The organism is uncultured Campylobacter sp., from assembly GCF_937980635.1.
GTDB lineage: Bacteria > Campylobacterota > Campylobacteria > Campylobacterales > Campylobacteraceae > Campylobacter_B.
Genome location: NZ_CALJPG010000024.1, coordinates 1 through 57,671 on the forward strand (window position 1 = coordinate 1; position 57,671 = coordinate 57,671).

A 57,671-nucleotide genomic window follows, 5' to 3' on the forward strand; every position below is an offset into this window, starting at 1 on the left:
TGGGGCGGGAAGGGGGCTTGAATTGCGAGGTCGCTCCCCTTCCCGCCCCAAAACCCCACCCATCCCCCGACGACGCTAGCGGTGCAGGCTGCGCCTGAGTTAAATTTTAACATCCAGATCCACGGGCTCGATCTGTAGCCCGCGCAGATCCGCGAGATGCTGCACCGCGGCGTCCGTTTCGGCGTTTTTTGGAAGCACGATATGAAAGCCGCGATCAAACGCCAAGAAAAAATTCTCACCGCCCGCAGCGATTCGATTTAGCGAGCGCGCGGCAAATTTCTCGCTTGCGCGCGGCTCGCCCTTCGAAAATGAAATTTCATCTTCGCCCGCGATAAATTCCATCTCTATGTTTGAGTCTTGCGCGAGCTTGGCGGAAGCCAGATGCTTTCTTAGCATGCGGCGGTAAAATTTCGGATAAAAAATAAGCCACGCCGCGCCCAAAATGACCGACGCTATGCTTGCAATCGGAGCCATCTTTAAAAGCCCGTCGATGATGATGCCAACGAGCAAAAACTCAAATGGTATGGCGTAGGTGCTGATGAGGCGCTGCTTGCGCGCCTTTTTGCTGTAAAGCAGCATAAATTTATTGAGGTTATCCACGTCGCGATTGGTGATACGTACTTTCATATTTTTCCTTTAATTTTTGCGTAATTGTAGCGAAGCCGCCTTAAATTTGCGTCTATTAACTTCCGTGAGATAAAATCCCGTTTTTAAAGGAGCGCCCGTGAAATCTCTATTAAAAATCAACGGATTTTTGCCGTTTTTGGCGATTATGTTTATCAACGCAAGCGTCGATCTGGGCCATAAGATCACGATCCAAAACGTCCTTGTTAAAAGCGCCGATTCGGGCGCTCTCATCGCTCTAACATCGCTTGTAAATTTGCTGATTTTGCTGCCTTATGTATTTCTTTTTAGCGCCAGCGGCTATCTCAACGATAAATTCTCGCGTACCCGCATTACGCGGATCTGCGCGAAACTCGGCGTCGCGCTTACCGCGCTCATTACGCTCGGCTATGCGTGCGGGTGGTTTTATTTCGCATTTTTTATGACGATCCTACTTGCGGCGCAAAGCGCGATCTACTCGCCCGCCAAATACGGCCTGATTAAAAAGATCGTCGGCGCGAAAAATTTAGGCGCGGCAAACGGCCTCGTGCAGGCTCTTACCATCATCGCGATTCTGCTTTCATCGCTTGTTTTTTCGGTGATTTTCGAGCTGTTTGCAGCTCGCAGCAGCGACGCGGGCGAGCTGATGAGCTCGGTTTGGTTCATCGGCGTGCTTTTGGTCGCGGGCTCCGTGCTTGAAACATACTACTCGTATAAAATTCCATTCTTCGACGCCGCGCAGCCGCAGGCGGAATTTAATAAAGATGACTATCTTAAGCTTCGCTATCTAAGGCAAAATTTAAATTTTGTGCTAAAAGACAAAAACGTCCTGCTCTGTACGCTAGGACTTTCGATGTTTTGGGCGGTCTCGCAGCTCGTGATCGCGACCTTCCCGGCTCACTACAAAGCTCTTAGCGGCAGCGACAACGTAATGGTGATCCAGGTGATCTTGGCGCTTAGTGCGATCGGAATCGCGCTAGGCTCGATCTTTGCGGGCAGCTACTGCAAAAAACATATCGAGCTCGGTATCGTGCCGTTCGGCGCATTCGGGCTCGCGCTCGCGCTAATGGTGTTAGCCAACGCGCACTCGGTATTTTGGCTCGGCACGGCATCGTTTTTCTTCGGATTTAGCGGCGGAATTTTCATCGTGCCGCTCAACGCCGTAATTCAGTTTTTTACCGCCGACGAGCGCATGGGGCGGGTGCTCGCGGGTTCAAATTTTATTCAAAACATCTTTATGGTGCTGTTTTTGCTCATCGCCATCATCTTGGTGCATTTTGCGGTCGCCAGCGGCGAAATCTTCGTTATGGCGGCACTGTGCGTGCTCATCTGCGGGATCTTCGGCGCGAAATATTTGCCGCAGCTTTTCGTTAGAATTTTACTCATTCCGTTTATGAAATTCGGCTATCAAGTCCACGTAGACGGCATCGAAAACATCCCGCAAAAAGGCGGCGTACTGCTTTTGGGCAATCACATCAGCTGGATCGATTGGGCGGTGGTACAGCTTGCATGCCCGCGCGGAGTGCGCTTTGTGATGCATCGCAGCTACTATGATCTGTGGTATTTGAAGTGGTTTTTTAAAATTTTCCGCGTCATTCCGATCGGAGCGGGCGTGAGCAAAAGCGCGATCGAAAGCATCCGCGAGGCGCTAAATGCTGGCGAAGTAGTCGGGCTCTTCCCAGAAGGCCACATCAGCTACAACGGTCGCATCGACGAGTTTCAAGCGGGCTTTGAGCTCGCCGCGCACGATACGAACTCCGTAATCGTGCCTTTTTATATCAGGGGGCTTTGGGGATCGACATTTTCGCGCGCCAGCGAACATTATAAAAGAACGATCTCGCAAAGCGGCAAAAACGCACTTCGCGTAAGCTTCGGCGCGCCGATTGAGGCAAATTCCAAGGCGCACGAGGTAAAGCGCGCGGTAACGGAGCTGTCGTTTTTCAGCTGGGGCAAATATCTCGCAAGCCTAAAGCCGCTTGCCTACAACTGGCTAAATCAAGCCAAAAGATCGCCTTTTAAGCGCGTAGCGGTCGATAGCACGGGAGCGAGCTTCACAAATTTAACGATGATGAGTGCCGTTTTGATACTTCGCAAAAGGTTAAAGAGTCGCATAAGCAGCGAGGAGAACGTCGGTATCATTTTGCCTAGCTCGGTCATCGCAAGCGCCGTAAATTTAACTCTTTTTGCGATGGGCAAAACGAGCGTAAATTTAAACTACACGCTAAGCGAAGAAAATTTAATCTACTGCGCGGATAAAGCGAATATCCGCACGATCATCAGCTCTCGAAAATTCGTAGAAAAGCTCAAATCAAAGGGCTTTGAGCTGGAAAGTTCGATCGGCGATCGGCTCGCGTATCTTGAAGATCTAAGCGAGGGCACCTCTAAAAACGAGCGCATAGCCTGCGCGCTAAAATCGCTGCTGATGCCTAAAATTTTATTTCGCGCGCTGTATTTTAAGCCGCACGCGATAGATGACGTAGCGACCATTTTATTTAGCAGCGGCAGCGAAGGAAAGCCTAAAGGCGTGGTTTTGACGCATAAAAATATAATGGCGAACGTCCGACAAATTTCGGAGCTCATAAATGCCACCGAGCACGACGCAATTTTAGCGTCGCTGCCGATCTTTCACTGCTTCGGGCTTACCGTAACGACGCTCTTTCCGCTAAACGACGGAATTTTAAGCATCCATGTGCCCGATCCTACGGATGCCTTCAGCGTCGGCAAGATGAGCGCGAAATACGGCGCTACGATAATGTTCGGCACGTCGACGTTTTTTAGGCTCTACACCAAAAATAAAAGGCTCAATCCGCTTATGCTAGCAAGCATCCGCCTAGCGATTGCGGGCGCGGAGAAGCTAAACGAAAACGTCCGCAAGGAATTTAAGATAAAATTCGGCATCGAAATTTACGAGGGCTACGGCACGACCGAGACTGCGCCGGTGGTGAGCGTAAATACGCCGAACGTCCTCGAGCCCGATTTTTTCAAAGAGCTTCACTTCAACCGCGAAAAGAGCGTCGGCTTACCGCTTGCGGGCACGGTCATAAAGATCACTGATCCCGCCTCGCTTCAGCCGCTGCCAAACGGGCAGGAGGGACTTATCTTGATCGGCGGGCATCAGGTTATGAAGGAATACTACGATGAGCCAGCCAAAACCACCGAGGCGATCGCGCAAATGGACGGCGTGCGCTACTACAAGAGCGGCGACATCGGCTATATCGACGACGACGGGTTTTTATTTATCACCGACCGCCTTTCGCGCTTTGCCAAAATCGGCGGCGAGATGATCAGCCTGGGCGCAGTAGAGAGCGCCGTGGGCGAAATTTTAGGCGAAAGCGCGATCTATTCGTGCGTAAACTTAAAAGACGAGAAAAAGGGCGAAAAGATCGCTCTGCTTTACGTGGGCGAGGCGAGCGAGGATGAAATTTCGCGCCGCCTGAAGGACTCCACGCTGGCGCCGATAATGCAACCAAGCGTCGTGAAAAAAGTAGAGCAAATCCCGGTGCTAGGCAGCGGCAAGGTAAATCTCAAAGCAGTAAAGGATCTGGCGATAGAGCTCGGGCTGTAAATTTAAGCCTTAAATTTGCGTTCTAAATTTTAAATTTACGCCTTGCTGCATTATTTGCGCGAAGCAGCGCAAAGAGCAAAATTTCTCTTTTAAATTTATGCTTTGTCGCGCCACAGGGTTTTACGGTTTTTCGTTCCTAGCGGCGGGGTTATGCTACGGTTTATTTAAAGAACGACAGCTGCACGCGATTGTGGCGTTAAATTTATGCTAAATTTTGCAGAGGTGAGCTGCTGCTGTCCCACGATTTTTCGCGGTCGCAGTGCCAAATATGCTAAATTTTGCTAGCAGACGGCAGCCGCTTGCTGCGTAGATAGATAAAATTCCTGCATAAGGTACCCGGCGAAATTTCATAACAGAGCTGCGACGAGAATTTTAACGGTGTGCGCGTGGAAATAAATTTAAATGGCGTATGTGCGGCGAGAAATTTTAGCGACGATGCCGCTCGCTTCGCTTTTTATAAAATTTGTAAATTTTATCTCCCGAACGTTCGCCGATTACGCCGATGAAGTTTATAAATCCGCTTGCGCTATGCAAACTCTCGGCTTTGTCCTTCCTCCGCCGTCGCGGCGGCTAAATTTTATCTACTCGCGCGCTACTACGTGCGCCTCGAAGTCGGTCTGTATTTACACTAGCGCAAAATATCGCACAGCCAAATTTAAAAGATAAATTTCATTCTCGCAGATTAAAATTTTAAAATTTCAAAGCCTTTTAAATTTAACCGAAGTCGGCAGAGCTTAAATTTTAAAAAGATCTAAGCTTTAATGATTTTAAAAAAGATGAAAGCGCCGCGAAGCGCACGCTCCGCGGCAAATTTAAAGGAGGACTATTTAAAAGATGGAGCGATCTGCGCTACCCACGCTTCGATACGGCTCTCGGTGAGATCGCTTTGATTGTCATTGTCTAGCGCGAGGCCAACGAATTTGCCGTCCACTACGGCCTTGCTCTCGTCAAATTCATATCCGTCGGTAGGCACTGCGCCTACGATATTTGCACCCGCTTTTTTGAAGTTGTCGTATAGCTCGCGCATTGCGTTGCAGTAGGCGTCGCTGTAGCTTGAGCTATCGCCCATACCAAAAATCGCGACGGTCTTGCCTGAGACATCAAGGGCTGAGAAATCAAAGCCCGCCCAGTCGTCCTGCAGCTCGCCGTCGTTCCATGTGGAGCTGCCGATGATGAGCGCAGTGTATTTATTTAGATCTGTAGGCGCGATGTCCGCGACGTTTTTTAGCTCGTTTTCTATGCCTAGCTTTTCGGAGATCAGCTTCGCGGCGTCCTCGGTATTGCCCATCGAGCTTCCAAAAATAATTCCAACCATTTGGTATCCTTTTAATAAATTTTGTCGGTAAGCTTGTATGGTACTAATTTCATAATGAAATTTCCCTTAAAGCATTCGCTTTTTATCTCGACGTGGCGGTTAAAATTTTCATTTTTTGGATATACAAGATACACGGCGTCGATGTTTGCTCCGCGACAAAGCTCTAGCGCTTTTTTTATATCATTATCATAAATGGCTGGATTTTGAGGTAGAATTTTTTTAAAGCTCGTAACCACGCCTAGGCTAAAACCGCTCTTGCGAACTACGATGAGCTCGCCCGATTTGCCCACAAGTTGCAGCTGTGCGCCTGCATTGCGAAGCGCGATTTTGCAAAACACGAAATTGCGAAATGCATCGTCTCCGTTTGGCAGCACGCCGCTACGCAAGCTCACGATTGCGCGAGTTAGCTTATAAGCAGGCTTAGCGGCAAATATGGGCAGCGGCATGCCGCGCAGATAAGCAAAGATTATCGCGTTATCCGCTGCGCAAAATTTCACGGCGGGCTTGAAACGGTAAATTTTACGAGCTCCGCGCCCAAGTTCGGAGGTGATAAAATTTAAAAATGCCGCTCGAAATTGCATCTCGCCCTGCAAATACTTGGACGGAATTCTATAATCCGCATTAACATTAAAATTATATAGAGCCAGCATCGCCCGCGCTCGCGAAGCCGCATCATAATCCCGCAGCGCCTCTGGCGCAATCTCGCGCCCGTTCGCATCAAAACCAAAAATTGCGCCGCAAAAGAATTTTTTATTAAAAGCTTCGGCATTTAAAATTTCATCATCAATAAGCTCGTTATCGCGCCGCAGATCCGCTTTTTGGCGTTTTTCGCGCGCCGCGATATCTCGTTTTGGCGCGGCAATATCTCGTAACAAAGCTGATTTCTCGTCCGAACGCTTAGCGCAGAAAAAATTCTTTTGCACTAAGTCAGTGTCGTAAAAAGCCTTCGCTGTCAAATTCCTATTTGCGCCGCCCTTTTGCGCACTCTTTACAGCATGCGGCTTAGAGGCATTACAATTAAGCGCGCCCAATTTACCACTTGAAAACTTTTTAAATTTGCCGCTAAATTTCTTATTTTCGGCGTACGCAAAGCAAGTAGCGTTAAATTTGTTAGAATTTAAAAAATCCTTGGAATTTAGCTCGCCAGCTTCATAGTCGTAAGCATTTGATTGCGACGCAGTGCGCGATTTTTTAACCGCTTGCCTGGACTTGTCGTCACTACTTAAATTCCTTGGAATTTTAATCATCTTCGCAAGGTCTGCAACCGAATTCTTGATTTAAATTAAAAACCTTACAGTATTCGCAAAATACGCAGCTAACGCTTCTTTTAGCGCATACGAGCGGTATTTTGCGCTTTTTTACTTCGCCTTTGATCTTTTTCATCGTATTGTGGTTTAAAAAGCTCGTAAGCATAACGACGCACTCCGTATCCTGTGGGATCGGCTTGCGATTTACGCGATTTTCGTTTCGTGCATCCCAGTGCTCGATGTTACTCGCGCCAAGATCCTTTAAAACCGCCTTAATGGGCGTAATTTCATCTGCTCCTATAACTAAAACGTTCATTTCATCCCCTTTTATGATTGATAGTCGTTATTATAACAGAGAAAGATTAAATTTAACTGATAATGTATATAAAAATTTGAAATTATAAGCCGGAATTTTACCGGCTCATATTTGATATTTACTCGCTTAAAGCTAGACTTACTGCCGCATCGATGTGGATCTGCGTAGTATCAAATAGCCACGCGGCGGTATCTGCTTGCGATACGAGCAGCCCGATCTCCGTGCAGCCCAGTATCACGCCCTGCGCGCCGCGAACTCTAAGCCCTTCAATGATCTGCAAAAATTTCTCTTTGGAGTGCGGTAAAATTTTACCAAAGCAAAGCTCATCAAAAATTACTTCGTTTACCGCCTCCATTTCGTCTGCATTCGGTACGAGCACCTCTACGCCGCCATCTATCAAGCGCTGTTTGTAAAAATCCTGCGTCATCGTGTAGATCGTGCCGAGCAGCCCTACTTTTTGCACGCCATGCTTTCGCAGCTCATTTAGCGTAGCGTCCGCGATATGTACGAAGGGCACGGAGATGGCGGCATTTATCGCCTCGTAGCACTTATGCATCGTGTTGGTGCAAAGAAAAATATAATCCGCGCCGCCGCCTTGCAAAATCCGCGCGTGACGAGCTAAAATTTCGCCCGCCCTGCCCCACTCATTATCTCTTTGACACCGCTCGATCTCGTCAAAATTTAGACTGCTTAGCAGGATTTCGCCGCTACTTAGCCCGCCTAGACACTCGTTAATTTTGCGATTGATCCCATCATAATAGGTAATCGTAGATTCGTAACTCATGCCGCCGATTAGTCCGATTTTTTTCATGGATTTCTCTTTTAAAATTTTATACGGAATTTTATGCAGTCCCGGGAAATTTAATAAAATTCCGGATTGCAAAATTTGCAGAGCCGGAATTTCAACAAATAGCCGCAAAGCTTAAGCATTCTCGCTCGCGGCGTCCGTAGAGGCAACCTCATCGCCGAAATCGGCATTCGCAAGGCGTTTTAGCTGGCGATAACGTCTCATCGCGTCGGCTTTGTTTGCCTCATAAAGCTTGCCCGCGTGCTCAGGATCGATCTTTTTAAGCGCGTTGTAGCGCACCTCGTTTAGCAAAAATTCCTCATAAAGGCTCCAATCGGGCTCTTTGGATGAAATTTTAAGCGGATTTTTGCCCTCCGTCGCAAGTCGCGGATCAAAGGTGTAGGTCGGCCAATAGCCGCATTTGCTCGCAAGCTCGGCTTGATCGCCGGAGCTGCCCATGCCGCCTTTGATACCGTGCGCGATACACGGCGAATACGCGATAATGAGACTAGGTCCCGGGTAAGCCTCCGCCGCCATGATCGCCTTTATCGTCGCGGCTTGGTTTGCGTTGGAATTTACCTGCGCGACGAAGATGTTGCCGTAGGTCATCGCGATCTGACCGAGGTCTTTTTTCTGAACGCGCTTGCCGCCTGCCGTAAACTGCGCGATCGAGCCGCGACGGCTAGCTTTAGAGCTCTGCCCGCCCGTATTTGAGTAAACCTCGGTATCCAGCACCAGCACGTTTACGTCCTCGCCGGTAGCTAGCACGTGATCGAGCCCGCCGTAGCCGATGTCGTAAGCCCAGCCGTCGCCGCCAATGATCCACTGCGATTTTTTGTTTAGATACTGCTTTAGTTCTAAAATTTCACAAACCCCGGGCGCGTCCAAATTTTGTTCTAGTAGCGGCACCAGCCTATCTCTAATCTGAGCGGATTTTAGCGTATCGTCTCTATTTTCGATCCAGTCGTGATAGAGCGCCTTTAGCGCGTTTGGCACGCTTGAGAGCGAGCCTAGCATTAGATCTTCGATCTTATGGCGCAGCGTCTCGCTTGCGATCTTCATTCCCAGCCCAAACTCGGCGTTATCCTCAAAAAGCGAGTTCGCCCACGCGACGCCGCGGCCGTTCTCGTCCTTGCGGTACGGCATCGAAGGCGCCGATCCGCCGTAGATCGAGCTGCAGCCCGTGGCGTTGGCTACAATCATATGATCGCCGAAAAGTCGCGTGATCAGCGTGATGTACGGCGTCTCGCCGCAGCCCGGGCACGCGCCGTGAAATTCAAAATACGGGCGCGCAAAACCCACGCCCTTGACGCTTGATCTGTCCATCAAATCATCTTTGTATCTTACGTGCTCGAATAAAAAGTCTGCGCTTTCTTGCTCGCCCTTCGCGAGTTCTTCTTCAAGCGGCACCATGACGAGCGATTTTTCCTTGCTCGGGCAGTTTTCGGCGCAAAGCGCGCAGCCCGTACAATCTAGCGGGCTTACTTGGATCTTATATTTTAACCCCTTCAGCTCCTTGCCCTTGGCTTCTAGTAGGTGATCTTTTAAATTTAAAGGAGCGGCGACCTCGTCCTTTTCGTCTAGCAAAAACGCCCTGATTACGGCGTGCGGGCAGACAAAGGCGCACTGGTTGCACTGTATGCAGTTTTGCTCGATCCATTTAGGCACCATGACGCCCACGCCGCGTTTTTCAAATCGCGTCGTGCCCGCGTCAAACCCGCCGTCCTCGTGCCCTAAAAACGCCGACACCGGCAAGCTATCACCGCGCGCTGCGTTCATCGGTTTTACGATCTTTTCTATAAATTCGTCGCCCTTGTATTTGTCGTCCGCGCCCGCTGGGTCGTCCTTTAAATTTGCCCACGCGGGATCGATCGCTACCTGCACTAAAGAGTCCGCTCCCCTATCGATCGCGTCGCAGTTCATCGCCACGACCACTTCGCCCTTTTTGGAGTAGGTTTTCTTGGCGTATTCCTTCATATAGCTCTGCGCCTGCTCGAACGGAATGATGCCGCTGAGCTTGAAAAACGCCGATTGCATGATTGTGTTCGTACGGCCTCCGAGCCCTATATCGCGCGCTAGCTTGGTGGCATTTAGGATGTAAAATTTTACCCGTCTGGCAGCTAGAATTTTTTTAACCTTATTCGGAAGCTTTGCCGCCGTCTGTTCGGCATCCCATATGGAATTTAAAAGGAAGGTGCCTCCCTCTCGGATGCCCCCGATGACGTCGTAGATATCCAGATACGCAGCGACCGAGCAGGCGACGAAATGCGGATTTGAGACGAGATAGGTCGAGCGGATCGGTCTTTTGCCGAAGCGTAGGTGCGAGCGCGTGTAGCCGCCAGATTTTTTGCTATCGTAGGCGAAATACGCCTGCGCGTAAAGATCGGTTTTGTCGCCGATGATTTTGACGGAATTTTTATTCGCACCCACGGTGCCGTCCGCGCCGAGGCCATAAAACAGACACTCGGTCTCATCCTCGTAGCCGAGCGAAATTTTATCTCCCACGGGTAGAGATAGATGCGTCACGTCGTCGTCGATGCCGATCGTAAAGCCGTTTTTAGGCTCGTCCGCCTTTAAATTTTCATACACGGCGATTAGCTGCGCGGGATCGACATCCTTGGAACTTAGGCCGTAGCGACCGCCCACGATAAGCGGGGCGTCCTCGCGCCCGTAAAATGCGGCTTTTATGTCCAGATACAGAGGCTCGCCGAGGCTGCCCGGCTCCTTCGTGCGATCGAGCACGGCGATTTTACGCACGCTTTTAGGCATCGCGGCGAAGAGATATTTGAGGCTGAAAGGCCTGTAGAGATGCACTTTTAGCACGCCTACCTTCTCGCCCTTCGCGTTTAGATGATCGACCACCTCCTCAAGGGCTTGATTGACCGAGCCCATCGCGACGATCACGCGCTGCGGCTCGCTTGCGCCGTAATAGACGAAAGGCGCATACGACCGCCCCGTGATCTTTGAAATTTCGCTCATATACTCCGCAACGATGTCCGGAAGCGCGTCATAAAATTTATTGACTAGCTCGCGCGTTTGAAAATACACGTCGTCGTTTTGCGCCGTGCCGCGAGTTTTAGGATGCTCGGAGCTTAGCGCGTCCTCTCTAAATTTACGTACGGCCTCGCGATCCAGCAAGCGATCAAACTCGGCATAGTCCATCACCTCAATCTTTTGAATTTCATGGCTCGTGCGAAATCCGTCGAAAAAGTGCAAAAACGGCACTCGCCCCTTAATCGCCGCAAGATGCGCGATACCGCCCAGATCCATCACCTCTTGCACGCTGTCGCTTGCAAGCATCGCAAAACCGCTTTGGCGACAGGCGTAGACATCTTGATGATCGCCGAAAATGGAGAGCGCCTGCGCCGCAAGCGCGCGCGCCGCGACGTGAATAACGCCCGGAAGCATCTGGCCCGCGATCTTGTACATATTTGGAATTTTTAGCAAAAGCCCCTGCGATGCGGTGTAAGTCGTCGTAAGCGCGCCCGCTTGGAGTGAGCCGTGCACGGTGCCCGCCGCGCCGCCTTCGCTTTGCATCTCGACTACTTTAACGGGCATGCCGAAGAGGTTCTTTTTGCCCTGCGACGCCCAAATATCGGTGTAATCCGCCATAGGCGAGCTAGGCGTGATCGGATAGATGCCCGCGACCTCGGTGAAGGCGTATGAGACGTAAGCCGCAGCCTCGTTTCCGTCCATCGTTTTCATAACTTTTGCCATTTTTCGTCCTTTGGAATTATCAAATTTCGCTAATTTTACATATTTATTGCTTAAAAATTTAAATGCTTCGCAAACCGAATAAAATTCTAAAGCTTTATCACAGCAGGCGGGCTACAAGCGCAATCTGCGGGCGGTTTGAGACGAGCCTTGAGGACGATTTGAGACGGGCTCTTTCGCCGCTTTGAAAATAAAATTTTGCGTACTTTAAGCGCAGATCGCGAGCAGTGGGTAGAGATTAAATGCAAATTTAGCCGTCTGACTTAAAATTCTAACCTAAATATCAAATGACGGGAATGCGCGAAAATTAAGAAATTTAAAAATGCACATACCACAAAATGGGGGAAGTCTCATATCGTTAACAAGGCCTGGGTGATAAAATTTAGCCACTACAAAGCCTCAACCGCTATACACATCCAAACTCGACGTAGCGAAATTTTATTTATGGCTTATAACATCGCAGCATATAAAATTTCAGCGCATTCTGCTAAATATAAGGAATTTTACTGCCTCCTGCCGAGTGCAGCGCAAATTTCATTTTAAATTTTCATTAATTGATCGCTACGTGAATTCTACCACACGCGACTTTGCGTTTTGAGCGTAAATTCTATTTCCGCAAGCTACGCGGAGGTTAAATTTAGCTATAATCCCCCGCTTAGATTTAGCACGGAACGTGGCACGTATATACGGCGCGCAAAATTTTAAAATTTCAAAACGCAGCTCGCGCAAAAACCGCTAAATATGCTAAACTTAAAGCCAAATTTAAAAAGCTCAAAAAAGGAAAGCCGATGAACGTCCATAAAATCGCTTACACGAGAGTTATTGCGCTGGCGTTTGCCGCCTTTATTTTTAACACGACTGAATTTATCCCCGTGGCGCTGTTAAGCGACATCGCGGCGGATTTTAGCATGGACGTTACGAGCACGGGGCTAATCATCACAATCTACGCGTGGGCGGTGAGCATCCTTTCGCTGCCGCTGATGCTGCTAACCTCGAAGCTCGAGCGCAAGAGGCTGCTTTTGCGACTTTTCGTGCTATTTACGCTAAGCCACGTCCTGGCCGCCATTGCGTGGAATTTTGCCGTTTTGGTAATCGCGCGCCTTGGCATCGCGATTTCGCACGCGATCTTTTGGTCGATCACCTCATCGCTCGTCGTGCGCCTAGCGCCGATAAATAAAGGCTCGCAGGCTATCGGCATGCTGGCTTTGGGCACTTCGCTTGCGATGGTTTTGGGGCTTCCTTTGGGGCGCGTGGTCGGCGAGCTTTTCGGCTGGAGGATTACGTTTTTCGCAATCGGCGCGCTTGCGGCGGCGGAGGCGCTGTTTCTTTGGAAAATTTTACCGTTTTTGCCAAGCCGCCGCGCGGGCTCTCTTGCGAGCTTGCCGATGCTAGCAAGGCGCCCGATGTTGCTTGCTTTGTATCTGCTGACGTTTTTGATCGTAGGCGCGCATTTTACGACCTACAGCTACGTCGAGCCATTCGTGGCGAAATTTAACCCCGCAGGCGATCACTTCGTAACCTACGTCCTGCTTGCGTTCGGTGCTTCTGGCATTCTTGCTAGCGTGCTTTTTTCGAAGCTTTATCGCCATTTTCCAAACGCTTTTTTGATCTGCGCGATTCTCTTTATCCTAGCTTCGGTGCTGACGTTAAAAGCTTTTGTCAAAAATGACGCGGCGCTGCTGCTCGCAGCTTTCGTCTGGGGAGTGGGAATTTTTGGCTTTGGGCTTTGTTTGCAGATTAGGGTTTTGGCGCTAGCTCCCGACGCTACCGACGTCGCGATATCGATTTACTCGGCGATTTACAACGTAGGCATCGGCGGCGGAGCGCTTTTAGGACATCAGATCGCAACGAGATTCGGGCTTTGGCACATAGGCGAGGCGGGCGCGATACTGGGCGCGCTAGGGCTTGCAAGCTACCTCTACGCAAGCGTGAAATTCGCACAGAAAAATAGCACGCGCAAAAATTAAAGGTAGCCCAAAATAACACAAGAAATTCTACGAGCTATTTATTTCACTTGAAAACCTCGCTAATCACGGCAAAAGATTGAGGCGGGTTAGATAAAAACCTATAACACCTATCAAAGAAGTATTTATTAATGTGTGCTTCATGAATATCTTAAATAAAATGAGAGTGAAGGCATTATGTTATTGCTCGTACTATTATTTTTTATAAGAGATTTTTAAAGGTTTTGTTATTATCTTTCTGCTATCATAAATTATATTTATTTATGGAGGTATTGATATGAAGAGTTTTGATACGAAAGTCACATTTCAATCAATAAAAAACGATATCAAACCGTCTGATTCGGCCATCATAGAAGCGGTTGCAAATACCATTGATGCCGAAAGTAAAAATATTTATGTAAATTTGTATGAAAATATTGATAATAGCGGAGTGTTTGATCATACTTATTATAGTATAGATATAGCTGATGACGGATTAGGAATACCTACTGATGATAACGAATTTGAAGAAGTTTTTTGTCAATACAAAGTCTCTACTAAACATGAAAAAACTAATTACGGAAAAAGAGGCAGGGGAAGATATACGTATCTTACTCTAACAAATAATCCTAACGATATTAATATTTTTGTCGTTAGAAGTAATGTGACGCACAGGATTACATTTGATTGCAAAGATAAAAGAAGTATAGCAATTATAAAAGATGTTTTTAATGGTAAAATAGATACTAAAATTAGCAATAGTTTTACAACATTAATACAATTTAAGAATATTTTGACAAGTTATTTTGATGTAGAGAAACACACAAAAGAAGCTTATGTCGAATGCATAAAAAACGAGCTTATATCATATTTTGCCGATAGAATAGCCTCGCATAGTACAAAAATATACGTTAACGATGAATTATTGGAGATAAAAAATTTTATAGAAAAACAAATAGAAAGCAAAATCGCTGTTCCGAACAAAGATCTTGAGTGCCATTTTAATGTCGATTTTTATATATGGAATGATAGAGTTAAACTAAAATCAGATAGACAAAAGCATATATTATTTTTAGACGATAAAGGTGCGCTAAAAGGCATAGCGCCGTCAGGTAAAAACAAATTATCTTTCCCTGGTTTTAAACAAAATCATTCCATAATAGTGAAATCAAAGTATTTTACAGATAAAGACTATATTGACGGTCAGGATGATTATGATAATGTTTTTACTGATTGTATTATAAAAAATTTAAGAGTACAAATAGCCCAAAAATTAGAAAATATATTATTTAGTATTTATAAAGACAATATTGGCGAATTTTCAAATGACTACCTTAAATTTTTAAATTTAAGCAAGGATGAAATTACCGAAAATACATATCAAGCCATTATGCTTCCGTTTATAGACAAAATTGGCAACAAAAATTTATCCGATGAAGTTAAGCAAATTATCGTAAAATTAGTTGATATTTTACTTAAAGAAGCCCCCGATAATTATATAGATAATGTAGTGACGATATTAAACCTAAACCAGCAAGATAGTGAAAAGCTCAGATATATAGAGGCCAATTATGGGATAATAAAGGCGATATCTGAAAAAGAAAAATATATTAGTAGAATAGATTTTTTAAATAGATTATCGGAATTAGTAAATGGTAAGAAAAATAGAGCAGTAAAAGAACGAACTATGCTTCATCATATTATAGATAAGCATCTTTGGATATTTGACGAAAAATTTGAAAATATTGATAGAAACAATTTTGCTAGTGATGAATCATTGAAAAAGATATTAGAAAATGAGAAATTTTTTCGTTTCGATTCTGGCGAGCTTGAACAAATTATAAGCAGTCATGATGTAAAGAAAATTCCGGACATATTCATCCCTATCTTTGCTAATGACACCATTTATATAATAGAACTTAAAAAGCCGGGCATTGCAATAAATCCAAAAATATTAGAAGAAGTTAGAACGAAATATGTTAGAACGCTTAAAGAAATTAACAAAAAATATGACAATAGCACAAAAAAGAAAATATATGCAATTGCAGTATCGGATACAAAAAACAAAAACATTTATACTATAGGAAATATAAATAGCGATGGTTTTACAATAATACCTAAAAGTTGGGATGAAATCATTACTAATGCGAGATTAAGATGTAATGAAAAAATAGACATTTTAAACCATAAAATCAAAACCAGTAAATGGAAGGATTTGGAAAGTTTTGTTTTGGATCATAACTAATGTTTTAGCTCCTCAAATTCAATCTCCATCTAATAATTTATCAATATTTAACCTATAACTCACGCCTTAATACTAAATTTGCTTGACTCCAACCCCACTATTCTGTTAAATTTTAGCTCCACTTACTTTATTTATACCCCCACCGCGTGATCGAATCGCCCAAAGCCACCACGACGCTGCCGGCCGGTAGCAGGCGTTTTTTGCCCTTGTCGCCGCAAGCCGCGATAAATAGCGCAACGAGCGCGACAAGTAATATTATGTAAAATTTTCTCATAAAAGCTCCATTAAATGTTTATTTCGCCGCTTTTGCGGTAAATTTATGAAACGCAAACTGTGTCGCGACAAATTTAACCGCCGCGCGGGGAAACTCGCTCAAATTTATAAATTCGCTAAATTTAAGATGCAAGCCGTCACGCATGAGAGCTCGCTAAAACTTAAAATTTAGCGCAAATTTTAGCAGGTTTCGTGTCGCTGTCCGCAGCGGCGTTTGTCGCTTCGCCGCCCGATATTAACCGCCCGTCAACGTATCCATCTATCCAAAGCTCTTAAATTTGCCCCTCGTTATAGCGCTAAATTTTAAAATTTAGTGGCAAGGCGTAAAAATTTAAGGCGTAGAATTTAAAGCGCGGGCCGCCTAAATTTAACTACTTTATAAACCCGACCTGCGGTAAAATTTCAGCTAGCGCCGCGTCCTTTTTCTCGTTAAATTTGACCTTGTTTTGCTCAAAAAGATTATTTCCGTGCGCGTCAATCGAGACGATGAGCGGGCCAAACTCCTTCACGCGACACTTCCACAGCGTCTCGGGCATCCCAAGCTCTGTCCAGTCCGCGCTCTCGATCTGCTTGACCTGCGTCGCGGCGACCACCGCGCAGCCCGCCGGAAATACGCAGTGTATCGCGCCAAACTCCTTACATCCGCTCATCGTGCCTTCGCCCATGCCGCCTTTGCCCACTATCAGGCGCACGCCCGTTTTAGCGATAAATTCTCGCTCGAATTTCTCCATCCGCATGCTAGTCGTAGGCCCCACGGAGACCATCTCGAAGCACTCTTTGCCACCATCGTCCGTTTTTCTAATGATCGGTCCCGCGTGCAGGATCGCGCCGCCCCTGATATCTAGCGGCAGCTCGCGGCCCTCCTGCACGACGCGTCTGTGCGGCACGTCGCGGCAGGTGACGATGTGTCCGCTGAGGTATATCACGTCGCCGATCTTGATATCCGCTAGGTCCTCTGCGCTGATCGGCGTGGTTAAAATTTTCTTACTCATAGCGCGAACTCCTTGTGCGATTTTACGTCGAAATTTAGCTCAGTGTCCCAGACGATATGGCCTTTGCGGTGCGACCAGCAGCCCACGTTTACGGCGACGGCGATGACGCTTGGGTGGCGGGCGCAGTTTTCGATATGCACGCCCATGACCGAGCTTGCGCCGCTCATGCCTTGCGGGCCTAGGCCGATTTTATTGATGCCATCTTCGAGTAGCTTTTCGGTTAGCGCGGCTCGGTCGTTTGGATTGTGCGAGCCTAGCGGTCTCATAAGCGCTTTTTTAGATAGTAGCGACGCCACGTCGATCGAGGTGCCCACGCCCACGCCGACTAGCAGCGGCGGACAGGCATTTATGCCGTAGCTGGTCATTATGTCCATGACGAATTTCACGACCCCCTCGTAGCCCATGCCAGGCATCAGCACGGTCGCCTTGCCGGGCAGACTACAGCCGCCGCCCGCCATATAGGTGTGTATCTCGCACTCGCTGCTACCCGGCACGATCTCCCAAAATACGCTCGGCGTGCCCTTGCCGACGTTTTTGCCGGTGTTATACTCGTCAAATGTCTCGACGCTGTTGTGACGCAGCGGAGCCTCGCGCGTCGCTCGCAGTACGGTCTCTCGCAGCAGCTCCTCAAGCTCGCCGATGAGCGGGAAGTTCGCGCCGCAGCGCACGAAAAACTGGATCACGCCCGTATCCTGACAGGACGGACGGTCTAGCTGCTTAGCTAGGCGCTGGTTTTCAAACATCGTTTTGTAGATCTCCTTCGCTAGCGGCTGCGTCTCGCGTTCGCTAAGCTCCCGCAGCTTCGCCGTCACGTCGTCAGGCAGCACCTTGCCCGTGTAGCCGACGAATTTCGCCATGACCTCGGTCATCTTTTGCACGGCTTTTTGTTTATCCATCGCTTCTCCTTTTTTCAAATTTTTCATACACGCCCGCTAGGACGCAGCCCGCAGCGTAGCACAGCAGGTCGGCAAGATCAAACGTCCCGCCGATCATTACTTTTAAAATTTTATTTTCTATGCCTAAAATTTGCACTGCGCCAAAATACTGCGCGAGCTCCAAAGCCGCCGCAAATGCGAAAATTTTAAGCGGCAAATTTAAAGGCGGCTCGCTAAAAACAGCCCGCGCCAAAGCATAAAGCAAGATGACAGCCAAAACGTCACCCGCGTAGTGGCGCACGAAGCCGCCCTTTACGCAGGTCGCGATGTAAATTTCAGCCGCTAAAATCAAAACCGCCGCGGCCAAAAACGCTAGCCTCGTCCGCGCGCTTTGCCTTGTTTGCGCCTTTTTCGCGCCCTTCGGCCTAGCCTTTCGCTCGTTTAAATTTTCCTCTCGCAACGCTTTCCTTTTAAATTTAGCCGTTAAATTTAACCCGCGCGGCGGCGTAAATTTAAAGATGATTTATCAGGCTCGCGTTATATGCGGCGCCAAAGCCGTTGTCGATATTTACGACGCTCACGCCGTTTGCGCAACTGTTTAGCATCGCTAGCAGCGCCGCCAGCCCGCCAAAGCTCGCGCCGTATCCCACGCTGGTGGGCACCGCGATCACCGGCACGCTAACAAGACCAGCCAGCACGCTAGCTAGCGCGCCCTCCATGCCCGCTACTGCGATCACGACCTTTGCGGCGCGTATCTCATCTAAATTTGCGATGAGCCTGTGCAGCCCTGCCACGCCCGCGTCGCTAAATTTACGCACGTCGTTGCCCAAAAATCTCGCCGTTTCGTACGCCTCCTCCACTACCGCGCCGTCGGCGGTGCCAGCAGATACTATCGCGATGTAGCTTTGCGTGAGCGCGGGCTCTTTAAATTTGACGCTGACGACGCGGCCTCGAGCGTTAAACTCCGCCTGCGGCAGCGCTTCGCGCATTCGCTTAAAAACTCGCTCGTTCGTGCGCGTGATCAGGATATTTTGCCCTCTCGCGCCGATCGCACCAGCGATACGTAAAATTTCATCGTCCGTCTTGCTCTCGCCGTAGATCACCTCGCCCGCGCCGTTTCGCAGGGCGCGCTGAGTGTCGATCTTAGCGCAGCCCACATCGCTAAAAGGAAAATCGCGCAAGAGTTCTATTGCTTCGCACTCGCTCTTTTCGCCCGATTTTACGGCGCGGATAAAATTTAAAGCTTCATCTTTCGTCATTTAAAATCTCCCTGCCAACCCCTTTAAATCTAGCAAAATTTCATACTCGCCCAGCGCGGCGATCTCGGACACGACGCCGCTAAAATTGCTCGCACAAAACCGCCTCGTCTTGCTCAAGCGGCCGCTTTTTATCCCAGCGAAAAGCTCTAAAATTTCATCCTCTTTCATGCAAAACATCCTCTCTAAGCCCCTTTAGATCGAGCGTCACATCCGCTGCGCCGAGCGTCACGAGTTGCCTAACGACGCTTTTAAATTTCGCGTCGTTTAGAAAGCTTTGCATGTCGGCAAAGGGTATTTGCAGCTTTATATTTTTGCGGTCGCACCGCGCGCGGACGTTTGTGTAGCCACTTGCGATGAGTAGATTTTCCGCCGCTTCGATCAAATTTAGCTCGTGCGGGTCGATCTCGCGTCCGTGTGGCAGGCGCGTTAGCAAGCACGCGTAGCCGGGCTTTTCGGCGGTGGGCAAGCTTAGCTCGCGCGATAACTCGCGGATCTCGGATTTGGTTAAATTTATCAGCGGCGAGAGCACGCCTAGCTCTTCTTTTGCTTTGAGTCCGGGGCGGTGTTCGCCTAGATCGTCCCGGTTCGTGCCGTCTGCGACGCGGCTAAAGCCAAGCTCGCGGGCGCGCTCGATTAGGCGCGAAAAAACGACCTTTTTACACAAATAGCAGCGGTTTTCGGGGTTGTCTTTGATCTCGTCCGCGACGCCGAGCTCTAAAATTTCGTGGCGGATGCCGTAGGCGTGGGCAAATTCTACGGCTTCGGCGATCTCGCGCGAGGACATGTAGGGCGATCTTATCGTTATGCCGATCGCTCGCGCGCCCAGCGCGTCGTGCGCCGCGCGCAGTAGCAGAGAGCTGTCCGCGCCGCCGCTAAATGCGACCGCAAGTTCGCCCAGTCCGCGCAGATCAGCTTTTAGTTTTTCTAGTTTCGTCATAGATTTTCAGTGCCTCTTTTCGCACCCGCTCGATCGTCGTGCCGTGCGCGAGCGCTGCGGCCTTGCACTCGTCAAATTCAGGCTTTGCCTTTTGCGTTTGGCAGGTTTCAGAAATCTTAAGCCCTATCTCGCCGAATTTCGTCTGCACCCGCGCAAACTCGCGCTTTAGCTCGGTTTTAGTAACCTCTACTTCGCGAACGCCGATCGCGGTCGTGTGCGTAAATATCAGATCCTTTAAATTTTTCGCATCCTGATTGCGGCACAGCGCGTTTAGCTCAAAACCCATGCGCCCCTTTTTCATAAAAATAGAGCGGCTAAAGACGTCTAGCGCGCCGTTTTCGCGCAGAATTTCGCAGGCAAAGGCAAAGCTCTCGGCGTCCATATCGTCGATGTTCGTGGAGATTAAAATCTGCTTGCAAACCTCGCCGTAGCCAGGGCGCGCGCCTAAATTTCGCTCGTCTAAATCCTCGTCCGCCTCGCAGATCATCGCGCGAAGCACGTTTGCAAAGCCCGCTGCGTCCTTGCCGCCTGCGCCGTAGCCGATCTTTTCTATCCTAAAGCTCGCGCTGTCTGCAAACTCGTCCGTGCAGGCCTTTAAAATTGCCGCTCCCGTGGGCGTTGTCATTTCAAAATTTGCGCGTCCTAGGCTTACGGGCACGCCTTTTAAAATTTCGCAAACGGCTGGCGCAGGTACGCTAAGCGCGCCGTGATCGCTTTTGACCACACCGCCGCCAAGCTCGATTTTGGAGCTTACGACGCGCGAGACGCCGAGTTTTTCAAAAAGATACTCGAGGCAGATCGCCGCGCCCGCGACGTCGGCGATGCTATCGATCGCGCCGACCTCGTGAAAATGCACCCGCTCTACGTCCGTGCCGTGTACTTTGGCCTCGGCCTGCGCAATCGTGCGAAATATCGCGTCCGCTCTTTGTTTGCAGCTCTGGCTTAAATTTGAACTCTCTAAAATTTGCCTGATACCCGCGTAGCTTCTGGCATGAGGCTGCGATTTTAGCGGCACTACGTCGATTTTTGTCGCGGCGATGCCGTTTTTTAGCACGTTTTTGCGCTCTAGCTTAAATTCGCCGGCTAAATTTAACTTCTCTAGCTCGGCGCAAAGATAGCTAAAATCCACGCCGAGCTCCACCAGCGCGCCTAAATTCATATCGCCGCTGATGCCGCAGCTTGCGTCGTAATATAAAATTTTAGCCAAACTTATGCCTTAGGCACCGTCATCGAGCCAAACGGCAGGATGATGATTTTAGCGTCCGCGCCCTTTTGCGCGAGCGCGTCGCGCGCGGCCTTTTGGATGTCGTGGTATGGCTTTAGATGTACCGCGCGCATCTCATCGTCGCTTAGATCCGACACCGCCCAGGTTTGCGCCCAGAGCGAGATTTCGGCCATCTTAGCGGCCTTGTGATAGCCGAGCTTAAAGCCAGCGCTGATCTTTTCTAGTACCTTTTTAGGCGTGTCTGCGGAGGCCATCAGATCAAAAAACGGCTTTGGTCCGATGCCTGTGCGGCACTTTGCGACCATGATTAAAATTCCGTCCTGCGCAAGCGCTAGTTTGCCGTTGTCTAGGGCTTTTTGCGCTTGATAGAGATCGACATCCATCGGATAGGGCGCGACCGAGATCACGATATCCGCCTTGCGCGGGATATTTACGCAAAATACCTCGTCGGCCTTTTTCACGCAGTCGTAAAAGCTATCGTTTAAATCGCCCGCGCTCGCGTAATACACGCTGTGCTCGCTATCAAGTACCGTCTGGATTGAAAAAACGTCGATATGAGCTAGCACTTTCATCGCGTCGATCATATCCTCGTGCACGGGGTTGCCCTCTAGTCGCAGAGCTTGCGCGTCGGCGCTTAGGGCGAGCTTGTGGTTTTGCGTGATGCTCTCGTACGACGCGGTGCCCGGCAAAAAGGCCTTTCTGCCGCCCGTGTAGCCAGCGAAATAGTGCGGCTCGACCGAGCCTATGACGATTACCTTTTTGGCTTCTGCTGCGATTTTGTTTAGATACATCTGCGTGCCGTTTTTCGATTCGCCTAAAAACACCATCTCATCGTGCTTGGAGTCGTGATCGTGAACTTCGTTTTTGGCTCTGATTTCCGCGTAAATTTCTTTGCCGAAGATCATCTCGTACTCATCGAGCGTGCCCTCTCTATGGCAGCCCGTGGCGATGATAAAAATTTTATTTTTCTCGCGGATTTTCGGGTAAATTTGCTTTAAAATTTTTGCCGTCGGCGTCGGGCGCGTGCCGTCGTTTACGATGATGACGATCTTTTCATCGCCCGCGATAAACTCGTCAAAGCTTTTTTGATTTATCGGATTTGCCAGAGCCTTTGCGATGAGCGCCGTTTCGTCAAATTTAGCCACGGGGTTTGGATCGAAAACGCCGAGCAAGTTTTTCTCGTTTATCTCTAAGCTTAGATGATCATCTTTGCCGTATGCGATAGGGATTTGCATATCTGCCTCCTGTATGGAATTTGGCGGGATTATAACGTAAATTTTATTTAAAACGATTTAGCCTCGCGCGGGTTATGAACGGAATTTAGAAAGCTTTAGAATTTAAAAATTTAGAGCATTTAAAATTTCAAAATTTTATAAAATTTTAAAAAGCCGCTGAGATTTAAAATTTAAAGCTCGCGAGCCGTCTGCCCGCGAGCGCAACTATTATAAATAGCCGTAAATATGAGCGAAGATAAAGCCCATCGCGCATGAAGTAAGAACGCCTATTAGCCCAGGGAAAATGAAGCTGTGGTTGATGACGAATTTACCAATGTGCGTAGTGCCGGAGCGGTCGAACTGGATCGCCGCAAGATCGCTCGGATAGGTAGGTAGGATATAGTATCCGTAGCAAGCCGGTGCAAACGCAATAATAAGGCCCGGATCAATACCGATGCTAACCGCTAGCGGTACGAAAGTAGCAACCGCTGCCGCTTGAGAGTTAAGGAATTTACTAATTAAAAGCGAAACGATGACATATGTCCATGGATAGGCCTTAACGACCTCGCCAAGGGATGCCTTAAGCATTTCGATATGAGCGGTAAACATAGTCTCCGCCATCCATGAAATTCCATAAATGGCTACGAGCGCGATCATACCACTATGAAAAATTTCATTTTTAGCGATATTGCCCGCTTTAATACCCGAAGCGATCATCATGATGGACGCCGCAAGAAGCATGAAAATTTGAATGGTTAAGACCATATTTAAATTTGTGGTCTTTTTCATAGTATCTTTTACGACAATGCTTGCATTTGCGATGCTCTCGCTCTTATCGCCGGTAGTGATGACGACATTTCCGTCCTGAGCGACGATGCTTTGAGCTAGCTTTTTATCTTTGTCGTAAATTTCGACGCTATTAAATTTCGTCGCGTCCTTAGCCTTAGACTCTTTGACGTTTGAGACGACTTTGCCTCCGTCCACCATAGAGATGACCTGACCGTCTTTGATCGTGATATTTTTGACCGTTTTTTTATCGACGATGATCTCTACGGATTTTCCAGGGACATTTTTAGTCCACGCAGGGCGCAAGCTTTTTTCGTAACCCAAAACCGCAACTAGCGCAATAGTGGCTAAGAAAATCCACATGCAGATCCACTTAATCCTAGGAAGCTTTTGACCTAGCAGGGTCGTAGTCTCGCCGTAGATATATTTTTTCTGCTCCGGATCTTTGATCTTTTCTTGAAATTCCGGATCTTTATCTAGATCTTTACCTCTAAAAATCGACCACGTTCCGATCGCAAGCATACCGATGAAAGTAGAAGGAATTGTTAATTTAAGTAGATCCAAATACGTACTAAAGCCCTCGATATGCACGCCTTGACCTAGCAAGATCGCGACCATCGAAACGCCGGCAACCGAAACGGGGCTAGCGATGATAGCAAGCTGCGAGGAGATTGTAGAAGCAGCCATCGGGCGCTCAGGGCGAATCCCATTTTTAATAGCTACGTCATAGATGATCGGAAGCAGCGTATAGACGGTGTGTCCCGTTCCGCATAAGATTGTAAGCGTCCACGCAACAGTTGGAGCGATGATACAAACCATCTTTGGATGCTTACGAAGCAATTTCTCCGCTATTTGAAGCATTACGTCAAGTCCTCCCGTAGCCTGTAGCGTTGCACTTGCTACGACAACTGCGAGGATAGTTAAAATAACGTCCACTGCCGGCTTACCCGGCTCTAATCTAAATCCAAACACTAAGATCACTAAGCCTATACCGCCTAGAATTCCCAGCGCCATACCGCCTTTTTTAGCACCATAAAACAAACAGCCCAAGACTATAATGAGCTGCAAAAAGAATTGAGTGCTTTCAGACAAACTTGTCAGAAACTCCATAGTTTCTCCTTCAGTAAAATTTAAAACAAACTTTGGCGATTATACTAACTTTTTATTTAAACAAAATTAAAGGAGCATTACGAATTGTAAAAATCTATCAAAATAAAAATTTACTGAAATTATAATTTTAAAGCAGAATTTATAGCGAAATGTGAAAAATAAAATTTTACTTAGAGCTGTTTTTATATCATAGAATTTCGCAACTTTTAAGAAAACTTAGAATTCCATTATAGCTCAAGCTTTAAACCGATTTTTAAGCCTTGGGATAGTATCATTTCGCAAAGAGTAGATTAAGATGAATTTTAAAAAATTTTGTATTGCCTTTTTGATTTGTTTATCGCAGATGGCAGCAGCAGGTAGCTTTGATCTAAACTCTACGCTGCGTCTGGGCGCATTCGACGCAAGCTCGCACCGACTGCTTTTATGCGGCAGTGGCGGCGAGCTTAGGATGTTTGATACTGCTAAATGGGATGTGGAGTTCGCGCAAAAATACAGCGATAACGAAATTACGGCTCTAAATTTTAAAAACGGCAAAATTTATCTAGCTTGGGGCGGAGCCGAAATCGCGGTGCTAAACGATAGATTAAAGTTTTTACGCACGCTTAAGACGGGGCGTAGCGGCACAGCCCAAATAGATGCGATCTATGCCGCAAAAGACACGATTTACGCGGTAGTAGATAAGAATCAATTAATAAGATTAGACAAGGACTCTGATAACAGCGCGGATGGCGGCTACGCCCCAGGTGAGAATTCCACCGCAAACGGGCAATCTTTAAATAGAAATTCCGCCCCCAACGGGCTGCGCGGAATTTCGTTTCATTACGGCAGGATCAATGCCGTTAGCCTAGGCGCTAACGGACTTTGCGTCGCAAGCTGGAACGGCGTAGCCTGTCTTAGCGCAGATCTTGTCGCGACTAAATTTAGCGGCAGCGATACAGCGCCTAATCGCGTTGCGCAGGGAGAGCTTGGTAGCGTGAAATTTAAAGGTGCGGAATTTAATAGCACGAAAATCGTGCAAGGCTCCGAGCCAAACGAAACGAAAGCTGGCGGCGCAAAGAGCGCGGAATTTCAAAGCTCAGAATTCAAAGGCGCAAAATTTCAAGACGAGGAGCTTAAAACTCAAAGCGAAATTTCAGCCGAAGCTGGCGATAAAAATTTAAGCGGCTCTATCACTACTGCACTTGCAGACTGCGACGGGACGCTGTTTGCAGGCGATATAGAGGGGAATTTTATAAATTTAAAAAGTGGCGAGCGTAAAAGCGTGGGCTCTTGGATCAAATCCATCGTGTGCGCCCGCAGCACGCAGTTTATCGCTACTAAAGATAAAATTTACGAAAATCAAAAAGCAGGATTAAAGGAGGTTGTGGATTTAAAAAGCGAATTTTTAGCGATGTACGCAGACGGGGAAGCGATCCTCGTAGTCAGCAAATCAGGTAAAATTTTAAAATTCTAAGAAAGGATTAGTATGTTAAAAAGTTTCAAACCCGTGCTTTTGGGCTCGGTTTTGTTCGCCGCAAGCGCCCTGTGTGCCGCAGATAGCGACCTAGAGCGCGTGATGAAAGAACGAAATTTAAGCGAAAAAGACGTTTTGGCGGCGGCTAAGACCTATCAGCCGACCGGTAGGAAGGACGATTATATGGTCTTCTCCTCCGGCGGTCAAAGCGGACAGGTGCTCGTTTACGGCGTGCCGTCGATGAGGATCTACAAATATATCGGCGTATTTACCCCGGAGCCTTGGCAGGGATACGGCTTTGACGAGGAGAGCAAGGCGGTCTTAAGATCGGGCTCTATTAACGGCAAAGAGATCAATTGGGGCGATACTCACCATCCAAATTTCAGCGAGAAAAACGGCGAGTATGTGGGCGATTATCTCTTTATCAACGATAAGGCGAACCCAAGAATCGCGGTTATAAATTTATCCGATTTCGAAACCACTCAAATAGTCGTAAATCCCGTAATCAAAAGCGATCACGGCGGCTCTTTCGTAACGCCTAATACCGAATACGTCATCGAAACCAGCCAATACGCAGCCCCTTTTGATAACGACTGGCACCCGATCGAGGAGTATCAGGCGGTTTATCGCGGTGCGGTAACGCTATGGAAATTTGACTACGATAAAGGTAAAATCGACGTAAACAAATCCTTTTCTCTAGAGCTTCCTCCATATATGCAAGATCTAAGCGACGCAGGTAAGGGCGAGAGCTTCGGCTGGGCGTTTACCAACAGCTTCAACTCCGAAATGTACACAGGCGGCATCGAAAAGGGTCTGCCTCCTATGGAAGCCGGTATGAGCCGCAACGATACTGACTACTTGCACGTTTATAACTGGCAAATTCTAGAAAAGCTTGCTCAAGATAGCAAAAACTACAAGGTTGTAAACGGACACAGAATCGTTACAATAGACGCCGCTGTAAAAGCGGGAGCGCTATTTTTGATCCCTGAAGCCAAATCCCCTCACGGCGTTGACGTTAGCCCTGATGGCCGCTATATCATCATCGGCGGTAAACTAGATACTCACGCTAGCGTTTATGATTTCAAAAAGATTAAAGAGCTAATTGATAAGAAAGAATATGCAGGCAAGGATCCATACGGAATTCCGATCTTAGATATGCAAAAGACGCTTCACGGACAAGCTGAACTTGGTCTTGGACCTCTTCATAATACCTTCGATTCGCAAGACGGCATAATCTATACGTCGCTTTACGTCGATAGCCAGATCGTAAAATGGAACTACAAGACGCTAAAGGTTTTAGATAGGATCAACGTCCACTACAATATCGGTCACCTCGATTCTATGGAGGGTAAATCCTCAAAGCCTGTCGGCAAATACGTAATCGCGCTGGATAAGCTTTCGATCGATAGATTTAATCCTATCGGACCGCTTCATCCGCAAAATCACCAGCTGATCGACATTACAGGGCCTAAAATGGAGATGCTTTACGATCTTCCTATCGGTCTAGGCGAGCCGCACGACGTAGTTTCTATCGCAGCTAGCAAGCTTCATACGAAACCTACCTATACTATGGGAACAAACTCTCGCACCGGTAAGCAGCACCCTGCTATGACGCTAGCAGGTCAGGAGCGCATCGAGCGCGACGGCAAAAACGTAAAAGTCTATGCTACGGCGATCCGCAGCCATATTAATCCTGAGCACATCGAGGTTAATAAGGACGATAACGTAACGATCTATATGACAAATTTAGAGCGTGCCGAGGACGAAACTCACGGCTTTACGGTTGATGATTACGATTTGCATATGTCACTTGAGCCAGGTAAGACTGCGAGCGTAAATTTCATCGCAGATAAAGAGGGCGTATTTCCTTTCTACTGCACGGAATTCTGCTCTGCGCTACACCTTGAGATGTTTGGATATCTATATGTAAAAGATCCGAATAAAAAATACACTTCAGCTAAAGCATCTATGCTAAAAGCTCTTAGCCCAGAGGCTCTAAAAGCCGAATACGACAAGGTAGTAGCTACAAATAAAGCCACCGACGACGTTATTCAATCAGTCGTTAAATTCTTAAAAGAGAAAAACTACGAGAAATATCCTAAGGTCAAGGCTTTAGTCGATGACGCGCTAGATCAATACGGCAAAATTCCTGAAACCAAAGCCAAGGCAGACGCCGCGGTAAAAGCAGGCGATATGAACGGCGCGATACTTTGGGAAGGTCAAGTTTGGCAGTATCTAGTAAAAACCGCAGATGTCGGACTTCGCGCTAAAAACAACCTAATCCGTGAGCTCTCCACTCCTATGAGCGAGGCTGCATCTAACGGCGAGAAGGCCTACCTACGCGGAGGCTGCAACGGCTGCCACGTCATCGGTCAAGTAAGCTCCGGTCCTGATCTAACAGGCGTCCTACTCCGCCATGAAAACGGCGAAAAATGGGTAGCCGATTTCATCAAAGACCCTGCTAAATTCTACGAAGACGACTACGTCAAGGCTATGATAAATTACTTCAACCTTCGCATGCCAAATCAGCATATGAAAGATGAAGAGATCAAAGACATCATCGAATACCTAAAATGGGTCGATGAGAACGCGGGTCTTAACTAGCCCCACTCTCCCCCGTAAGGGGGAGAATTTAAAGGAGACGAAATGCCAAAATATAAAATTTACGCGATTTTAGCGCTGCTTATTATGACGGTCGCTTTTACCATCCCTACGCTCGGATTTTTCAAAGTCCAAGGCAAAATCGTATCGGGGCAGGTTAGCAGCGTCTCGCAGCTGCCCGCATACTCCGCACCGATATGGAATTTTTATACAAAAGCATCGTATAAAAATCACCTAATTCCTAGTGATGTTAAAAATGATCTAGGCGCGATGCTGGAGCATAAATTTGAAGTGGGCGTACCTAGCATACCGGTGTGGAAAATTTCACTTGAAGCGCCGAACTATCCAAAAGAGGCCTTCCCCGATGGAATTCCGCTTTACGTCCACGTTGACGGCTTTAGCGGCGATGTCGGCGAGATGAATACCCTAAATCACTACATTGGCATGTATCCCGTCTGGCGCGGCGGCACGCTCGAGCACTCGCTATCGCCGTATTATCTCATAATCGCTACGATCGGCATGCTTGCGTTTTTGTACTACGACGGCAAGGGGCAGACTCTGCTTATGATCCTACCGATCATTGCGCCGCTTATCTTCATCGGCTGCTACGTAGGCTGGCTGTATTGGTTCGGGCACAACCTGCAAGACTGGGGCGCATTTAAAATAAAGCCTTTTATGCCTACAGCATTTGGCGACGGCAGTGTGGCGCATTTTACTACCCATTCATATCCGGCTCTTGGCTTTTGGCTGATGCTGGCCCTATCGCTGCTATCGGCGTTAGCACTGCTATCTAAGAAAAAATTCCTACGAGAGCATAGATGAGGCTTTTGCTTCTAGCATTCTCGCTCGCGCTAGCTCTAGGCGCAGGCGAGCTTCAAGACGCGATCGATAGCGCAAAAGCGGGCGATATTATAGAACTAGCCGCGGGCGAGTACCACGGTAATATTTTAATCGATAAGCCCCTTACTATCGACGGACTAGACCGCTCCGCCGTGATCATAGGCGATCGCAACGGAACGGTCATCCGCGTCCGCTCTCCGCATGTTACAATCAAGAATTTAACAATCCAAAACGGGGGCTTCGAGCATCTTAGCGAGGATGCAGGGATCAACGTAAGCGACGTAAACAACGTAATCATAAAAAATAATCTCATTAAAGACGTGCTCTACGGCGTCGTGTTAAGCAAGGCAAACGACGTAACGATCGAGGGCAACGAAATTTTAAGCAATACCTACCGCACGAGTTTCAAAGGCGACGGCATCAAGCTTTGGTATTCCAATGCCAATAAAATTTTAAATAACGACGTCCACAACGTCCGCGACACCGTTTTTTACTTTTCAAACGGCAATCTCGTCGCAGGCAATAAAGGCCATAGCTGTCGCTATTCTCTGCACTTTATGAACTCCGGGCATAACGTCGTGGAGGATAACTACTACGACGGCAATAGCGTGGGATTATTTTTTATGTTTTCAAGCGATAATATAGCTAGGCGTAACGTCGTTCGCAATGCAGACGGCGCTTACGGCGTAGGCATCGGTATGAAGGATAGCTCAAATTTCATGGTTACGGATAATAAAGTCGTTTACAACGCCCGTGGATTTTATCTGGATCAATCCCCCTATCAGCCGGGCTCACTTAACGTTTTTGAAAATAACGATATCGAATACAACAGTATCGGCGTGCAATTCCACGCCACGCAGCTAAAAAGCGTATTTAAAAACAATAAATTTAAAGGCAATATGGAGATCGTGCTAAACGATACGCCCCAATCCAAGCTATTGCAAAACGAATGGAATGGCAACTATTTCGACGATTACGACGGATTTGATCGCGATGGCGACGGCTACGGCGACGTTAGCTACAGCTCATACGCTTATGCCGATAGGCTTTGGGCGCATAAACCGAGTGTGCGGTTTTTTTACGGCTCCAGCGGGATCGCGCTTTTAAATTTCATCTCCAAGCTCGCTCCGTTCTCCGAACCTGAGCTACTGCTAAAAGATCCAAAACCCAGGATGAAGCAATGATAAAGAATAGACGCGAAGCGATAAGACTACTTGGCGGAGCGCTTGGGACACTCGGGGCGGCGAGCTTGTTTGCGGATGAGAATTCCGCAAATTTTACAGGCGGCGAAGCGCGGAATTCCGTAAATTCTGCGGGGCAAAATTCCGCGCCGAATTCTATAAAACAAAATTCTAGCGGGGGTTCCGCCTCTTTGTATCTGCGCCCGCCCGGAGCACTAGCAGAGCGCAGCTTTCGCAGTAGCTGTATCAAGTGCGGTCAATGCGTGCAGGTCTGCCCCTATCACAGCATCTATCTGCTCGATATTACGCATCTTTTTGACATCGGCACCCCAATCATCGACGCCAAAGAGCGAGGCTGCTATCTTTGCGGCGCGCTTCCTTGCGTGCTCGCCTGTCCAAGCGGCGCGCTCAGCCACGAAACGAACGAGCCTAAAAAGGTCAAAATGGGAATCGCCGTGATTAAAAATTTAGACGCCTGTTTGGCATACCGCGAGCAGGTCTTAAAATCTAGCGATCTGCGCCCAAAGCCCGCCAAGACCGAGCAGGAGCGCGAGCTAAACTCAGCGCTGGCTGCGAAAGAGGGCAAGGTCTGTGATCTATGCGCGTCGCTGTGCCCTTACCCGCAGCCGCTTGATGCCATAGCGATGATAGAAGCGGGCGTGCATTTCGCTCCGCAGATCCGCAGCGCTTGCGTCGGCTGTGGCGCGTGCGCAGAGCTCTGCCCGGCGCGTATCATCGAGATAATCCCGCGGGCAGATTACAAATCAATCTATGAAGGAAAACAATGAAAAACTCTATTAAATTCTACCTCTGCTCGCTAGCTGCGGCGCTTTTGCTATGCGGCTGCGGAGATGACGGCGATTCAGGCTCTGCCGCGACAAGCTCCGCAGGGCAAAATTCCGTCTCGCAAAACTCCGCAAGGCAAGGCTCTGCGAGTTCAAATTCTACGCCGCAGAGCGCGGAACAGAATTCTACTGTAAAGCCTCGCATCAGCGTTAAAAGCGGCGAAGCGCCTAAGAAGGACGATAAGTTCGTAAGCTACGACTTTTACGGCGAGCGAAAGGTAAATTTTAATCTAAACGGCGATGTGAACGAAACGACCAAAAATATCGTGGCGTATTCGAGCATCAAAAACCAATATGAAAAGCTAAATTTCGACCTGATGAAAAAGCGCCTTGGGCACGATTTTATCCTGCGCTGCTCGGCGTGCCACGACGACTACGCCAACGGCATCATCGGTCCGTCGCTTCTGGATAAAACCGACGCGCAGATCGTGGATATGATTAAAAAGTATAAATTCAAAGAAAAGCCTAATCCTCTTATGGTGCAGCTCGTAAACGGCATGAGCGAGCAGCAGATAGAGACGATGGCGAAAGAAATTTATGAGTTCAACAAACAATTTAAGGAGCAGAAATGAAACTGGGCAAAATTTTAGCTTTGATTTTAGGCGTCGCGCTGATCGCGCTGATGATCTTTATGGCTAGTTCGGACGATTCTAGCGCGCCGCAGCAAGAAGTCAAGCCGCAAGCGCAAGCAAAGCCTGTGCCGCAGAGCAAAAGCGTCGATCTCATCGACGATAAGGACGTAAAAAATATTAAAATTTTGCAGCAGAGCGTCAAAGAGCGCGATTTCAAGGTTAGCAGCTCCTATCTGGTAAGCTGTGCGCCCTGCCACGGCGATGACGGACGCGGCAAGATCGCTCCGCCGATCGGTGGCAAAAGCAAGGATCAAATTTTAGCAAGCCTCAAAGATTATAAAGCGGGCAAGATCAAAAACAGCCTGATGAGCGGACTTTTAACCAACGTAAGCGACGAGAGCCTAGATAAGCTCGCAGATGAAATTTCAAAATTTAAAGAGTAGGTCTTGGATAAATATAATTCGCGATGCACGATCAAAAATACGAGCTTTTTCTCGACCTTCGCGCTTAGAAATAAAAACGGCAAATGGCGCCCCAGCATTCGGGCTCTGCGCTACGCCACGGTATTTTTGGTGCATCTACTTTTCGTGCTTTCCTTTCGCGCGGATATTCAAATTTTAGAGGGCGACATCAGCGGCTCGCGAATACTTGGCTTTCACCTAGCAGATCCTTTCGCGACTCTTGAGGTGATCGCCGCGCACAAGGATCTGCCGATAAATTTGCTCATCGGCTCGGGCACCATTTTGCTGTTTTACTTCATCGCGGGCGGCAAGGCATTTTGCTCGTGGATCTGTCCTTACGGAGCGCTTAGCGAGATCGGCGAAAAGCTGCATAATACGCTAATTGCCAAGCACGTCATCAAGGAGCGCACCCTGCCTCGCGGTATGCGATATGCGATCTGGGCGGTATTTTTGCTGCTAAGCGCGATTACCGATCTGCTCGTTTTTGAAATTTTTAACGTAGTTGGAATTTTATCGCGCTTCATCATCTACGGCTTCTCGCTGGCGGGGCTTTGGATCGTTTTTGTGTTTTTGCTCGAAGTATTTTTTAGCAGGCGGATGTGGTGCACACACCTCTGCCCGCTAGGAAGCACCTATTCGCTTGCGGCGAAAGCAAGCCTAAGCAAGATTACTTGGGATAAGAGTAGGTGCGATCACTGCGGCGTTTGCCAAGACGTCTGCTTCGTCTCGCACGTGTTAGATATCACCAAAAAAAAGGCATCCGAAAACCTAGGCGATAAAAGCAAATTTATGCTAAAGGGGATCGACTGCACGCTATGCGGACGCTGTATCGACGTGTGTCACCAAGACGCACTGAGTATCGGCAATAAGCTAAAAGATATGATCTAAGGAAGCCTATGATAGAGATTAAAAACGTAAGCAAGAAATTCGCAGATCAATTCGTTTTAAAAGATATCGATCTAAATATCGCGGGCGGCGAAAAGGTGCTTTTCGTCGGGCAAAACGGCGCTGGCAAAAGCTCGCTGATGCGGACGATTTTAGGCGAATACATACCCACAAGCGGCAGCGTAGCTATCGACGGATTTGATTCGTTTAAGCAGCGCAGCCGCGCTCTACGCAGTATCAGCTTCGTGCCGCAAACCCCGCCGCCGCTTAAGCTGAGTCTAAATGAGCTCATCTATTTCGCCGAGCGCACGGCGGATGCGAACAGAGCAGACATCGTAAAATTTTGCGACGAAATGGAGCTTGATCTGAGTTCAAATTTAAACAAGCCATTTCATAAGCTATCCGGCGGTATGAAGCAGAAATTCTTAATCGCGCTAGCTTTCGGCAGAGCCAGCAAGGCGATGATTTTTGACGAGCCGACAGCCAATCTCGATCCGAGCGCGCGCGAGCATTTTAAGACGCTTTTGCGTAAGCATGCAAAAGATAAGAGCTTGATCTTTATCTCGCATAGGCTCGACGAGGTTGAAGGGCTGGTAAAAAGAATGATTTGTATGGATCTAGGGAGGATCGTAGATGACAAAAATGTTTAAATTTTTACTTTGCGCACTTGCGGCGCTTACGTTTTTAGGCTGCGGCGACGAGAAAGACTACGGCAACGTACACTACGACAGGGATGTGTGCGAGCACTGCCAGATGGCGATCAGCGATAACCGCTTTAGCGTCGATGTGCGCGTGGACGGCAAAAATCACTACTTCGACGATATCGGCTGCTTGGTGGATTTTATGGTTACCAACGACAAACTAAACTGGCTGAAGGACGCCAAAATTTACATCAACGACGCTAGCGGCAACGGCGAGTTTATCGACGCACGCACGGCGCACTTTTATCGCGGTTTTAAAACCCCTATGTCGTTTGGCTGGGGCGCGTTTAAAAACAAGCAAGAGGGCAAGCAAGACTTCAGCTTCGATCAGGTGGTCGCGGCGCTTAAAGCAGGCGGCGGCTCGCACGGCATGGGAATGGGAGATATGGGTCGCGATGCGCATGGCGCAAGCGACGAGCATGATATGAGTGCGGGACACGGCGACATGGGCGGAATGAAAGACCCTCACTCCGCGGAGCACGATATGAGCAGTATGGGGCATACTCACGGCGCAGATCATGGCATGGGCGGCGATGCGGGCAGCACGGCGCACCCTCAAGGCGCGCCGCACGATATGGGGCAGATGCACGAGGGTAACGGCACGGCGCACGATATGCATTCAGGGCACGCGCATTAAAGACATTTTGGCTAAGACGAATTTTAAGCGGCCCATGTTTTGCGCTAAATTTAAAGCGTAAAATTTCAGCGCGCCGCCATAGATGAGATGAAATTTTACTTTGAAATTTCGGCGTGAGGCAAAGCTAGTCTTAGAAAACAGGCGCAAAATTTCGCTTCGTCGAATTAAAATTTATGCGCGAGCAGTAGGCGCAGTATGCGGACGCGCTAATTTAAAATTTCGCCGTAAATTTAAAATTTATCAGGCGTAGAATTTGCCGCTGCGGGATTTTTAGAATTTTAAAATTTTATGCCGCGGAATACGCCCGGGTTTGAAATTTTACGGAGCTGAAATTTAAGCAGCCCGTCAAACGGCTAAATTTTAAAACTACGGCGGATTACGGATATCGGGCTGCGAACGACGCGCTGTTTGCAGGCGCTGCAAGCCTAGGCCGTAAATTCAAAATTTATGCGCGAGTCGCAGTCGCAGGCGGCGGATAAAATTTCGCCGCCTGTTTAAACGCTAGACGGGCGAAATTTAAGGCTATAAATCCGCGCCGCAAAACGAGGCTAAAATTTAAAGACAGGCGCATTTAAGCCGCGCGAGAAATCTAAATTTAAAGCGCGCCGAGGCGCAATAAAGGAATATGAATGAAAAATTTACTTACCATCGCCGCTTTGGATATCAAAGAATCCTTCCGCTCGCGCTGGTTTTTACTCTATCTGCTGATCTTTAGCGGGCTCGTGGCGGCGTTTTTCATCACGGGGGTGACCGACTCGCGCGTGCTCGGCTTTAGCGGGCTTTCGCGACTGCTGCTGCTGTTTATTCAGATCTGCATCATCATCCTGCCCGTATTCGTGCTCGCAACCACCAGCAAGGCGATCCTGGCCGATCGCGACCTAAATATCCTCGAATACCTGCTAAGCTTCCCGATCTCGCAGGCGCAGTATTACTACGGCAAGGCGCTAGGACGGTTATTTGGAGTGTTCGTGCCGATATTTTTATCGCTGCTGCTCGCGATCGTTTGGGGCGCGATCAAGGGCACAGGCATTCCATGGACGATCTGCCTGCTTTATACGGGGCTGCTTTTTAGCTTGTGCGCGGCATTTTTAGGGATCGCGTTTTTGATCTGCGCCGTTTCAAAAAGCCAAGAGATGGGGCTTGGGCTTGCGTTTTTCGTCTGGCTTTTCTGCCTTGCGTTTTTGGATCTCGTGCTGATAGGACTGCTTGCAAAAACGGGCGTGAACGAAAATCTGATCTTTGCGATCGCTCTAGCAAACCCGATGGAGGACTTCCGCATCGCTGCTATCAGCCTATTTGATCCCGATCTTGCGGTCATCGGCACGACGGCATATTTTATCCTAGATCACTTCGGGCGCGGGCTTTTCATCGCCTTTTCGCTGCTCTATCCGATCGCGCTGGGCGCGGCGAGCCTGATTTTGGGCTATTTTATCTTTAGATCGAAGGATTTGGCGTGAAATTTCTACTCATTTTGGCGGCATTTATAGCGCTTTGCGGTGCAGCGGAGATGCAAAATTCCGCGATGCAAAGCGCTAGCTTGGCGCAAAATTTAGGCGCGTCAGATAATGCAGGCTCCGGTTCGGCGCAAAATTCCAAACCCGCGCACGATCTTGCGTGGCTAAAAGACGTAAATCTCACCTGCGCCAAATACGGCATCGATACTAGCGCGCATCCTGAATTTCGCGCTTACGCAAGGCTTAAAGACGGCAACGCGTTCGCGTTTGCTTCGCCCAAGGCGATGTTTGCATATTTTTTTGAAGGCGAAAATTTGAGCGGTAATAACGGCGTGGCTTCCGCGGAGGAAAATTTGATGAGCAAAAATCCAGTTAGCGGCAATTTAGGTGAGGCAAATTCCACGGACGTATATTTCGGCGGCGCGGAGCTTTACGTCACCGATTACGCAAGCGGCGAAATTTTACGGGCGCAGGACGCGTTTTATGTATTCGGCAGCGTGCTGCAAAGCGCCAGAGGCGACGATCTCATCACGTTTGCGAGATTGCGCGACGCGCAAGACTTCATGCGCGAGAAAAAGGGGCATAAAATTTTGCAGTTTCGCGAAATCTCCGCCAAACTAATAGATTATCTAAGATAATCGAACCACTCGGCAGAATTTAAATCCAGCTTATTTTAGTATATTTTATTCATAAAATTTTATCTTTTATTTTAGTGCGCTATTAAGGGAATTTAAAGCAATTAAAAAATACAATCACGTTAAATTTTATCTATAAGAATTAAATAGTGTAGTTTTTCAGTATATTTATTGAGCTCTACATTCTCGCTTATTTTTAAAATAAATTTTAAGGAGACAACCATGGCAAACGACAAAATCGCAAAACAAAAAAGCTCACGCAAGAAGGCTGCGACGGATGAAAATTTCGCTGCGAATACGGAGCAAAATTTCGTCGCAGACGCAGCCAAAAGCTCCGCCGCATCCGTTTTTGATAACAGTGCAAATAGCGCTCAAAATTCCGCTGCAAATTCTACGACTTCCGCCTCGCATACTCGTGACAAAATTTCTAAAAATCGCGCCGCAGGTGGGAATTCCTGCGACGAGTGCGATTGCGAAGCCAAAAATTCCGCGTCTGGCTACGATGATAGTGCAAGCTCTGCTTCAAGCACGAACTTTGCGGCGCACTCAAGCACTCAAAGCGCAGGCAACGCTAAAAAATCCGCAATAAACTCTACAATAAATTCCATAGCTGATTCTTTGATAAATTCCATCTCAAATCCTGCGAAGAGTCCAAGCAGCAAAGACCACTTCTTTTGCTCGCACGAGCATAGCGATAGCTCCGCAATCCACTCGCATCTACACGATGAAGATCTTACGACCCATCCATACGATCAAGAAGAAAACCTCGCAGCTTATTTGCACGAATACGGCGCAAATTCTGCGGCGTCTTCGCATGAGTGCGACGAGGATTCCGCCATCAGCTCGCACGAGCACGACAAACATTGCCATGATCACAAGCCCCACTCTCATCGCGCCATTATTGGATTTGACGAGCACGGCATCCCAAAGGTTTTAGTGCCCGCAGAGGCTAGCCCTCACACGCATAAAGACGCGCAGGGCAATCTTTTCGAGCATTTTCACGAGGCGGAATTTACGGCGGATTATATGAAGGCGGTGCTTGAATACAAAAAGACCTTCCCCTCAAAGCAAGAAGTACTTGAGAAAACCCCTGATCCCGCCGTGCGCGAAATGATGCTTAGAATGGAGCAGATCGGCGTAGATACGGCGTTTGATCGCTTCGATAAACAGATGCCTATGTGTAGCTATGGGCTTACCGGAGTATGCTGTAAGATCTGCAATATGGGGCCTTGCAAAATTACTAAAAAGGCCGATCGCGGCACTTGCGGTGCGGACGCCGATCTTATCGTATCGCGCAACCTACTGCGTCAAGTAGCTGCGGGCGTAGCTCAACACGGTGCGCACGCCAGAGAGCTTCTGCTGTCGCTAAAATGGGCGGCGCAGGGGAAATTAGATCTGCCCATAATAGGCGAATATAAAATCATCAATACCGCAAAAGCCTTTGGAATTCCAACTGAAGGCAGAGAGTTAAAAGAGGTAGCGATTGAGCTTGCCGATACGCTTTTGACAGATCTTTCGCAAAGCAGCGGCGAGTATAAAACCATCACTGCGCTCGCACCCAAGGAGCGTCAAGAGGTATGGCGCAAGCTGGATATCTTGCCGATTAGTGCGTATAACGAAGTCTTTGAGGCGTATCACCGAACGGGTGTAGGCACGGACGGAGACTGGCGCAGCGTGATGCAGCATCTTTTGCGCTGCGGGCTTGCTTTTACCTTTACCGGCGTAGTAGCTGCGAATATCGCTACGGATGCGCTATTTGGCGTAGGAGATCGCGTAACTTCCAAAAGCAATATGGGCGCGCTTAAAAAAGGCTGGGTCAATATCGCCGTGCACGGACATCTGCCGACATTAGTAAGCCTAATAGTGGAGATCGGAAATTCTAAGGAGTACCAAGACAAGGCTCGCGCAATAGGAGCGCAGGGTATCGCATTTTACGGCGTGTGCTGTTCCGGACTATCGGCGATGTATCGCAACTGGGGCGTCGTGCCGCTCTCAAACGCCGTAACTGCCGAACTCGTCATAGGCACGGGCGCGCTTGATCTGTGGGTAGCCGATGTCCAAGATGTCTATCCTGCGATCATGGACGTGGCTAACTGCTTCCAGACCAAGGTCGTTACCACGAGCTCATCAGCTAGGCTTCCCGGAGCCGAACATATCGGCTACGATCACCACCATAGTAATATCGCCGAAACTAGGAATTTAGCGCGTAAAATTCTAGACCGCGCATTGCAATCTCACGAAAAGCGTAAGGGGCTACCGGTATATATCCCACCGTATGAAGTCGAGGCCGAAGTTGGCTTTTCGGTAGAATTTGTCCATAAACACTACGGCGGTATGGGGCCGTTAGCGCACGCGCTAAAAAGCGGTGAAATTTTAGGCATCGTAAATATGGTCGGCTGCACCAATCCTAAAGTGCCTTATGAGCGCGCTATCATAGATGTCGCACAAACCCTAATCGAAAATAACGTCCTAATCCTAACCAACGGCTGCGCGTCGTTTCCGCTAATGAAGCTGGGCTTTTGCCAAAAAAGCGCATATAAAAAAGCAGGCGCGTCGCTGCGGGCGTTTTTAGAAAAAGATGAGCTTCCACCGGTATGGCATGTGGGCGAATGTATCGATAATACCCGCTCCAGCGGAATTTTCGCAGGTATCGCAGGAGTGCTAGGCAAAAATCTCTATGAGCTGCCGCTTGCCTTCACCTCTCCCGAGTGGGCGAACGAAAAGGGCGTCGATGCCTCGCTCGGATTCCGCCTGATGGGCATCGACTCGTATCACTGCGTCGAGTATCAAATCCACGGCTCCGCAAACGTCATACACTTTTTCAAAGAGGGCACCAGGCGGGCACTTGGCTCTGTGATGCACGTAGATACCGATCCGGTCGCACTTGCGCTAAAAATGGTAAGCGACATGCGCCTAAAGCGTAAAGCTCTAGGCTGGCAGTAGCGACGGACGGATTCGTTTCGCATCGCATTTTAAGCGATGCGAAATTTCATGATAAAATTTAACTTCTCGCGGGTAAATAAAATTCCTCAGCCAAACGGCAAGTAAAATTCTACGACTAAGTGGCTAGCAAAACCGGGGTCAAATAAAGAGAAAATTTTCGCGCAGCATCCGTTCGTAGAATTTTAATCAAATCTTCAAATCCTGCATAAAATTTCGCCGCGCGCCACATCTGCTGCTAAATCGGCGGAATCCGCCATCGAGCTTAAGCGCATCTTTCGCGAAAGGATGAAATTTTAAAATTCCATCTTGGCGTAAATTTCGTAGACGCTCATCTGAAATCCACAAGCGAAATTTCGCTTAAAAGCCTTATTACACGGAGCTGCACGCCATTAAATTCGCTCACATACGCTCACGTATATGAAAGCCGAAATCATAAAAATTTAATATGATATGTGCTAAAATGCCACATCTGTTTAAGGATTTAGATGCATAAATCAAAGCCACTGCAGTCTTTGCGTCATCATCGACAGAAGACGTCGTGCGAGGCGGAGGCACTGCTGCCAAGTCCTGCGTCTCGCAGCTTGAGGCGGTGCGACAAAAGCGCGTCTGTGCTGCGCCTGCAAACATTTTCGGCTGGGACCGCACGGGCGCGAGGGCGTCACTACAAATCTTGCAGGCGGCTAAAATTTTCATCCGGATCTTTTCTGAAATATTGATCTTGGGGCCATCACGAAAGAATTTTACCGCAAGCCTTTCGCCTACGAGCCGGAAGGCGGAATTTAAGGCGAAATTTTAAGCGGATTTCGATGAAGCGAAATTTCAAAGATTAAATTTAAGGCAAAAGATAAAATTTAAAGCAAGGGGAGGTATGAAAAATTTTAAATTTATGCTCGCGCTGCTGATACTAGCGACGATTGCGACGATCGCGATATCGCTTTGTATAGGGCGCTTCGGCCTAAGCATCACTGAGGTTCTGAAAGCGCTTAGCGGCGGCGAGGTAGCGCAAAACGTCCACAACGTCGTTATGGATGTGCGCCTGCCGCGCATCATCGCCGCGGTGCTCGTGGGTGCGGCGCTGGGCATCAGCGGCACTGCGTATCAGGGCGTCTTTAAAAACCAGCTTGTCTCGCCCGATCTTTTAGGCGTCAGCGCCGGAGCTTGCGTGGGCGCTGCGATCGCGATCCTGCTTGATCTAAACATCCTTTTGATCCAGCTTTTCGCCTTCGTTTTCGGGCTTGCGGCGGTTTGCATTACGCTTCTGATTACGCGCGCGCTGCGTTCGAGCGCTACCATAATGCTCGTGCTTGCGGGCATCATCGTAAGCGGTTTGATGGGCGCGCTGATCGGATTTTTAAAATTTATGGCAGATCCCGAGACGAAGCTTGCAGACATCGTGTATTGGCAGCTAGGAAGCCTCGCAAAGGTCGATCCTAGCGTACTAGCGATGATAGCGCCGGTGATGGGGGTTTGTATCGCTATCTTGGTGCTGATGAGCTACCGAATAAACGTCCTATCTATGGGCGATGCTACCGCGTCGAAGCTGGGCGTAAACGTCGTTATGGAGCGGGGCATCATCATCGTCTGCGCGACGCTACTAACCGCAAGCAGCGTGTGTATCAGCGGCATAGTCGCGTGGGTAGGGCTTTTGATGCCGCACCTAACGCGCATGATCGTGGGCGTGAGCAATACCAAGGCTATCCCCGCGAGCATATTTTTAAGCGCGATCTTCGTGCTCATCGTAGATGACGTAGCGCGCAGCATAAATCAAAGCGAGATCCCGTTAGGGGTGCTTACGGGCTTTATCGGCACGCTATTTTTTATATTCATCCTGCTTAAAAACAAAAGGAAGCTAAATGGTTAGGATTGAGAGCTTAGACTTCGGCTACGTAAAATCCGCCCCTCTGACGCTGCGCGACGTGAATTTCAACCTCGAAGCGGGCGCGATGCTGACGATTTTGGGGCAAAACGGCGCGGGCAAATCGACGCTTTTAAATTTAATCAGCGGCACGCTTGAGCCTCTGCGCGGTAAAATTTCAATTGACGGCAAGGATATGGCAAGCCTCAGCGCCAAAGGGCGCGCCGAGATCATCGGCTACGTCTCGCAAAGCGAGGTCTGCGAGTACGACTACAGCGTCTTTGAATACGTCCTGATGGGGCGCACGGCGCATATCGGGATCTTTTCGCAGCCGAGCGAAAACGACTACAAGCTCGCGCAGCGCTACATGAAAATGCTTGAAATTTGGCACCTAAAAGACAAGATCATCACGCGCCTAAGCGGCGGTCAGAGGCAGATGGCGTCCATCGCGCGCGCCCTTTGCAGCGAGCCTAAGATAGTGATCTTCGACGAGCCCACTTCGGCGTTAGACTTTGCCAACCAATACAAATTCCTCCGCGCCACGAAGGAGCTTTTAAAAAACGGCTACACCGTAGTTTTAGCCACGCACAATCCCGACTTCGCGCTGCTTTTAGGCGGATACGTCGCGCTCGTAAAAGGCGGCGGCGAGGTCGCATACGGCAAGGCCGAGCAGATCATAAAAAGCGAAATTTTAAGCAAGCTATACGATCTGAAGCTCGACGTCAGCTACAACGAAAGGGTCGGCAGGGTGTGTTGCTTGACGTATCCGTTTTGATCCTAACTTCTCGCGGCGGCTAAGCCGCCGCTGCGAGCGGGAGTGCAAGCACTCCCTGCACCCACCTAAAGTTACAGAAATTTTGCTACGCAAAATTTTAAAATTTATCGGTTTAACTTCGCGGACGAGCACAGCTTGTCCTTAAATATAGAAGCTTTTTAAATTTAAAATTTTATCGGTTTAGTCGCGATAGTGAAAGTGTTTGCAGGCGCTAGCGGCGGTAAAATTTTAACGTCCGCGGCGGGGATTTTACGGCGGCGAAATTTTAAAATTTCAAAGCGGGCGGCGAGGCCGGAATTTTAAAATTCGCTCTAAATTTTAAGCATAAAAATCAAAATTTATCGTTACAATTACGTAAAATTTTTAAGGAGCGAAAATGAAAAAAATAGTTCTTTTAAGCGCAGCTGCGGCGCTTGCCGTAAATTTAAGCGCGCAGGAAAACAGCCTTGAGATCTACGCAAACTCCGCCTTCTTGTACCAAAACTTCGGCGCGCAAAAATCAAACTTCAGCGTGAATGTGCCGGAGTACTTGGATATCCGCAGCATCGAGATCGCGGGCTCTTGCGAAGTGCGCGAATTGTCTTTGGGAGAGATCGAGCCCGTGAAAAACGCGGAATTCGCCAAAAAAGAGGCGGACGAAAAGAGCCTGCGCGAGCTAAACGACCGCCTGGTCGCGCTTAAGGCGCAGCAGCGCTTTTTAAGTGACTTTGCGAGCTTAAAAGATAGAAGCTTGGCGAGTTTAAAAGCGGATTCGCAAAAAATTTACGACGAAGTCCTGCTTGTAGCGGGCGAAATTTCAAAGACGGACGAGCAAATCGGAAAGCTCAAAGAGAAAATTTCAAAATACGCGATCAAAAACGAGCGCCGCTTAAACGCGAACTTTGGCTGCGATCCGAGCTTTGTAAAAATAAGCTACCCCGTTGACGTGAGCGCTTACACGCACAACGAGCTCTCGGCAGATCTTGCTAGCGGCAAAATCGAGGTCGCGCAAAAGCTCTCGGTGCAAAATCCGCTAAACGCGGAGCTAGCAAATTTAACGATCGCGCTGTATCCTTACGAATACTCCTCGCAGACCGCGCCGCAGCCGTTTTATCCGTGGTATGAGGGCGAGCCTGCAAGACCGGCACCCGCGGCGGCGTATAAAAAGGACGTGATGCTAGAGACGGCGACTATGGATAGGGTCGCGCCCGCGGCGGAGGCTAGATCGTCGTATGCAAGGACGGGCGCGAATATCGAAAACTCGCTCTCAAAGGTGTGGAAAATCAGCGGCGTAAGCCTCAAAGCGGGCGAGGCGGGCGAGTTTAGCTTCGATAAACAGAGCCTGGATGCGAAATTTGATCTGCTCATCGACGGCTACGGCAGCGAGGCAGCCTACGTACGAGCTAAATTTAGCCCCGAAAGAAACATAGAGGAGGGCGAAACGCTAATAAAGCTTGACGGCGTGCAGATCGGGCTCATGCATCTAGGCTTTGCCGCAAACGCCGAGGCTACGGCGTATCTGGGTAAAAACAGCCTGATCGAAATCAAAAAAGAGCAGGCGAACAACTTTACGAAAAACTCCTTTTTCGGCGGCGAAAGCAAAAATTCCATGGCTTGGGAATACGAGATCAAAAACGGCTCCAAGCGCGCTTGGAACGTGGTTTTACAAGAGCGAGCGCCCGTTTCGACGCATGAGGACGTAAAGGTCGCGCTGAAAAACTCGCCCGAGCAGAGCAGCCTCGGCAAGGACGGACTACTTAGCTGGGACTTTGAGCTAAAGCCGGGCGAGAGCAAAAAGATCCGCTTCGGCTACGAGCTAAGCAAACCGAAGAAATAACGAGCTTTGGCGCGGCGCGGTTAAATTTTGCGCAGCGGAGTAGCTTTTTGCGGTGCGGCCAAATTTTATGCGGCACCGTTTTATAAGACGGGCTCCCCTTTCGCCGCGCCGCTGAATTTTACGCGATAGACCGACTTTTTACGGCGCGATTAAATTTTGCCGGCATAAAACTAAGGCGCGGCTTTAGAGCTTATCTGAAATTTTTGGCGCCGCGGCGAGAGAAATTTGAGCGCCGCGAAAACCAAAATTTAAATGTTGCGACGATTTAAAATTTAGCGGCGCGAGATATGAAATTTAGCGATGCAAAGGGGTTTTGGCGCGGATAGAAAAACTTTGAGCATCGCGTAAATTTATCTCAAATTTAAAAAGCTCAGGGCGATGAACGCGGAGCAAAGGTATAAATTTCACGGAGCGGCGAGGTGCGTTTGCTTCGCTGGCGACATTTAAAGGATCATTATGAAATTCTACAAATCTCTTAAATTTAAAATTCTAGCCGCAGTGCTACTTCTGGCGGCGATACTCTGTGCCGCATTTATCCGCATCATCCCCGATTACTCCACTTCACGAGGTTTCGCTGTCGTTTCTCTTTCCGACTATAACAAATACAAACAAGGCTATTGTCTAAAAGAGGATAGAATTTTATCCAAAGAGGAGTTGTATAAAAAAGTGGGAGGAGCATATTTAGATAATAATGTGAAATTATACCAAATGATCGATGCTTATAGGTTGAAAACCTTCGGTAGTCTTTGGTCTAGTAGATACGAGGTTGCATACTACGAACTAGAAAATATAAACTTATCGAATTGTTTTGAAGTGTTAGAAAAATATTATCAAGAGGGAAAAACGACCGAGCAGATACTGATGAAAGAGCTAAAGGCTAAAAAAACCGATCCAAAGAAATATCTAAAAATAAATTTGAACGATACGAGCGTTGGATTTGACAGACCGATAGTTAGGGTTGACGGTGGTGAGGAAGAGGTCACAGGCACTTTGTTTCTTGATAAATTCGCTATATTTAACGGTAATTATATGCAGTTTAACCATTCGGAGTATCTGTGCGATACGATAGGAAATTTTATTATCGAGAAGAAATACTATAAAGAGAGAAAAAATGCCGTAGTCGGTATCGGAAAAGGTTTTAAATTTGATAACTGCGGCAATATAAATTATCCGCTGGAAGAATATTATTTGGGCGGTAGAGATATAGAGATGCGCTAAATTCTCTAATATTAATTTCATTAAAAATTTATGGGACTTAAGACCGATGGATGCAAAGCAAGGGTATAAATTTCACAGGACGGCGAGATATCTGCTAGCTTAGCGGGTGGTTATCTTACTTGTTTGGCAGGCGGCGGGCCTGATCGGTTCGGTTTTGCAGGTAGGCGACGTCTTTGATTTTGGCGGTTTTGCCGATAGACGATACGCCAAACGCGCCACTTTTTTGCGGCAGAATTTGCGATTTTGGCTTGCGCGCTGTTTTGGTATTTGTTCAAAAAGTATAAAAATTTTAAGCCAAGCAAGCTTTTTGTAAAAAATCCAAATCTCAGTTTGCTAATTTTTACGGTAGAAAATTTATCGCTCGGCGCTTTTTACGGCGGGTTTTTAGCATGCCTCGCGGCGGGGTATTTTTGGAGTGAGCGTGCCGCCGGCTGGAGCGTGGCGTTTGCATTTGCGTTCGCGCCCGTTTGTCTGATCGTTTTCGTGATTTCGTATATGTTTAACGAAAAGAAAAGCTAAACTTATCCGCCTTTCGCGCCCACTAAATTTTATCTCTCGCGCGGTACGGACTTAGGCGCGGATTTAGCCCGCGCAAGCTGGGCGAGATTTAAAATTTAGCTCATCTGCTTGCTTTAAAATTTTAAAATTTCGTCGTCGCAAAAGCTCCGCCGCGGGCGCTAAATTTTATCTTCTACGCGCTTGCAGGCTTGAACACGGATTTAGCTCGCACAAGCCGAGTGCGAAATTTTGCCACGGATAAAATTCTCGCTAGCCGCCGTGTTTTGAAATTTATATAAAACGCGCTTATCCTCGCTACGACATTTACAAAATTTTAAAACGGCGCGAAACTCGCCTTGCAAACGGCGATTGCACCGCGGGCTTATCTATTTATTTATGCGGGCAGCGAAGTCTTCGACAGGCTAAAGACGAAGCTCTTATCTTAGTCGCAAAGCAAATCCGAGCTTTAGCAGAGAAAAACGCGAGCGGTGAATGCAAAAGCAAAAACCAAGCGGGTGCGTTTGCCCGAAGCCTAGCCCTTTAATTTCATCATTTTTTCTAAAATTTCATACACGAGATCAAGCTTCGTAAAGCCGTCTCTATCCAAAAAATGCCCGCCTTTTTCCACCTCGTAAAACTTAGCATCGATCTGCTCCGCTAACTCGCGACTGAAGCTAAACGGCACGATATAATCGTCCTTCGCAGAAATTACAACGCGCTGTTTTGCGGCGGCTTTTATGCGCTCAAAATCAAAGCCTTTATCCATAAACTCGTCTAAAATTTTAAATTGTGGATCGCTAAGCGGCTTTGCAAGCCCCGAGACCAGCACGACGCCCTCTACTGCGCCGCTTGCGGCACTGCTTTGCAAAAAATTTAAGATCGTAGGGCAGCCGAGGCTGTGTCCGACCAGATAGACTTCGCCTTTAAATTTTACGCTTTCTCGCAGAGTTTTCAGCCACTCATCAAGCCTTGGGTGCGCAGGCGTGGGCATCGTTAAAATTTCCGCCCTCGCGCCCGATTTTTCGATCTCGCTTTTAAGCCAGGCAAACCAATGGCTTTTAGGCGAAGCATCGTAACCGTGCACGATATAGACGCACTTTTGCATATTTTCTCCTTTAAATTTAAGCCCTTTGCGCGCAGAATTTTAAAATTTCAATCTGCGCGCTAGCCCCTACAGATCGTGATTTTATCGGCAAATTTACCCAAAAAGTGATACCCCGAGCCCGCCTGCGCGATGATGTCGAGCACCGCGTCCGCATCTCGCACGAGCGTGCCGCCCGCAAAGTCCACGCCGCGCTCAAACAGCGCCTGCGGCAGTAGCGGCGTGGTAGGCCCCACGAGCACGAGCTTGGCGCCGCTTTTTTTCAGGCGCAAAAGTCCATCCAGCGTGTCGTTGATGAGCGTCGTAGCCGTGATTATAACGTTATCTGCGCGCGGCACGACGCTTGCGGCCTCGCTTGCAGGCAGGTAAAACGGCAGTTCCGCCTGCTTGAGCGTGCTTTTGTCAAGCTCTAAAATTTTAAAATCTGCGCCATTTTTCATCAGCGTCTTGATGTAGGGCACCAGCGCGCCCACGACGACGCTAAAGCTGCCGCGCTCGATCTGCAGCTGCTCAAAGGGATCGGCGCCGAATTTCACGTCGTAATCCGCGCGGATTTTATCAAAACACGCCCTGCCTAGCGCATTTAGCGCGGCGAGCGCGAGCGTCTTTTTAAGCGGCGCGGCGGAGTTTAGATCGCGCAGCAGATAGCGCACGCTCCTGTCCGCGATATTGCCCGAATCGGGCATCACGCTTGCTTGCGAGGGGCAGCAAACGGCGCCCGATAGGGACTTTAGCGGCGTATAGCTAAGCCCGCACGCGCCTCCTTGCAGCTTTACGCCGCTAAAAAACAGCCCCACGACCGCGCGCTCGATCTTAAGTTCCAGCGCCTGGGCGCCTAAAATTTCTTTCGCATACTCTAGCGTCTGATCTAAAATTTCGCTCATTTTCGCTCCTTTAATGTGGAATTTGGCGCCATTATAGCTTAAAATTTCGGCGCCCGTATTGATATAAATTTATTGATCGCGCGACGGGCGAATGCGGCTTGGAATTTTAAACTAATCGGCGGTGGGACGAAGCGGCAGGCGCGGGTTCGGACGGGTCAAATTTAACGAGCAAGCCGATGCGAGCAGGCAATGCGAGCTAAATTCCATAAAAGCGGACGAGTGAGAGTTTGGACATAGACGAGTAAATTTAACAATAGTAAGCCGATACAGGCTGATTTAGGCTAGCTTAATGAGCGAATGCGGGCTAAATTTCATTTTCCGATATGCCGCAAGGCTAAATTTTATTTTCGGATAGCAGGATGTTGATGAGCGGATTTAGCAGCGTCTCGCCGCGAGCGGCGCACAGCACGATCTCGTCGTAGTAGTAGTCGCTCCTGCCGTAGTTGTGAAACTCATACGCGCCAAAGCCGTAACCCATCGGCGTGATCTCGACGCGCGAGTACCAAGCGTCCTTGGCGATGATGTATTTTTCGGTGTCTTGCGAATAAACCCATACCACGATCTCATCTTTATTTTTTTGCCGCATCAGCCATATGAAGACGTTTGCGATGTCGTTGAAAAAATATGTATCGCCGTTTGGCATAACGGCCTGAGCGGTGTTGTACAGATCGTTTATCACCGTGCCGCTCTCGTGACATAGGTATTTGCCAAATTCGATCTGCAGCGGCTGCTTATCGGTGTTGCCGTGGCGCACGGAAATTTTGGATTCGGCTATATCCATGGACGATATGAGCAGCCCCATCACGCAGGCGAGCAAAACCGCGGCAAAAATTTTCTTAATCATAGCAGTGCGCCCCGCACGAAGTAGTATTTGACGACGTAGGCGCTGCAGATAAGCGCGTTTAGAATAAGCCAGAACGAGGAGTATTTAAGCAGGTGGGTGTAGGCGCGCTTGGTGATGAGCTCCGTTAAAAACGGCACGATGCCAAAAAATATACCCAAAAACAGCGAGCCCCAAATCGCATAGCCGACGAAGTAATAATCCTTCAAAAGCATGCAATACGGGCATTTGTGATTGGGCTGCTCGTAAACGTAAAGCCCGAAAAAATAGGTGATCGCGTAGTATGCGACGAACAAAAAGAGCAAATTCAGAGCAAAGCTCGCCATCGACTGCTTTAAGAAATTTAAGATCAAAATGGCGCCCAATATCGCGTAGAAAAAGGTCGCCAAAAGCGCCTGCGTGTATCCGAACGGGAGCTTCGGCGCGCGAAATACGACCGAGCAACAAAACACAGGCACACGCAGCGGGATATTGGTAAAAAATAGAATTTCTAAAATAAACTCCGCCAAAACGCCCGTAAAAAGGATGGTAAAGATCAGGTATTTGCGCTTTAGATAGGGGAATTTGCCCGCTTTAAGATCGAGGCTGTTTAAAATAAGCCAGAGCCCAAAGCCAAAGATCAGTAAAATTTTTAAAAGCAGTAGGATGTTGCCGTAGCGGTTCGAGCCCACGACGCCTGCGGAACACATCGCACCCGGCACGATCGAAGAGAGCTCGTTCAGGCAAAGCGCGAAAAATATAAACAAAATGATCTTGCACGCTATCGTGAAGAACAAAATGGTGTTGATGAGATAGTTTCTTTTCTCCAGGGCGTATTGTAAATTTGAGGTGGCGTTAAAGTCCCAATAGCGCATGATCCGCACGATGTGAAACTGCGAGATCGCCATCAGCGCTATTACGATCAGCTCCACGGCCAAAAACGCGATCACGCTACCCGATAAAAATACGCTCATGCAGAAATTTCTCCGTCTTTTAAAAACACGTATCGATCTACGAAATCCAGCTCGTCGAAGAGTATATCGTGCGTCGCGATCAAAACGGTTTTTTTAAGCTCTTTGAGCTTTGAAAGCATCCCCACAAAACCGAGCGAGTTTTGTTTGTCTAAATTTGCCGTCGGCTCGTCGGCCAAGATGATTTGCGGTCCCATCACAAGCGCCCTTGCGATAGCACAGCGCTGCTTCTCGCCGCCGCTAAGACTGGAGACGATCTGATCTTTTTTATGCGCGATATTAGCAATCTGCATCGCTTCATCTATGCGCGCGCCAAGCTCATCCCTGCCCAGCCGTTCAAGACTAAGCGGCGCAAGGATGTTTTTATAGACGCTAAGCGCCTCAAGCAGGTTGAAAGACTGGAAGATAAATCCGATTTTTTTATGGCGATACGCGGAGCTTTCGATATCGGCAAGCTTAGAGACGTTTGCGCCGTCCACCAAAACCTCGCCGCTGCTCGGCTTAGCAAGCGCGCCTATGATGGATAAAAGCGTGCTTTTGCCGCTGCCGCTAACCCCTTTTAAGATTACAATCTGCCCTTCCTCGACGCTTAAGCTTATATTTTTCAAAGCGCAAAATTCATTCGCCCTGCCCTCGTTGTAAATTTTGCAAAGCTGCTTGATCTCTATCTTGCTCATTTGACCGCCTCGCTCATATCGCCGATAGCTATGCGCCACGAAGGGATGATGACGAACGCTAAAAACGGGATCACGCTAAAGACGAAGATCAAAAAGAGCATATTGAAATTTATCGCGGGCGTGAAGGTGATGAAATTTCGCAGCTCGCCGCCTAAGAATATATCGCGCAAAAGCGGTGCGTCTAGAACAAAAACATAAGCATACGCACCCGCGACGCCGAGCAGATAAGCGCTTAGCGAGACGATGAAATTTTGAATAAATTTCATCGCGATGATGTCCTTTATACAAAAGCCTATACTGCGCAAGATCGCGATCTCCTTTTTCTTCTCGCCGTATGCGAGCGAAATTTGATTTTTCAGCAAGATGAAAAACGAGATCATCGCCACGGCGTAAAGCACCATAAAAATTCCGCCCTTGTAATAATACAGATGCCTCACTTCGGCTACCGCGTCCTCGGCGCTAAGGGCTTGCGTGTTGGGGTATAAATTTACGATCTTAAGCGCTACTTCGCTTACTTCGTTGGGGTTGGGCACGCTTACGTAGAGCTTGGTGTATTCGCCCTCCTTCAGGCTTAGCACCTCGCGTGCGGTAACGGGATTTAGATAGATCACGTCGTTTGAGACGATGCTGCTTTCGTGCGGTGAAATTTTATTAATCTTAATCGCGATTAGGCGCTGCTCAGTCAAAAAATGAAACTCGTCCTCGTAGTACCACTCGCCCATCGCCGCCTTTACCCCCTCGCCTACGATCATTTCCTTTTCGCTCAGGCTTTCGTCGCCTACGATATGAAACCAAACGCGCTTTTGAGCGAAGTAATACATCCCGTCCACGGCTCCCTGCACTTCGCTGACGCCCGCGATCTTAGAGACGTCGTAAATATAGCCGTCGTGCATCAGGTCGCGTTTGCCCGCGCGCAAAGCCTCTACGACGATGTCGGGTCTGAGCTTGATGACCTTTTCAAGATCGCTTTGAATGGAGCCCGAGATGAAAAGCACCGAGCTTAAAATAAAAACGATAAAGGCGAATATCGCAAAGCTAAAGGAGTGATCGGCTCTGTCTTTTCGCAGCAGAGTTACGGAGTAGTCGATAAAATTTTTACTTATCATAGACAAACTCCGCGTAGGCCTTGCTCTTAAAGCTGCTTGAGAGCCGCACGTCCCTTATCTCGCGCGCGAGCTTTTGCAGACACTGCTCGCTCTTTGCGCGATCAAAGCTTACGTAATGTACCGCAATGAGCGCGTAAAGGGCGGCAAAAAAGATAATTAAAGCGCAAATGAGCCTCATAGCCCCTCTATCACGCTCTCTTGAATTTCGTCAAATTTAAGTACGCTCTTGCCTCCGTGATCTTTGGCGAAGGTCTTAGCCGCGCTCTCACTATCAAACGCAATGAGCTCGTCGCCCATCGGTCCTAGGACGTTGGAGCCGAGCACGTAAAAAGCGCTTTTAGCATCGATCTTGTGTAGCTTGTAGTAATCGGTTACGAAAATTTTATCAAAGCCCTTGCCCTTTTCGAAGTAGTATTTCATCATATCTTTTACGCCGTCAAAATACAGACTCTCGCCGCCCTGAACCTCTATCATCGCCGCCCAGTTAGGGTTTTTACCTACCAGCATACCGCAGACCGGGCATTTAGCGCCTTCCGGCACGACGATCTTTTCAGGCTTTTTCGCTTTTGCGTTTTTGTCGCTGCTGCCTAAATTTGCCGGCGCATCCCATAGATACAGCGCCGCGGCTTGCAGGTGTTTGTCGTACTCAGGAGCCTTGCTCGCGCCTTTTGCGTCGCAAACATTTTTGAGATGAGCTTTAAGCTCGGAGATGGCTTTGAAGTTTTTCGCTTCGGTTTTAGCGCAGTTTGTTTCGTAAAATTCCTTACCGTGCGCGTAAACGCCGCCCTCGCGCTTGGCTTTGATCATCTTGTTATCGCCCGCAAAATCCTGCCCCGCAATCTCGTAGGCTTTCGCGAAGTTCACTATCTCGCCGCCGTTTTCGGCCTGGAATTCCTTCGCGTCGGCTTCGGTTGAGAAGGCGTATTTACTATTGCGCGTCATTGTGCCTTTGACTTTGCTACCCACGACGTAAAAGGCTTTATTTGCGTCGATCAAATTTAGATTTTTCGTATCGACGACCTGTGCATCGCTTGGAATTTTCCCCTCCGTTAGCTCGTACAAGCAGTGCAGAGAAGCTACTTGCTTGCCGTTCCAAACGTGGTTGGTTTTATAAAATTTAACCAAATTCATTCCGCAAACGGCGCAGTATTCTTTGCCCTCGCCGCTTCCGACGAGCGTAGCCTTGCTAGGATCTACGCTTTGAAACATAGGCTTTGCCGGTTTATTGGCCCCGTCCATAGAGGCGCCGCAAACGAGCGCAACAAGCGCTGCCGAAACTAAAAACGAACGTAAAATCATACCGTCTCCTTAAAAATTTGATGTTTTAAATCTACTTACTAATCGAGTTTAAAAATTCCAAATTCTCGCATCCCATCTTGATGCCGCCGTCGCAGCTTTTTTTGAAAAGCTCTTTTGCTTTGGCGTTATCGGACTTCACGCCCTTACCTTCGGCATACATTATGGCTAAGTTATTGCAGCCGTCGAAGTGACCGAGGTTGCACGCCTTTTCATACTGCTGCTTTGCCTGCCTATAATCCTGGCTTACCCCCTGCCCGAAGGCGTATAGATAACCTAGATTGTTGCAGCCGATGCCGATGTCGCCGCCGCAAGCTTTTTCGTAAAAAATTTTAGCCTTTGCGAAGCTTTGCTGCACGCCTTCGCCCTTTAGATACAGATAGCCCAGGTTGTTGCAGCCCATCATATCGCCGTAGGTGCAGGCCTTCTCATAAAGGCTCGCCGCCTTGGCGACATCCTTTGCAAGCCCCGCGCCGTTTGCGTATAAAAGCCCAAGCGAGGTGCAGCCTTCGTTATCTTTGCAGGCTTTTTCGTAATAAGCCGCGGCTTTGGTAAAATTTTGATCCGCGCCGTTGCCGCTCTCAAAAATATAGCCTAGATTGTTGCACGCAAGCGCAAATTTAGCGCTACACGCTTTCTCGTAGAGGCTGATCGCTTTTTCGAAATTTTTCTCTACGTTGCCGGTGCCCTCAAAATACAAAACGGCTAGATTATAGCAGCCCGAAGCTTTATTTTCCAAACCGCACGCTCGCTCGTAAATTTCTGCGAGTTTTTTATGATCGCCGCTTTGCTGAGCTTGAATGCCCTCGCTGATAAAGCCCGCATTTGCCGCGGCAGCCAAGGCTAACGCTATTAGAAATTTTTTCAAATTTACTCCTTCATATCGTTTTTACGTCCCTGCCCCTAAAAGCAAGAGCGATTATTAAAAATACCGCCGCTATTATACAATAAAACGGCGCGGGTATCTGCGGCGCATCGCCCGCGGCGTAAGAGTGCATGCCGGTGAGGTAAAAATTTACGCCGAAATAGGTCATTATGATCGAGCTATACGCGAGCGTCGAGCTCACGCAATAAACATAGATCGAGCCGAGCTTCGGGATAAGCTTTAGATGCAGCACGATCGCATAGACGATGATCGAGACATACGACCAAGTCTCTTTGCTATCCCAGCCCCAGTATCGCCCCCAGCTCTCATTCGCCCACACGCCGCCGAAGAAATTTCCGAGCGTCAGCATCGAAAGCCCCACGATGAGGCTGATCTCGTTGATCGCCGTTATATATCTGATCTGAGCGTTAAGCCGCTCGCGATTGGCGCTGTTTTTAAGCGCCATCAAAACAAGAGCCAAAAGCCCAAGTAGGCAGCTAAGCCCTAAAAATCCATAGCTAGCCGTGATAACCGAGACGTGGATGCTAAGCCAATACGATTTTAGCACCGGCACGAGGTTGGTAATCTGCGGATTTACGAAGCTCATATGCGCTACGAGCATCACGATGCTAGCTAGCAAGCAGCTCGCGCTTAGCGTAAGCAGGGACTTTCTAAAAAATATGATCCCCGCAAGCGCCGCCGACCAGCCAATGTAGATCATCGATTCATAGCTATCGCTCCACGGCGCGTGAGCCGCGACGTACCAGCGCAGCACAAGCGCGAGGGTATGTGCTGCAAAGCTTGCGGCAAAGGCCGCAAATAAAATTTTTTGCGCGAGCGTGAAGCGCTTACCGCAAAGCGCGCCCAAAAGCGCTAAAACAAGAGCTACGCCGCCTAGGATCATATAGCAATAAACGAGCTTTTTGAAAACCGAAGCTTTATTGTAAAACACCTCGGCTTTGACGCGACTAACGCTTGGAAGAATAGCTGCCGAGGTGGCTCTTTGGTAGCTTTTCAGCTCTGCAAGCGCGCTGTCCGCTTTAGCCCAATCATTATCCGAAATTCCATCCTGCAAGCCGTTTAGATAATCGTTTAGCACGCCTTTGATCTGCGGCGCGATCCTATAATCCGCAAAGGCGTCGTTCGGCGAGAGCCAGGTGTTTTGCGGGTCGTTCGGCACGGGGATAAATTTAAAAAACACCCCCCTAAAGGTCAAATACGCGATATTTAGCCGCTCGTCGAATTTAATCAGCTCGTTATCGAGCGCGGCGCGGCGCGAGGCGCTTTTTTCATTCGCCTCGTCCAGGGCATGGGCGAGCTTGTAGTTGCCGTTTTCATCAAAGACCGAATTAAAGCTCGCATATCGCTCCTGCGGGGCTAAGCCCAGCATCTTTTTGATCTCGTCGTTTTTGATCTTAATGATCTTTTGATCGCGCCAAAACGCAGGATTTAGGCTCATTCCTAGGATCATCTGCTCGGCGCTTAAGCCGTAAAGCGAATCCGTGCCTGAAATTTTATTTACGATCTCGCTTGCTTCGATGCTAAGCGGCTTGATCCTGCCCATGTAATCTTGCACCAAAAGCTCCGCGAACGCGCCGTTTGCATGAACGCGCGAGTTGGCTTTAAGGTTTGCCAGATAGTTTTCATCGGCGGCGCGAAGCTCAATGCTGAAAAAAAGCGGCGCGATTAGAAGAAACGCGGTGGGCGCGTTATTTTTGATAAATTTAGCGAGCTTTTTAAACCTGCTGCCGGCGGTAAAAAGATTTCCGATAAATCCGACGCAAAGCAAGAAATAGCCGAAATAAGTGGGGATTTTACCCGGATCGCGATTAAGCTCTAGCACCGTGCCCAGCTCGTCCGTGTCGTAGGAGGACTGAAAGAGCTTGAAACCGTCAAAGCTTAGCGGGTGGTTCATATAAATTTCATGCTCTCCCGCGCTCTTGCCCTCTTTTAAAATTTCAACGTCGCTGGCGTAGGATGACGGACTTTGCGAGCCGGGATAGCGCTCGAGCTTAAATTTCAAAAGCTTTACCGCAAACGGAAGCTCTATGAGCTTCGAGCCCCAGCTTAGCATTATCTCCTCGCCGTCAAAGTTTAAAATTTTGGGTTCACCCAGCCAGCCCGCACCGCCGCGCAGCTCCGCTTTTTGCTCGATTCCGCCCTCAAAGCCCGCCTTTACCGCAAGCGTGCCCTGCTCGCCTTTGGGCGCGGGTTTGTAGGAGCTAAATTTGACGGTGAAGCTTTTGGAATTTATACTTTGCGTGAAGCTAAAATCGTTATTGCCGATCTGAGATAGATTTAGCGGATGCTCAAACAGCGCGTCTTGCGTGCGGATTTGCAAGTATGGTTTGACGCTTACCATCTCGCTTTCGCTCTCGCCCGCTCTTACGTGCAGCACGCCCTCGGTGCCGAAATAGCGCGTCAGCGCCGCGCCGACAAAGATAACGATAAATGCCGCGTGAAGTACGAATGAACCGAAGCGGCGCCACATTTTGGTTTTAATTATAATGCCGAGCAGGCTCAGCGTCGCAGCACCCATGACGCACTCATACCAGCGCGCCTCATAGACTAAAATTTTAGCAGTTTGCGTATCGTAAATGCTTTCTAAAAAGGTTGCGACGCCGGCACCTGCAGCTAGAATGAAAAGGAGGCAGAGCGCGAACTTGTAAGAGATGAAAAATTTTAATATTTTTAGCGCGCTCATTAACCCTCCGCAGTTTTACATTATTATATCGTAAGTTTGTCCCGCGTATAGTATAAACATTCTAAGAAGTAATACCCCAACCACGCTGGCAAGCGCGCTAACGTAGAACGCAAACGCGGTGTGAGCGATCTTTTTGCCTAGTGCGAAATTTAAAACGAGCGGTACGCAAAAGCCTACGCCCACGACGCCTAGCCAAAACATCTTCGCATAAAATCCCTCGTTAAATGCGACGCTCGCGGCTTTTTGCACGTCGCTGCCAGTGATAAGCGAGACGAAAATCATGCCGATTAGTAAAATTTCCATCGCCAAAACCGGCCACTCGACCGCGTGTAAAATTTTAAGATCGCCGCCGTGCGGGTCTGCTTTAAAGAAAAGCGCGGCTATGAGGCTTGAGCCCGCAATTCCCGCCGATAAGCCAGACGCCACGAAAAGCGCAGGCAAAACGGCTGTATTAAGGATAGGAAATCTAACTAAAACCGAGATCAAAAAGCCGGTATAGGCGCAGATCGCAACCGCAAAAACAAGCGTAAGCGCAAGAAGTAACGGGCGAAGCGCGTTTAAAATTTTCATTACGAGCGTGAAAAGCCCTTTTAAAAAAGTAAGTCTGCGCGATAAAAATCCGCTAAGATCAGCTTCAAACGCATAAAGGCAGGCTACGAAGCTAAGCGGAATATAGACGCAAAGCGCCGCCACGCCCACGGACATAACCGAGGTAAAGTTGTAATTAATCAAAATTTTCCAAAAAAGAAGCGGCCTCTCAAGGTCGGCTACCAGGCAGACCATACCGAGTAAGATCGCTACGAAAGATAGCAGCGACGCAGCTTTAAACAGCGGCGTGCTCTCGGTCTGTTTTTTGTAAAATTTGACGAGGATCGCGACTATCAAAGCGCCGCCGCTCATACCCGCTAGCAAAAGATAGACCGCGATTGGCCAGCCCCACTCCACGCCGTGCGAGAAGGTCGCAGTGAAATTTATGGCTCCGTTCATATCACACCCCCAGTTTTACCGCAGGAATATAGCGCAGACTCGGCTTCGTGCCACACTCCGGGCGCATTCGCAGGCTGTCTTTTACGCGAAGTAGCTTGCTAATGTGCGAGCTTTCGTCGTTTAGATCGCCAAATACGATCGCCTCGTATCTGCACGCCTCGATGCAGGCGGGCTCGTGGCCGTCTTTTAAATTCGTATCCAAGCAGAAGTTGCAGCTCTCTGCGGCTTTGGTATCGTGGTTTATGAAGCGTACGTCGTAAGGACAGGCGACGATGCAGTATTTACAGGCGATGCAGTCGTCGGTGTTCATCGTCGTGATGCCCGTTTTTTCGTCCTTGTGGCAGGCTTTTGTCGGGCAGACGTTCACGCACGGCGCGTCCTCGCACTGCTGACAAGATACTCTAACATAGCGCTTTTCTTTTAAATTTAGCGGATCGGTTTTGTCCTGGATAAAAAGCCTCATTTGACCTTTCGGAACCGAAT

The 57,671-nt window shown here is 48.5% G+C and carries 51 protein-coding genes (1 of these 51 running past the window's edge); 22 read left to right on the forward strand and 29 right to left on the reverse strand.

Annotated features, from left to right (window positions below; translation table 11 throughout):
- Positions 1-99 precede the first annotated feature (99 nt).
- A complete protein-coding gene (locus Q0460_RS07155; RefSeq protein WP_299086123.1) occupies positions 100-627 on the reverse strand; it encodes a hypothetical protein in 528 nt (175 codons plus the stop codon).
- A gap of 97 nt (positions 628-724) precedes the next feature.
- Here Q0460_RS07155 and Q0460_RS07160 point away from each other — a divergent pair, with 97 nt between their 5' ends.
- Positions 725-4,168, forward strand: a complete 3,444-nt coding sequence (locus tag Q0460_RS07160; protein ID WP_299086124.1) for an acyl-[ACP]--phospholipid O-acyltransferase — start codon at positions 725-727, stop codon at positions 4,166-4,168.
- 823 nt (positions 4,169-4,991) lie between these two features.
- Here Q0460_RS07160 and fldA read toward each other — a convergent pair.
- The 5 genes from fldA to nifJ form a co-directional block, all read right to left on the reverse strand.
- Entirely contained in the window at positions 4,992-5,483 is a 492-nt protein-coding gene (gene fldA, locus Q0460_RS07165; protein ID WP_299086125.1) for a flavodoxin FldA, read from the reverse strand.
- A gap of 11 nt (positions 5,484-5,494) precedes the next feature.
- Positions 5,495-6,730, reverse strand: coding sequence for a hypothetical protein (locus Q0460_RS07170; protein ID WP_299086126.1), 1,236 nt, complete (start codon positions 6,728-6,730; stop codon positions 5,495-5,497).
- Positions 6,723-7,046 carry a DUF2325 domain-containing protein gene (locus tag Q0460_RS07175; protein ID WP_005870807.1) on the reverse strand — a complete coding sequence of 108 codons (324 nt, stop codon included), beginning with the start codon at positions 7,044-7,046 and terminating at the stop codon, positions 6,723-6,725. The genes Q0460_RS07170 and Q0460_RS07175 overlap by 8 nt, the downstream gene beginning before the upstream one ends.
- A 118-nt stretch (positions 7,047-7,164) precedes the next feature.
- On the reverse strand, positions 7,165-7,857 hold the full coding sequence (locus tag Q0460_RS07180) for an aspartate/glutamate racemase family protein (RefSeq protein ID WP_299086127.1): 693 nt from the start codon (positions 7,855-7,857) through the stop codon (positions 7,165-7,167).
- 111 nt (positions 7,858-7,968) lie between these two features.
- Positions 7,969-11,550, reverse strand: coding sequence for a pyruvate:ferredoxin (flavodoxin) oxidoreductase (nifJ, locus tag Q0460_RS07185; RefSeq protein ID WP_299086128.1), 3,582 nt, complete (start codon positions 11,548-11,550; stop codon positions 7,969-7,971).
- 369 nt (positions 11,551-11,919) lie between these two features.
- Here nifJ and Q0460_RS07190 point away from each other — a divergent pair, with 369 nt between their 5' ends.
- The 3 genes from Q0460_RS07190 to Q0460_RS07200 all read left to right on the forward strand — a co-directional run bounded on the left by Q0460_RS07190 (position 11,920) and on the right by Q0460_RS07200 (position 15,735).
- The gene (locus tag Q0460_RS07190) at positions 11,920-12,090 is read left to right on the forward strand and encodes a hypothetical protein (RefSeq protein WP_299086129.1); all 171 of its coding nucleotides are present in this window, start codon (positions 11,920-11,922) and stop codon (positions 12,088-12,090) included.
- A gap of 245 nt (positions 12,091-12,335) precedes the next feature.
- A complete protein-coding gene (locus Q0460_RS07195) occupies positions 12,336-13,514 on the forward strand; it encodes a sugar transporter (RefSeq protein WP_299086130.1) in 1,179 nt (392 codons plus the stop codon).
- A gap of 274 nt (positions 13,515-13,788) precedes the next feature.
- Positions 13,789-15,735 (forward strand): ATP-binding protein, encoded by a 1,947-nt coding sequence (locus Q0460_RS07200; RefSeq protein WP_299086131.1) that lies wholly within the window; start codon positions 13,789-13,791, stop codon positions 15,733-15,735.
- 127 nt (positions 15,736-15,862) lie between these two features.
- Here Q0460_RS07200 and Q0460_RS07205 read toward each other — a convergent pair whose 3' ends face one another.
- Entirely contained in the window at positions 15,863-16,009 is a 147-nt protein-coding gene (locus Q0460_RS07205; RefSeq protein ID WP_299086132.1) for a hypothetical protein, read from the reverse strand.
- Positions 16,010-16,054: 45 nt separating this feature from the next.
- On the opposite strand from Q0460_RS07205, the gene Q0460_RS07210 reads away from it, so the two are divergent.
- Positions 16,055-16,180 (forward strand): hypothetical protein, encoded by a 126-nt coding sequence (locus Q0460_RS07210; RefSeq protein WP_299086133.1) that lies wholly within the window; start codon positions 16,055-16,057, stop codon positions 16,178-16,180.
- A gap of 199 nt (positions 16,181-16,379) precedes the next feature.
- On the opposite strand, the gene ttdB is transcribed toward Q0460_RS07210, so the two are convergent.
- The 9 genes from ttdB to Q0460_RS07255 all read right to left on the reverse strand — a co-directional run bounded on the left by ttdB (position 16,380) and on the right by Q0460_RS07255 (position 24,406).
- Positions 16,380-17,000: a L(+)-tartrate dehydratase subunit beta gene (gene ttdB, locus Q0460_RS07215; RefSeq protein WP_299086134.1), complete on the reverse strand. Its 621-nt coding sequence runs from the start codon at positions 16,998-17,000 to the stop codon at positions 16,380-16,382.
- Complete coding sequence (gene ttdA, locus Q0460_RS07220; RefSeq protein ID WP_299086135.1) at positions 16,997-17,896, reverse strand: L(+)-tartrate dehydratase subunit alpha; 900 nt, start codon at positions 17,894-17,896, stop codon at positions 16,997-16,999. Before ttdA ends, ttdB begins: the two co-directional genes overlap by 4 nt.
- Positions 17,889-18,335: a DUF2809 domain-containing protein gene (locus tag Q0460_RS07225; protein WP_299086136.1), complete on the reverse strand. Its 447-nt coding sequence runs from the start codon at positions 18,333-18,335 to the stop codon at positions 17,889-17,891. Before Q0460_RS07225 ends, ttdA begins: the two co-directional genes overlap by 8 nt.
- A gap of 52 nt (positions 18,336-18,387) precedes the next feature.
- A complete protein-coding gene (gene larB / locus Q0460_RS07230) occupies positions 18,388-19,134 on the reverse strand; it encodes a nickel pincer cofactor biosynthesis protein LarB (protein ID WP_299086137.1) in 747 nt (248 codons plus the stop codon).
- Positions 19,135-19,311, reverse strand: coding sequence for a hypothetical protein (locus Q0460_RS07235; RefSeq protein WP_299086138.1), 177 nt, complete (start codon positions 19,309-19,311; stop codon positions 19,135-19,137).
- The gene (gene larE / locus Q0460_RS07240) at positions 19,289-20,071 is read right to left on the reverse strand and encodes an ATP-dependent sacrificial sulfur transferase LarE (protein ID WP_299086139.1); all 783 of its coding nucleotides are present in this window, start codon (positions 20,069-20,071) and stop codon (positions 19,289-19,291) included. The genes Q0460_RS07235 and larE overlap by 23 nt, the downstream gene beginning before the upstream one ends.
- Entirely contained in the window at positions 20,043-21,278 is a 1,236-nt protein-coding gene (gene larC / locus Q0460_RS07245) for a nickel pincer cofactor biosynthesis protein LarC (RefSeq protein ID WP_299086140.1), read from the reverse strand. Before larC ends, larE begins: the two co-directional genes overlap by 29 nt.
- A 2-nt stretch (positions 21,279-21,280) precedes the next feature.
- Positions 21,281-22,531 (reverse strand): nickel-dependent lactate racemase, encoded by a 1,251-nt coding sequence (gene larA / locus Q0460_RS07250; RefSeq protein ID WP_299086141.1) that lies wholly within the window; start codon positions 22,529-22,531, stop codon positions 21,281-21,283.
- Positions 22,532-22,738: 207 nt separating this feature from the next.
- Positions 22,739-24,406, reverse strand: a complete 1,668-nt coding sequence (locus Q0460_RS07255; protein ID WP_299086142.1) for an anaerobic C4-dicarboxylate transporter — start codon at positions 24,404-24,406, stop codon at positions 22,739-22,741.
- A gap of 295 nt (positions 24,407-24,701) precedes the next feature.
- Between Q0460_RS07255 and Q0460_RS07260 the strand changes: the two genes are divergently transcribed.
- From Q0460_RS07260 to Q0460_RS07320, 13 genes are all read left to right on the forward strand, one after another.
- Positions 24,702-25,859 (forward strand): hypothetical protein, encoded by a 1,158-nt coding sequence (locus Q0460_RS07260; protein ID WP_299086143.1) that lies wholly within the window; start codon positions 24,702-24,704, stop codon positions 25,857-25,859.
- A gap of 12 nt (positions 25,860-25,871) precedes the next feature.
- Entirely contained in the window at positions 25,872-28,463 is a 2,592-nt protein-coding gene (nosZ, locus tag Q0460_RS07265) for a Sec-dependent nitrous-oxide reductase (protein ID WP_299086144.1), read from the forward strand.
- Between the two features lie 42 nt (positions 28,464-28,505).
- Positions 28,506-29,282, forward strand: coding sequence for a hypothetical protein (locus tag Q0460_RS07270; protein WP_005870834.1), 777 nt, complete (start codon positions 28,506-28,508; stop codon positions 29,280-29,282).
- A complete protein-coding gene (locus tag Q0460_RS07275; RefSeq protein ID WP_299086145.1) occupies positions 29,279-30,484 on the forward strand; it encodes a nitrous oxide reductase family maturation protein NosD in 1,206 nt (401 codons plus the stop codon). The genes Q0460_RS07270 and Q0460_RS07275 overlap by 4 nt, the downstream gene beginning before the upstream one ends.
- The gene (locus tag Q0460_RS07280; protein ID WP_299086146.1) at positions 30,481-31,269 is read left to right on the forward strand and encodes a 4Fe-4S dicluster domain-containing protein; all 789 of its coding nucleotides are present in this window, start codon (positions 30,481-30,483) and stop codon (positions 31,267-31,269) included. Before Q0460_RS07275 ends, Q0460_RS07280 begins: the two co-directional genes overlap by 4 nt.
- A complete protein-coding gene (locus Q0460_RS07285; protein ID WP_299086147.1) occupies positions 31,266-31,898 on the forward strand; it encodes a hypothetical protein in 633 nt (210 codons plus the stop codon). The genes Q0460_RS07280 and Q0460_RS07285 overlap by 4 nt, the downstream gene beginning before the upstream one ends.
- Entirely contained in the window at positions 31,895-32,341 is a 447-nt protein-coding gene (locus Q0460_RS07290) for a cytochrome C (RefSeq protein WP_299086148.1), read from the forward strand. Before Q0460_RS07285 ends, Q0460_RS07290 begins: the two co-directional genes overlap by 4 nt.
- 3 nt (positions 32,342-32,344) lie before the next feature.
- Positions 32,345-33,247, forward strand: a complete 903-nt coding sequence (locus tag Q0460_RS07295) for a NapH/MauN family ferredoxin-type protein (RefSeq protein WP_299086149.1) — start codon at positions 32,345-32,347, stop codon at positions 33,245-33,247.
- A gap of 8 nt (positions 33,248-33,255) precedes the next feature.
- Entirely contained in the window at positions 33,256-33,894 is a 639-nt protein-coding gene (locus tag Q0460_RS07300) for an ABC transporter ATP-binding protein (protein ID WP_299086150.1), read from the forward strand.
- Complete coding sequence (locus Q0460_RS07305; protein WP_299086151.1) at positions 33,878-34,582, forward strand: hypothetical protein; 705 nt, start codon at positions 33,878-33,880, stop codon at positions 34,580-34,582. Before Q0460_RS07300 ends, Q0460_RS07305 begins: the two co-directional genes overlap by 17 nt.
- A gap of 629 nt (positions 34,583-35,211) precedes the next feature.
- Positions 35,212-36,039, forward strand: coding sequence for an ABC transporter permease subunit (locus Q0460_RS07310; RefSeq protein ID WP_299086152.1), 828 nt, complete (start codon positions 35,212-35,214; stop codon positions 36,037-36,039).
- Positions 36,036-36,674, forward strand: a complete 639-nt coding sequence (locus Q0460_RS07315; RefSeq protein ID WP_299086153.1) for a nitrous oxide reductase accessory protein NosL — start codon at positions 36,036-36,038, stop codon at positions 36,672-36,674. The genes Q0460_RS07310 and Q0460_RS07315 overlap by 4 nt, the downstream gene beginning before the upstream one ends.
- A 219-nt stretch (positions 36,675-36,893) precedes the next feature.
- Entirely contained in the window at positions 36,894-39,614 is a 2,721-nt protein-coding gene (locus Q0460_RS07320) for a carbon monoxide dehydrogenase (RefSeq protein WP_299086154.1), read from the forward strand.
- Between the two features lie 399 nt (positions 39,615-40,013).
- Here the strand turns inward: Q0460_RS07320 and Q0460_RS07325 are convergent, their stop codons facing one another.
- A complete protein-coding gene (locus Q0460_RS07325) occupies positions 40,014-40,307 on the reverse strand; it encodes a hypothetical protein (protein WP_299086155.1) in 294 nt (97 codons plus the stop codon).
- A gap of 175 nt (positions 40,308-40,482) precedes the next feature.
- Here Q0460_RS07325 and Q0460_RS07330 point away from each other — a divergent pair, with 175 nt between their 5' ends.
- The 4 genes from Q0460_RS07330 to Q0460_RS07345 all read left to right on the forward strand — a co-directional run bounded on the left by Q0460_RS07330 (position 40,483) and on the right by Q0460_RS07345 (position 45,278).
- On the forward strand, positions 40,483-41,475 hold the full coding sequence (locus tag Q0460_RS07330; RefSeq protein WP_299086156.1) for an iron ABC transporter permease: 993 nt from the start codon (positions 40,483-40,485) through the stop codon (positions 41,473-41,475).
- A complete protein-coding gene (locus Q0460_RS07335; RefSeq protein WP_299086157.1) occupies positions 41,468-42,244 on the forward strand; it encodes an ABC transporter ATP-binding protein in 777 nt (258 codons plus the stop codon). Before Q0460_RS07330 ends, Q0460_RS07335 begins: the two co-directional genes overlap by 8 nt.
- Positions 42,245-42,620: 376 nt before the next feature.
- On the forward strand, positions 42,621-44,060 hold the full coding sequence (locus tag Q0460_RS07340; protein WP_299086158.1) for a DUF4139 domain-containing protein: 1,440 nt from the start codon (positions 42,621-42,623) through the stop codon (positions 44,058-44,060).
- Positions 44,061-44,516: 456 nt separating this feature from the next.
- On the forward strand, positions 44,517-45,278 hold the full coding sequence (locus Q0460_RS07345; protein WP_299086159.1) for a hypothetical protein: 762 nt from the start codon (positions 44,517-44,519) through the stop codon (positions 45,276-45,278).
- A 1,030-nt stretch (positions 45,279-46,308) separates the two neighbouring features.
- Here Q0460_RS07345 and Q0460_RS07350 read toward each other — a convergent pair.
- The 12 genes from Q0460_RS07350 to Q0460_RS07405 form a co-directional block, all read right to left on the reverse strand.
- Positions 46,309-46,881, reverse strand: a complete 573-nt coding sequence (locus Q0460_RS07350) for an alpha/beta hydrolase (protein WP_299086160.1) — start codon at positions 46,879-46,881, stop codon at positions 46,309-46,311.
- A gap of 59 nt (positions 46,882-46,940) precedes the next feature.
- On the reverse strand, positions 46,941-47,762 hold the full coding sequence (locus Q0460_RS07355) for a DUF364 domain-containing protein (protein WP_299086161.1): 822 nt from the start codon (positions 47,760-47,762) through the stop codon (positions 46,941-46,943).
- A 334-nt stretch (positions 47,763-48,096) separates the two neighbouring features.
- Positions 48,097-48,606, reverse strand: coding sequence for a hypothetical protein (locus tag Q0460_RS07360; protein WP_299086162.1), 510 nt, complete (start codon positions 48,604-48,606; stop codon positions 48,097-48,099).
- Positions 48,603-49,556 carry a hypothetical protein gene (locus Q0460_RS07365; RefSeq protein ID WP_297941331.1) on the reverse strand — a complete coding sequence of 318 codons (954 nt, stop codon included), beginning with the start codon at positions 49,554-49,556 and terminating at the stop codon, positions 48,603-48,605. The genes Q0460_RS07360 and Q0460_RS07365 overlap by 4 nt, the downstream gene beginning before the upstream one ends.
- A complete protein-coding gene (locus Q0460_RS07370) occupies positions 49,553-50,230 on the reverse strand; it encodes an ABC transporter ATP-binding protein (RefSeq protein WP_299086163.1) in 678 nt (225 codons plus the stop codon). Before Q0460_RS07370 ends, Q0460_RS07365 begins: the two co-directional genes overlap by 4 nt.
- A complete protein-coding gene (locus tag Q0460_RS07375) occupies positions 50,227-51,336 on the reverse strand; it encodes an FtsX-like permease family protein (protein ID WP_299086164.1) in 1,110 nt (369 codons plus the stop codon). Before Q0460_RS07375 ends, Q0460_RS07370 begins: the two co-directional genes overlap by 4 nt.
- Positions 51,326-51,514, reverse strand: coding sequence for a hypothetical protein (locus Q0460_RS07380; RefSeq protein WP_299086165.1), 189 nt, complete (start codon positions 51,512-51,514; stop codon positions 51,326-51,328). Before Q0460_RS07380 ends, Q0460_RS07375 begins: the two co-directional genes overlap by 11 nt.
- Entirely contained in the window at positions 51,511-52,635 is a 1,125-nt protein-coding gene (locus tag Q0460_RS07385) for a nitrous oxide reductase accessory protein NosL (protein ID WP_299086166.1), read from the reverse strand. Before Q0460_RS07385 ends, Q0460_RS07380 begins: the two co-directional genes overlap by 4 nt.
- Before the next feature lie 31 nt (positions 52,636-52,666).
- Positions 52,667-53,500 carry a tetratricopeptide repeat protein gene (locus tag Q0460_RS07390; RefSeq protein WP_299086167.1) on the reverse strand — a complete coding sequence of 278 codons (834 nt, stop codon included), beginning with the start codon at positions 53,498-53,500 and terminating at the stop codon, positions 52,667-52,669.
- A 10-nt stretch (positions 53,501-53,510) separates the two neighbouring features.
- Entirely contained in the window at positions 53,511-56,201 is a 2,691-nt protein-coding gene (ccsA, locus tag Q0460_RS07395; protein ID WP_299086168.1) for a cytochrome c biogenesis protein CcsA, read from the reverse strand.
- A gap of 15 nt (positions 56,202-56,216) precedes the next feature.
- Positions 56,217-57,188, reverse strand: coding sequence for an NrfD/PsrC family molybdoenzyme membrane anchor subunit (gene nrfD, locus Q0460_RS07400; RefSeq protein WP_299086169.1), 972 nt, complete (start codon positions 57,186-57,188; stop codon positions 56,217-56,219).
- Between the two features lies 1 nt (position 57,189).
- Positions 57,190-57,671, reverse strand: the 3' portion of a protein-coding gene (locus tag Q0460_RS07405) for a 4Fe-4S dicluster domain-containing protein (protein WP_299086170.1). The gene runs 232 nt beyond the window's last position; the window shows 482 of its 714 coding nt (coding positions 233-714); the start codon falls outside the window, past its right edge — the gene reads right to left on this strand; the stop codon is at positions 57,190-57,192.

Coding starts and splice junctions, on each gene's coding strand:
- Q0460_RS07155 (WP_299086123.1), bottom strand. CDS start 627: ATGAAAGTACGTATCACCAATCGCGACGTGGATAACCTCAATAAATTT.
- fldA (WP_299086125.1), bottom strand. CDS start 5,483: ATGGTTGGAATTATTTTTGGAAGCTCGATGGGCAATACCGAGGACGCC.
- Q0460_RS07170 (WP_299086126.1), bottom strand. CDS start 6,730: ATGATTAAAATTCCAAGGAATTTAAGTAGTGACGACAAGTCCAGGCAA.
- Q0460_RS07175 (WP_005870807.1), bottom strand. CDS start 7,046: ATGAACGTTTTAGTTATAGGAGCAGATGAAATTACGCCCATTAAGGCG.
- Q0460_RS07180 (WP_299086127.1), bottom strand. CDS start 7,857: ATGAAAAAAATCGGACTAATCGGCGGCATGAGTTACGAATCTACGATT.
- nifJ (WP_299086128.1), bottom strand. CDS start 11,550: ATGGCAAAAGTTATGAAAACGATGGACGGAAACGAGGCTGCGGCTTAC.
- Q0460_RS07195 (WP_299086130.1), top strand. CDS start 12,336: ATGAACGTCCATAAAATCGCTTACACGAGAGTTATTGCGCTGGCGTTT.
- Q0460_RS07200 (WP_299086131.1), top strand. CDS start 13,789: ATGAAGAGTTTTGATACGAAAGTCACATTTCAATCAATAAAAAACGAT.
- Q0460_RS07205 (WP_299086132.1), bottom strand. CDS start 16,009: ATGAGAAAATTTTACATAATATTACTTGTCGCGCTCGTTGCGCTATTT.
- Q0460_RS07210 (WP_299086133.1), top strand. CDS start 16,055: ATGAAACGCAAACTGTGTCGCGACAAATTTAACCGCCGCGCGGGGAAA.
- ttdB (WP_299086134.1), bottom strand. CDS start 17,000: ATGAGTAAGAAAATTTTAACCACGCCGATCAGCGCAGAGGACCTAGCG.
- ttdA (WP_299086135.1), bottom strand. CDS start 17,896: ATGGATAAACAAAAAGCCGTGCAAAAGATGACCGAGGTCATGGCGAAA.
- larB (WP_299086137.1), bottom strand. CDS start 19,134: ATGACGAAAGATGAAGCTTTAAATTTTATCCGCGCCGTAAAATCGGGC.
- Q0460_RS07235 (WP_299086138.1), bottom strand. CDS start 19,311: ATGTTTTGCATGAAAGAGGATGAAATTTTAGAGCTTTTCGCTGGGATA.
- larE (WP_299086139.1), bottom strand. CDS start 20,071: ATGACGAAACTAGAAAAACTAAAAGCTGATCTGCGCGGACTGGGCGAA.
- larA (WP_299086141.1), bottom strand. CDS start 22,531: ATGCAAATCCCTATCGCATACGGCAAAGATGATCATCTAAGCTTAGAG.
- Q0460_RS07255 (WP_299086142.1), bottom strand. CDS start 24,406: ATGGAGTTTCTGACAAGTTTGTCTGAAAGCACTCAATTCTTTTTGCAG.
- Q0460_RS07260 (WP_299086143.1), top strand. CDS start 24,702: ATGAATTTTAAAAAATTTTGTATTGCCTTTTTGATTTGTTTATCGCAG.
- nosZ (WP_299086144.1), top strand. CDS start 25,872: ATGTTAAAAAGTTTCAAACCCGTGCTTTTGGGCTCGGTTTTGTTCGCC.
- Q0460_RS07270 (WP_005870834.1), top strand. CDS start 28,506: ATGCCAAAATATAAAATTTACGCGATTTTAGCGCTGCTTATTATGACG.
- Q0460_RS07275 (WP_299086145.1), top strand. CDS start 29,279: ATGAGGCTTTTGCTTCTAGCATTCTCGCTCGCGCTAGCTCTAGGCGCA.
- Q0460_RS07280 (WP_299086146.1), top strand. CDS start 30,481: ATGATAAAGAATAGACGCGAAGCGATAAGACTACTTGGCGGAGCGCTT.
- Q0460_RS07285 (WP_299086147.1), top strand. CDS start 31,266: ATGAAAAACTCTATTAAATTCTACCTCTGCTCGCTAGCTGCGGCGCTT.
- Q0460_RS07290 (WP_299086148.1), top strand. CDS start 31,895: ATGAAACTGGGCAAAATTTTAGCTTTGATTTTAGGCGTCGCGCTGATC.
- Q0460_RS07300 (WP_299086150.1), top strand. CDS start 33,256: ATGATAGAGATTAAAAACGTAAGCAAGAAATTCGCAGATCAATTCGTT.
- Q0460_RS07305 (WP_299086151.1), top strand. CDS start 33,878: ATGACAAAAATGTTTAAATTTTTACTTTGCGCACTTGCGGCGCTTACG.
- Q0460_RS07310 (WP_299086152.1), top strand. CDS start 35,212: ATGAAAAATTTACTTACCATCGCCGCTTTGGATATCAAAGAATCCTTC.
- Q0460_RS07320 (WP_299086154.1), top strand. CDS start 36,894: ATGGCAAACGACAAAATCGCAAAACAAAAAAGCTCACGCAAGAAGGCT.
- Q0460_RS07325 (WP_299086155.1), bottom strand. CDS start 40,307: ATGAAAATTTTAGCCGCCTGCAAGATTTGTAGTGACGCCCTCGCGCCC.
- Q0460_RS07330 (WP_299086156.1), top strand. CDS start 40,483: ATGAAAAATTTTAAATTTATGCTCGCGCTGCTGATACTAGCGACGATT.
- Q0460_RS07335 (WP_299086157.1), top strand. CDS start 41,468: ATGGTTAGGATTGAGAGCTTAGACTTCGGCTACGTAAAATCCGCCCCT.
- Q0460_RS07340 (WP_299086158.1), top strand. CDS start 42,621: ATGAAAAAAATAGTTCTTTTAAGCGCAGCTGCGGCGCTTGCCGTAAAT.
- Q0460_RS07345 (WP_299086159.1), top strand. CDS start 44,517: ATGAAATTCTACAAATCTCTTAAATTTAAAATTCTAGCCGCAGTGCTA.
- Q0460_RS07350 (WP_299086160.1), bottom strand. CDS start 46,881: ATGCAAAAGTGCGTCTATATCGTGCACGGTTACGATGCTTCGCCTAAA.
- Q0460_RS07355 (WP_299086161.1), bottom strand. CDS start 47,762: ATGAGCGAAATTTTAGATCAGACGCTAGAGTATGCGAAAGAAATTTTA.
- Q0460_RS07360 (WP_299086162.1), bottom strand. CDS start 48,606: ATGATTAAGAAAATTTTTGCCGCGGTTTTGCTCGCCTGCGTGATGGGG.
- Q0460_RS07365 (WP_297941331.1), bottom strand. CDS start 49,556: ATGAGCGTATTTTTATCGGGTAGCGTGATCGCGTTTTTGGCCGTGGAG.
- Q0460_RS07370 (WP_299086163.1), bottom strand. CDS start 50,230: ATGAGCAAGATAGAGATCAAGCAGCTTTGCAAAATTTACAACGAGGGC.
- Q0460_RS07375 (WP_299086164.1), bottom strand. CDS start 51,336: ATGATAAGTAAAAATTTTATCGACTACTCCGTAACTCTGCTGCGAAAA.
- Q0460_RS07380 (WP_299086165.1), bottom strand. CDS start 51,514: ATGAGGCTCATTTGCGCTTTAATTATCTTTTTTGCCGCCCTTTACGCG.
- Q0460_RS07385 (WP_299086166.1), bottom strand. CDS start 52,635: ATGATTTTACGTTCGTTTTTAGTTTCGGCAGCGCTTGTTGCGCTCGTT.
- ccsA (WP_299086168.1), bottom strand. CDS start 56,201: ATGAGCGCGCTAAAAATATTAAAATTTTTCATCTCTTACAAGTTCGCG.
- nrfD (WP_299086169.1), bottom strand. CDS start 57,188: ATGAACGGAGCCATAAATTTCACTGCGACCTTCTCGCACGGCGTGGAG.